The following is a 56,992-nucleotide window of genomic DNA, read 5'->3' as shown; positions in this document are numbered from 1 at the left end:
CGGTTGCGGGAAGACCCGCGTTCGCCGTCGGGGTGGAAGAACTGAGCGCTGTCGCGCCCCCTGCACAGGCCGAGTCGCTGCCAGTCCCACAGGTCGGCGATGGGCCCGGGCAGTCTGCGAACGTTCGACATCAACACCCTCCTCCCGCGCGGCACCGCGGAGTGTTGTCATGAGGGGCCTGGCTCAGGCCTGCCGCCCGTGTACCCCGGCACACGCCGGATCACACACGGTTCGTCGATGTCTTCGCCGGTCGTATCTCACCGGTGCCGAAAATCGTGCCGATCTTTCCCATTTTTTCCATCTAAAGCGCGTAATGCTGCGGCCCTCGCGTGATCTCCTCTGAGAGAGAAGGAGGATCACTGTGCGTACCGTCCTCGTGTGCGTCCGTACCCCACTGGCGGCCCAGACCGTCGCGTCCACCGCGGCCCGGCTCGGCATGACCGGGGTGGTGCGGACAGCGGTGAGCGAGACCGAAGCCATGATCCGTCTGGCTGAAAGGCCGGCCGAGGTGGTTCTGGCCGACACCGCCGTGACTCGTCCCGACAGCGTCGGTTTCACCCGGCGCGTCCTCGCCCGCGCCCCGCAGGCGCAGGTCGTTCTCTTCGGCGCGGAAGACCCCCGGGTCGCCGCCGCCACGGTCGCCGCCGGCGCCCGCGGCGTCATCCGCGGTGTCGAGCACGACCTCGTCAGCGTCGTCGCCAAGGCCCTCCTACTCCTGCTGCTGCCGGCGCGCCCCCAGGGCCTGCCGATCAACGGCGCGAACGCCCAGCCCGCGGCGGTGGGCGGAGCCGGGCGCAACAACAACTCGGCCGCCGCCCGGGGCCTGCACCGGGACGGCATGGCGATGGCCGGCACCCCGAACTCCGCGGGCATCCCGGCGATGCTGCCGAACTCCCCGATGGTTCCCTCGCAGCGCGGGGACGGCTCGGAGATCGACCCGGCGACCGGGCGGCCGTTCGTCTGGCCGGGCAACGAGTCCCGGGCCGGCGACGCGGCACCGGCCGGGCGCCGCCTGACCCTCACCGAGCGGGAGCTCCAGGTCCTGCGCGGCATGGCCGACGGCAAGAGCAACGCGGAGATCGGCCGGGAGCTGTTCGTCTCCGAGGACACCGTCAAGACCCATGCCCGGCGGCTCTTCCGCAAGCTCGGCGCCCGCGACCGGGCACACGCCGTGGCGGCAGGCTTCCGCGCGGGCCTCGTCGCCTGACCGACGCCGGAAGGATCCGGGCACCTCTGTGTGCCCGGATCCACCGTGCCGAGCGGCCGGGGAAGGCTGGGCCGGCGGCGGGCGGCCCTAGAAGGGTCGAGCGGCCCCGGAAAGGCCGAACGGCCGGAGGGCGGCGGGCGGCGGGCGGCCCTAGAAGGGTCGAGCGGCCCGGAAAGGCCGAACGGCCGGAGGGCGGCGGGCGGCGCGGAAGGCCAGGCGGCCGGAGAAGGGCGAGGCGCGCGGCAGCCGACGCCTGGTGTCGCAAGCAAGCCTATTTACGGCATCAAGGCCAGAACGGCGCGGCGGAATCGGGCCGTCCAGCGGATCAAGGCCGCGCCGCGCATCCGAGGCTCCGCGGCGGATCGCGGCGCGGCGGGGCAGTGCGGGGTGGTCAAGCCGTATGGCGGCTCAGCGCCGTGCAGCCGATCAAGGCCGTGGAAACGAAGCGACGGGCCGCAGGGCAGCGACCCGTCGGGTGACTCTAAGTCCGGCTCAGGACTGCTCGTCGTCCGGCCCGTCCGTCAACGTGTCGTGTACGCCATCTGCGTAACCTCGGGCGTACTCCCACGTGACGTAGTGATCGGGATCCGGATCGTAGGCGGGCTCGTGCACTCGCGGACGCCCGCTCGACAGCAGATGGCGCAGATTCCCCCGCAGCAGATCCCAGTCGAAATAGTGCGGCTCGTGGCAGTCCTCACACTCGATCACCAGCCCACGGATGCCCGTCGGACTCAGCAGCGCCTGGTAGATCTCCAGGTCAGAGAGGTCCTCGAGCACGTCCTGCCGCTCCGCCTCGGTCAGCGGGTCCTGCTCGGCGTCCTCGCTGAGGTCGTCGAGTCCCGCGGCCGGGTCGGCGGGGTCGCCGCTGAACGGGTCGATCGGCTCTTCTTGCACGGTGTATACCGTACCCATGAAGGGGCATTGTGTGCTGGCCCGCACCTGCTGTCCGCCCCGTCGGGTAGGGCCGCCTCGATGAGTACGATGTAACACTCCGCCTCTTCGCTAGGGATGATCTGTGGAAACTGACTCCGCGCGCACGGTTCCTCTCGGTCTGACGTTCGACGATGTCCTGCTGCAGCCGGGCGAATCCGACGTCGTGCCGAGCCGGGTCAACACCATCACGCGGATGACCCGCAACGTCGAGCTCTCCATCCCCCTGTTGTCCAGCGCCATGGACACGGTGACCGAGGCGCGGATGGCCATCGCCATGGCGCGGCAGGGCGGCATCGGGGTGCTGCACCGCAACCTGTCCCTGGAGGAGCAGGCCTCGCAGGTCGACCTCGTCAAGCGTTCCGAGTCCGGGATGATCACGAACCCGGTCACCTGCAGCCCCGACGACACCGTGCACGAGGTCGACCAGCTCTGCGGCCGCTACCGGATCTCCGGCCTGCCCGTGGTCGACGCGGAGGGCGTGCTCGTCGGCATCGTGACCAACCGCGACATGCGGTTCGTCACCGACGCCAGCGTCAAGGTGCGCGAGGTCATGACCAAGGCGCCGCTGATCACCGCCCGGGTGGGCGTCGGCAAGGACGAGGCGCTCTCGCTGCTGCAGCGGCACAAGGTCGAGAAGCTGCCGCTCGTCGACGACTCGGGCCGGCTGCGCGGTCTGATCACGGTCAAGGACTTCACCAAGAGCGAGCAGTATCCGAACGCCGCCAAGGACGCCCAGGGCCGGCTGCGGGTCGCCGCCGCGGTCGGCGTCGGCGACGATGCGTACAAGCGCGCCCGGGCGTTGATCGACGCCGGCGTGGACGTCGTCATCGTGGACACCGCGCACGGGCACCAGCGCGCCGTGCTGGAGATGGTCGCGCAGCTCAAGAAGGACACCACCACGGACATCGTGGGCGGCAACGTGGCGACGTACGCGGGTGCCAAGGCGCTGGTCGACGCGGGCGCCGACGCGGTCAAGGTCGGCGTCGGTCCGGGCGCGATCTGCACCACCCGGATCGTCGCGGGCGTGGGCGTGCCGCAGATCACGGCGGTCATGGAGGCGGCCCGGGCCTGCAAGCCGGCCGGCGTCCCGGTCATCGCCGACGGCGGCATCCAGTATTCCGGCGACATCGCGAAGGCGATCGTGGCCGGCGCCGACTCCGTCATGCTCGGCGGCCTGCTCGCCGGCTCGGAGGAGAGCCCCGGCGACCTGATCTTCATCAACGGCAAGCAGTTCAAGTCGTACCGCGGCATGGGCTCGCTGGGCGCGATGCAGTCGCGGGGTCAGGCGAAGTCCTACTCCAAGGACCGGTACTTCCAGCAGGATGTCACCGAGGACAAGCTCGTGCCGGAGGGCGTCGAGGGGCAGGTGCCCTACCGTGGCCCGCTGGCGCGGGTCGCCCACCAGCTCGTCGGTGGCCTGCGCGCGGCGATGGGTTACGTCGGCGCCGAGACGATCGCGGACTTGCAGCAGCGCGGGCAGCTCATCAGGATTACCGCGGCGGGTCTCAAGGAGAGCCACCCGCACGACATCCAGATGACCGTCGAGGCTCCCAACTACCACTCCCGTTAAGAAGAGGTAACCGAAGATGCGCGACGTGGTGGAGATCGGTCTCGGCAAGACCGCCCAGCGCGGGTATCACCTGGACGACATCGCGATCGTCCCGAGCCGCCGCACCCGGGACGTGGACGACGTGTCGACCGACTGGAAGGTCGACGCCTACCCGTTCAAGATCCCCTGCGTCGCGCATCCGTCGGACGCCACCATGAGCCCGGCCTCGGCCGTCGCCCTGGGCCGCCTCGGCGGCCTCGGCGTGCTGAACGCCGAGGGTCTCTGGACCCGGTACGAGGACCCCAGCAAGATCCTGGAGGAGCTGGCCTCGCTCGACGAGGAGGCGGACGCCACAAAGCGGCTCCAGGAGGTCTACTCCGAGCCGATCCGCCCGGAGCTGATCGCCGAGCGGGTACGGGCGATCCGCGACGGTGGCGTCACCGTCGCCGTGCGGGTGTCGCCGCAGCACACCCTCGCGCTCGCCCCGGTGGTCCTCGACGCGGGCGTCGACCTGCTGGTCATCCAGGGCACGCTGGTCAGCGCGGAGCACGTGTCCACGACGGACGAGCCGCTGAACCTCAAGGAGTTCATCGCCGACCTCGACCTGCCGGTCATCGTGGGCGGCTGCACGGACTACAAGACCGCACTGCATCTGATGCGTACGGGTGCAGCCGGCGTCATCGTCGGCGTCGGCGCGGACGAGTGGTCCACGACCGACACCGTGCTCGGCATCCGGGTGCCGATGGCGACGGCGATCGCGGACGCGGCGGCGGCCCGGCGCGACTACCTCGACGAGACGGGCGGCCGCTACGTCCACCTGATCGCCGACGGCGGCATCCAGACGTCCGGCGACATCGCCAAGGCGATCGGGTGCGGCGCCGACGCGGTGATGCTCGGCGAGCCGCTCTCGCTGGCCGAGGGCGCCCCGGCCGGCGGCGCCTGGTGGCATTCGGCGGCCAGCCACCCGAGCCTGCCCCGCGGCGGGTTCTGCATCGCCGGCGAGCCCGACGGCACGCTGGAGGAGATCCTCTACGGACCCGCCGACCGTCCCGACGGCCAGCTCAACCTCTTCGGCGGCCTGCGGCGCGCGATGGCCAAGTGCGGATACCGCGACGTCAAGGAATTCCAGAAGGTCAGCCTCGTCCTCGACCGGTGAGGTGGCGTCCCCCGCGTAGGGTCATCAGGACGCGACACGGGGGAGTGGGAATGCGGGTAGGAATCGCGGCGACCATCGTCGCCGCTCTGGCGCTGGCCGGATGCACGGGGGACACGAAGCCGCGGGCGGGGACGAGCGCCTCGGCCGGCTCCGCGTCCGGCACCGCGCCGAGCTTCGCGCCCGGTGCGGCCGGGGCGGGTGACCCGTATTTCCCGACCTACGGCAACGGCGGCTACGACGTCGCCGGATACGACCTGAAGCTGAAGTACGATCCCGCGACCGGGCGCCTGCAGGGCACGGCGACCATCTCCGCCACCGCGACGCAGGATCTGTCGAGTCTCCACTTCGACCTGGCCCACCTCGCCGCGAGCCGGGTCACGGTGGACGGAACGGCCGCGACCGCCAAGGCGGAGCAGAACGAGCTGGTCGTGACGCCGTCCGCGGGCATCGCCAAGGGCCGCAAGTTCACCGTGGTGGTCGACTACGCCGGGGAGCCGAAGGCGCTGGTCAACAAGGACCTGGGCCCCGGCGGCTGGCAGCGGACCGCGGACGGCGGTTTCGCCGTGGGCCAGCCCGAGTCGGCGAGCACCTGGTTCCCGGTGAACGACCACCCGAAGGACAAGGCGACGCTCAGGCTCGAGATGACCGTTCCCGACGGCGTGGAGGCGATCAGCAACGGGGTGCCCGGCCCGCGCCGGAGCGCCGGCGGCTGGACCACCTGGACGTGGACCGAGTCGAAGCCGATGGCCAGCTACCTCACCATGGTGGCCATCGGTCAGTACCGCGTGCGGAGCACCACCCATGCCGGCAAGCCGATGATCGTCGCGATCCCGGAGACGCTGCCCGAGAACGGGCCGGCCGACCGGTCGCTGGCGCTGACCGGTGAGGTCGCCGACTTCCTGGCCACGCAGTTCGGGCCGTACCCGTTCGACTCGTACGGCGGCGTGGTCATCGACGACAAGCGGGTCCCGTACGCGCTCGAAAACCAGTCCCGCCCCCTCTACGGCAGCGTCTTCTTCCGCAGCGTCGATGCCACGGTCGTCTCGCACGAGCTCGCCCACCAGTGGTTCGGCGACAGCGTGGCGATCACCCGCTGGCAGGACATCTGGCTCAACGAGGGCTTCGCCACGTACGCGGAATGGCTCTGGCAGGAGCACAAGAGCGGGCGGAGCGTCCAGCAGTCGTTCGACCGGGCCTACGGCGGCATCGACTGGGGGCTGCCGATCGGCGATCCGGGCGCGGCCCGCATCTTCGACGACGCCGTCTACCAGCGCGGCGCGCTGCTGGTGCACGCCCTGCGCAAGACGATCGGCGAGGGGCCGTTCTTCGCGCTGCTGAAGTCGTGGCCGGCCGAGCACCGCGACGGCAACGTCACCACCGAGCAGTTCGTGGCGGCCGCCGAGAAGGCCTCCGGCAAGGACCTCGACTCCTTCTTCCAGGGCTGGCTGTTCGGCGACACGCCCCAGCCGAAGCCCTGACGCCCCGCCTCGCCTCCCACATCCTGGAACGGCGGACTCCGGCCTCTCGTCTCGTGGAACGAAAGATGGACGGACGCAAGATCACCCGTACGCTGGCGCGGCGAATCAGGCCCGACGGGGCCGATCACGGGAGGCACGTCGTCCATGAAGCTCGTCCCGCGCCGCGTCGTCGCCGGAGCGCTGTCCACCGCGGTGGTCGCCGCCATGGCCGGAGTCACCACCTGGGCCCTGGCGGAGGAGCCGCCCGAGCCGCCGGTCCGGCTGGTCGTCGGCCTGAAGCGCGCCGCCGACACGTCCGCGCCGATGCGTACGGTCTCCGCGATGGGTGTGCGCGCCATGGACGCCGCCGGTCCCGCCGAGCAGGCCATGACGGCCCTGCGGGCCCGAACCCTCGAGGTGTCCGCGGCCCGCCGGGCGCGGGTCGTCGAGGCCCTGGTGAAGGACCCGAACGTCGCGTACGTCGAGGTCGACCACGTCCGCCGGGCCTTCGACGTCACCCCGGACGACCCGATGTACACCAGGCTCGACGCCGGCGGGGTCCGGCTGCAGCCGGAGGTCGACCAGGTCCGGCTGCCCGCCGCCTGGCAGACCACCACCGGCGCCGCCGCCGTGAAGATCGCGGTGCTGGACAGCGGCGTCACCCCGGCCGGCGACCTCGCGGGCGCGGTCACCGGCGGATACAACTACGTCGGCAACAACACCGACACGACCGACGACGCCGGCCACGGCACCACGGTCGCCTCTGTGGTCGCGGGCCGCGGCAACAACGGCACCGGCATGGCCGGCGGCTGCTGGAGCTGCACCGTCATCCCGGTCAAGGTGCTCGACCGCAACGGCTTCGGGCACGACAGCACCGTCGCCAAGGGCATCGTGTACGCCACCGACGCCGGCGCGAAGATCATCAACCTGTCGCTGGGCGGCACGCAGAGCAGCAAGGTGCTCGCCGACGCGGTCGCCTATGCCAACCTCAAGGGCGTGCTGGTCGTCGCGGCGGCCGGCAACGACGGCCGCAACAGCAGGCTGCGCAACGTCAAGCAGTACCCGGCCGCGTACCCCGACGTGGTCGCGGTGGGCGCCACCGCCCGCAACTCCGACGCGCGCGCCGACTTCTCGAACTTCAACAAGCCCGGCGACTCCTGGGTCGACATCGCGGCACCCGGCGACGTCGTCGGCATGGACCGCTTCGGCGACTACCACACCGGTCAGCGCGGCACGTCGTTCGCGGCGCCCATGGTGGCCGGCGCGGCCGGGCTGATCAAGGCCGCGCACCCCGGCTACACCGGCTGGTCCCTGCAGCGGGCGCTGCTGCGCTCGGCCCGCCCGGTCGGCGGCGACGGCTGGGTCAGGCACGGCATGCTCGACGCGGCGAAGGCGCTGACCATCACCACGGACACCACCCCGCCGACCATCGCCGGCGTGCCGGCTCCCGCGCGCGACGCGCGCGTCCGCGGAAAGATCACGATCAAGACCTCCGGCGTCGGCGACGTCTTCTCCGGCGTCCGCAACGTCGTCCTGTACGCCGACGGCAAGTACCAGGGGCAGGACCACGTCGCGCCGTACGAGCTGCGGTACGACACCGCCGGGCGCAACGGCAGGGTCGCCCTGCAGATCCGGGTCTACGACAAGGCCGGCAACCGGACCGACGTCGATCGCCCGGTCATCGCCGACAACACCGCGCCGAAGCTGAGGATCACCAGCGGGCCCGCGCACAAGGCCCGGGTCTCCGGCACGGTCAGGCTCGCCGCCACCGCCTCGGACGCCGGCGGCGTCAGCCGGGTCGAGATGCTGATCAACGGCAAGGTGCGGAAGCAGGACACCGCGGCGCCGTACAAGTTCAGCTTCAAGGCGTCCGGCTACCGCTCCGGCATGAAGGTCCAGATCCGGGCGATCGACACGGCCGGCAACGTCAGGGCGGAGAAGACGCGCACCTACCGGCGCTGACGCGGCACCCGAACTGCACCCCGAGCGGTCCGACTTTTCCGACCGGCGCCGCCGACGGTGGGGTCATGAGTGCTCGCGCGGTGTCTGGACTGGCCCTCAGTGTGCTCGCCGGAGTGCTGGCGTTCCCGGCGGCGCCGGTGCTCGCCTCCGACGCCGCGGAAGTCCCGGTCTCGCTGGTCGTGGGGCTGCGCTCGGACGCCGCACCGGACGAGCGCGGCGCCGAGGTCGTCGACAAGCTGGAGCAGAGCGTCGACGTCGTCGCCAGTGAGCCGCTCGATGCGGCGGTCGCCGTGGACGTGCCCGCGGACCAGGCCGCCGAGGCCGCCGCCGCGCTGCGGGCCGACCCGGCCGTCGCCTACGTCGAGCGCGACCACATCGCCTCGATCGCGGCCACCGTGCCCAACGATCCGGCCTTCGACAGCCAGTGGGGCATCAAGCTGGCCGGCGTCGACACCGCCTGGGACACGACCCGCGGGCGGGGTGGCGTGGTCGTCGCGGTGGTCGACACGGGGGTGAAGGCGCTGCCCGAGCTCTCGGGCCGCCTGCTCGCCGGGTACGACTTCGTCAACGACGACACCAACGCCACCGACGACCACGGCCACGGCACGATGACCGCCGGGGTGATCGCCGCGTCCGGCAACAACGGGGCCGGCGCCGCCGGGATCTGCTGGTTCTGCAAGATCCTGCCGGTGAAGGTGCTGAACTCCGACGGCTACGGCACCTACTCCGACATCGCGCAGGGCATCCGGTGGGCCGCCGACAAGGGCGCCGACATCGTCAACCTGTCGCTGGGCGGGGCCGACGACAGCCAGCTGCTGCGGGACGCCGTCGCGTACGCCAGCGGCAAGGGCGTCCTGGTGCTCGCCGCGGCGGGCAACTCGGGCAGCTCCGCGCCGCACTACCCGGCCGCGATCCCGGCGGCCGTCGCGGTCGGCGGCTCGACCCCCGGCGACCTGCGCTACTCCTGGTCCAACTACGGCAGCAGCTGGGTGGACCTCGCGGCGCCGGGCTGCAACCTGGCCGAGGGCCTGAACGGCATCGTGAGCCAGTTCTGCGGCACCTCGTCGGCCACGCCGTTCGCCGCGGGCGTCGCGGCGCTGCTCGCCTCGACCAGCCCGACGCCCACCGCCGCCACCATCCGCTCGACGCTGACCTCGTCCGCCGACAAGCTCTCCGGCTCCTGGGTCGCCTCGTCCGGGGGCCGGGTCGACGCGGCCGCCGCGCTGGCGTCGCTGCCGGCCGGGGAGAACACGGTCGCGGACGACCACGTCCCGCCGGCCACGTCGTTCCTGTCGCCGGGCGGCGGGGCGCTGGTGCGCGGCACGGTACGGGTGTCCGCCGCCGCCACCGACGACATCGGCATCGCCAAGGTGGAGCTGCTCGCCAACGGGGTCGTGGTGAACGTCGACCGCTACGCCCCGTACTCGCTGCCCTGGCGGACGGCCGTCCGGGGCGGGACCGTGACGCTCGGGCTGCGGGCGTACGACCGCGGCGGCAATGTGACCACCTCCGCCCGCCGCGTCGTGGTGGACAACTGGGGCCCGGCCGTGCGGATCACCTCCGGGCCGGCGAGCGGGACCCGCAACGTCCGCAAGACGAAGTACGTGACCGCGGAGGCCGCCGACCGCAACGGCATCCGAAGCCTCGAACTGCTGGTCAACGGCAAGGTGGTCCAGCGCACCACCGCGACGCGCCGCACGTTCGCGGTGCAGACGTGGAAGTTCGGCAGCACCCTCAAGGTCCGGGTACGGGCGATCGACCGCGCCGGCAACGTCTCGTACACCGGCACCCGCACCTGGTACCGCTGACGCCGGCGTATCGGCCCCGGTGACTCCGGCCTCAGCGGGTGCCCCGGCCCGGGGGGTGTGCCCCTCGCGCCGGTAAACTCGCGGGTCATGAGCACACCGCGTCCGGTTCTCGTCGTCGACTTCGGCGCCCAGTACGCCCAGCTGATCGCCCGCCGGGTCCGCGAGGCGCGGGTCTACTCGGAGATCGTGCCGCACTCGATGCCGGTCGCCGAGATGCTCGCGAAGGACCCGGCCGCGATCATCCTGTCCGGCGGACCGTCCAGTGTGTACGAGCCGGGCGCCCCGGTGCTCGATCCCGCGCTGTTCGCCGGCGACGTTCCCGTCTTCGGCATCTGCTACGGCTTCCAGGCCATGGCGCAGGCGCTCGGCGGCACCGTCGCGCACACCGGTTCGCGCGAGTACGGGCGCACGATGCTCACCGCGACCGACCGGGTGGGCACGCTGCTCCGGGACCTGCCGGCCGGCCTGCCGGTCTGGATGTCGCACGGCGACTCGGTCACCGAGGCTCCCGCGGGCTTCGCGGTCACCGCCTCGACGCCCGGCGCGCCGGTGGCGGCGTTCGAGGATCTCGCCACCCGGCGCGCGGGCGTGCAGTTCCACCCCGAGGTGGCGCACACCGAGCAGGGGCAGGAGATGCTCCAGCGCTTCCTCTACGACATCGCCGGTCTGGAGCCCACCTGGACCCCGACGAACATCATCGAGGACCAGGTCGCCGCGATCCGCGCTCAGGTCGGCGACAAGCAGGTCATCTGCGGGCTGTCCGGCGGCGTCGACTCGGCGGTCGCGGCGGCGCTCGTGCACAAGGCGGTCGGCGACCAGCTCACCTGCGTCTTCGTCGACCACGGCCTGCTGCGCGCCGGCGAGGCCGAGCAGGTCGAGAAGGACTACGTCGCGGCCACGGGCATCCGCCTCAAGGTGGTCGAGGCCTCGGACGTCTTCCTCGGCCACCTCGCCGGGGTCACGGACCCGGAGCAGAAGCGCAAGATCATCGGACGCGAGTTCATCCGTACGTTCGAGCAGGCCGCCCGCGAGCTCGACGCCGAGCGCCACATCGAGTTCCTGGTGCAGGGCACCCTCTACCCGGACGTCGTGGAGTCCGGCGGCGGCACCGGCACCGCCAACATCAAGTCGCACCACAACGTGGGCGGTCTCCCGGAGGACCTCCAGTTCGCCCTGGTCGAGCCGCTGCGCACCCTCTTCAAGGACGAGGTACGCGCGCTCGGCGCGGAGCTGGGCCTGCCCGAGGAGATGGTCCACCGGCACCCGTTCCCGGGCCCGGGCCTGGCCATCCGCATCATCGGCGCGGTCGACCGCCACCGCCTCGACATCCTGCGCGCGGCCGACCTGATCGCCCGCGAGGAGCTCACGGCGGCGGGCCTGGACCGCGACGTGTGGCAGTTCCCGGTGGTGCTGCTCGCCGACGTCCGCAGTGTCGGTGTCCAGGGCGACGGCCGCACCTACGGGCACCCGGTGGTCCTGCGGCCGGTCTCCAGCGAGGACGCGATGACGGCGGACTGGTCGCGCCTGCCGTACGAGGTCATCGCCAAGATCTCCACGCGGATCACGAACGAGGTCCCCGAGGTGAACCGGGTCGTCCTCGACGTCACCAGCAAGCCGCCGGGCACCATCGAGTGGGAGTGATCCCCCGCGGCGCCTGAGCCGCCCGCCTGATCGAACCCGCGAGGGCCGCTGCCGCCATCGGCAACGGCCCTCGCGGTGGTTCGGTGCCCGGCCATGGCCGCGGCGAGCGCCGGGACCCCCTGCAGCGTGGCGCCGCAGCGGCGGTCATGTGACCGGCGGGGTGCTTCCGCGCCCGCCGGAGCGGGCGCCGCAGCGGGGTCACGCGGCCGGCGGGGTGCTCGTCGGCGCGGCGCTCGCCGGTGGGGTGCTCACCGGGGCGGCGCTCGCCGAAGGGGCGCTCGGCGCGGGTGCGGCGGGATAGGCCGGGGGGCGGCCCCAGGAGGGGTGCGCGGGGTCGAGCCGGTCCGGGGCGGCCGGAGCCGGCTCCTCCGGCATCAGGAACCAGGCGATCGGATAGGCGAGCACCGCGGTTCCCCAGGTCAGCACGGCCAGCGCGGCGAAGCCGACGCGGATGAGGACGGGGTCGACGGACAGGTAGCGGCCGAGGCCGCTGCACACGCCGGCGACGATGCGGTCGTCGAGGGGGCGGCGAAGTTGCTTGTACGGGGCGACGGTCGGATCAGTCATGTCTCCAGAGTCGGCCGTGGCGCGCCCGGCGGCCTCGGTGAACGCCCGGAGTCCGACCCTGATTCCCCTGCCGGGGTCGCCCGGGGACGAACCGGTATGGGGGTATTGCTGTCTGTTACGCACCTGTTGCGCTCGGTGCGCAGAACCGCCCTGAACTGCGATTACTGAGGGCTATCGCCCTGTCAGGAATCCGACAGACGTTTCCCAGAGTTAACATAAACCGGGCAAGATGCCGCCCGTGACCCCCGCACTGGAGCCGCTCCGCAGGATTGCGGCATACGCCGTCGCGACCGATCCCCACGGCCGCGTCCTACTCGTCCGGGCCTCGGCCCGCTCCGGCACGCCCGGCGTCTGGTCCCTGCCCGGCGGCGCCGTCGACCACGGCGAGGACCCGAACCACACCGTCGTCCGGGAGACCGCCGCGGAGACCGGGCTGTCGGTCGCCGTCACCGGGTTGCGCGACGTGCTGGCCGACATGCGGTCCCTGCCGCACCGCGGCGTCACGATCCACACCGATCGCCTCGTCTACGAGGTGTCCGTGCGCGGCGGCAACCTGATCGACCGGGTGGGCCAGCCGACCGACATGGCCCGCTGGCACACCCTCGAGGAGGCGCAGGAGCTGCGGCTGCGCCCGTTCACCGCCGCCGCGCTGGGGCTGCCCGCCGCCAGCGCCGACCTGCGGCCCGAGGAGGTCCCCGACTTCCCGTCCTTCTACGCCTATCCGGGGCCGGACGGGCTGCACCGCGCGCAGCGCTTCGCCGCGTACGCCATCGCGACCGACCCCCACGACCGGCTGCTGCTGACCCGCGTGGCCCCGGGCTACCCGGGCGAGGGCTGCTGGCACCTGCCCGGCGGCGGAACCGACTACGGCGAACAACCCGGCACCGCCCTGATCCGCGAGCTCGTCGAGGAAACCGGGCAGCAGGGGCGCCTGGTCGAGCTGCTCGGCGTCGCCAGCCACCGCGACGCGGCCTCGCTGGGCCCCGAGGGCTATCCGATCGACTGGCACGGCGTCCGGGCCTTCTACCGGGTCGCCGTCGACGCGCCCACCGAGGTGACGGTCGGGGACGTCGGCGGCTCCACGTCCGAGGCGCGCTGGATGGCGCTCGCGGAGGTCGCCGCCCTGCCCGCCGATCAGCTCACCGAGGTTACCGCCGAGGCGCTCCGGGCCGCCGGCCTCCTCTGATGACGCAGCGGGGCCGGATGGTGCGAAGCGGCGGGCGGAAGCCACCCCGGGGACGCAGCGGGGAGGGGGCCGCGACGCTACGCCCGGATAGCCTGGCCGGGTGAAGATCAGACGAATCGGAGCGTACGGTCTCTGCCGCGACGCCGCCGGACGTGCGCTGCTCGCGCACAACTCGGGGCTGTCCGCCTTCCCCGGGCTCTGGACCCTGCCCGGGGGCGGGGTCGAGCAGGGCGAAGATCCCGACGACACCGTCGTCCGGGAGTTCGCCGAGGAGACCGGCCTTCGGGTGCGCATCGTGGGACTTCACTCGGTGACCTCCGACGTTTTCCGGCTACCGGACACGGATACGTGGGAACACACCGATCGGATCATCTACGACGTCGAGATCGTGGGCGGAGGCCTCCGCGACGAGACCTCCGGTACGACCGATCGTGTCGCCTGGGTGACCCCGGGCGAGCTGCCGCTGATGCCGTTCACGGCCGGCGCGCTCGGGCTGCCCGTCCCGCCCTCCGAGCGGCCGCCGGACCCCGCGGAGCCGCAGGTACGCACCAACCAGCGGTTCGGCGCGTACGGGATCGTCACCGACCCCGGCGGCCGGGTCCTGCTCACCCGGATCGCGCCCGGATACCCGGGCGCCGGGCTCTGGCACCTGCCCGGCGGCGGGACCGACCACGGCGAGCTGCCGGAGGCCGCGCTGACCCGGGAGCTGATCGAGGAGACCGGGCAGCACGGGCGGGTGACCGGCCTCGTGGGCACCTCGCACCGGCACGATCCCGCGGCGCTCGGCCCGGAAGGCGTACCCGTGGACTGGCATGTCGTCCGTGTCCTGTTCAGCGTTTCCGTCGACCGGCCGACAGAACCAGTGGTGATGGAGGATGCGGGCGGATCCACGGCGGCGGCGGCCTGGTTCGATCAGGTTACGGCGCGTGATCTTCCGCTGACCGAAGTCGCCGCGTCGGCACTGCGTCGGCTCGCTGAGGAAAGCGCTCATCGGTGAAGAGGGTTGCGGGCACTCGGTTAGACTCGTCACAGGGCCGGGCAGTATGCATGCCTCTTCGCCCACCGGAGGGGAATCAAAACTCCAGAGAACGTCGTTGCACACCACGGTCGATTCGTCCCTCGCCAAGAGGGCCCGGCTGTGCGATTGTGTAACCCGCTTTAGTGACGGTCCGTAGACGTACGGGCGATGGGCAGCACCCCGCGACGGCGCAGCCGGCGGGCATACCGACCCCAGATGGAGGAGCACGTGCCGAGAACCCCGTGGCGCCGGCGTCGAACGACGGATAGTCCCCGTCCCGCCGGGCGTCGTTGGGCAGGCCGGCTGCGCCGCGGCGGAAGTCTCGCCCGGCAGGCCCTGCTGGTGCGGGTGGGAGGCCGATCCGCGGAAGCGGGCCGCGCCGCCACCGCCACCCGGGCAGAAGTGATCTACACCGGCACGGAGCTCGTGTCGGTCGCCGGCCGTGGCCGCACGGTGGCCACGTCGGGCAGCCACGGGCCGGTCGCCATGGCCCAGCCGGTCACGATCGAGGCCGACTCGGGGGCGCTGCTCCCGGGCGAGCCCACGGTCCGCCGCCGCATCAGCTTTGCGCTGGTCAACGCGTGCACCCTGGCGAGCCTCGGCCTGGGCCTGCTCGCCATCTTCCTCGCCATGCAGGGCGAGACCCGCTTCGCCGCCGCCTGCCTGGTGGCCTGCGTGGCCTTCGACGGGCTCGACGGCGCCCTGGCCCGGCGGCTCGGCGTCTCCAGCCCGTTCGGCGCGCAGATGGACTCGCTGGCCGACATGTGCTCGTTCGGGCTCGCGGCGCCGGTGGTGGTCTACGCCTCGCTCGCGCACACGGTGCCGACGGCCGCGGCCGGGGTGGCGTGCGTGCTGGTCGCGGGCTGTGCGGCGATCCGGCTGGCCCGGTTCAACGTGTCGCCCAAGGACGGGAAGTTCTTCTCCGGCGTGCCGACGACCATGGCCGCGGCGGTGCTGGCCCTGACGGTGCTCATCGGTCTGCCGCTGCCGGGGATCGTGGTGCTCGGCGGGGTGGCCCTGCTGGCGTTCGCGATGGTCTCCAGCTTCCCGTACGCGAAGCTCGCCCGGATCGTGAAGCTGCCGCCGTGGCTCTGGCTGCTGCCCGTCGTGGGCGCGCTGGTGGACGCCCGGCTGACGTTCGTGATGGTGGTCGCCGCCTACCTGCTCAGCGGCCCGGTCATGTGGGTGCGGGCCCGCCGCGCCTGACGAGACCACGAAAAGGCCCACCCGCCTGGCGGGTGGGCCTTTTGCCTGCCCGGGGAGCTAGATCCAGCGGGCGATCACCGAGGTGCCGCCGCGGACCTTGTCGCCCACCGCGACCGTCGCCTCGGCGCGGTCCGCCGGGAGGTAGACGTCGGTGCGGGAGCCGAAGCGGATCAGGCCCATGCGCTCGCCCCGGGCCACCAGGGTGCCCACCGGGGTGCGCTGGACGATGCGGCGGGCGATCAGACCCGTCCGCTGGGCCACCACCACGGTCCCGCGGTCGGTGTCCAGCACCGTGTACGCCGCCACGTTGTGCTCCGCCGCGGCCGTCATGGCGTTGGCGTAGCCGCCGTCGATCACGAAGTAGTCGGTCACCCGGCCGGCCACCGGCACGCGGTTGACGTGGACGTCCAGCACCGACAGGAAGACCGCGATGCGCAGGAACTCGCCGTCGCCGAGGCGCTCGTCGGTCAGCCGCTCCACCGACAGGACCTTGCCGTCGCTGGCCGCCACCACGGCGGCGGGATCGCCCGGCACGTCGCGCTCCGGGTCGCGGAAGAAGGCCGCCACGGGTGCCGCCGCCAGCGCCGGGAGCAGCCACAGCTTGGACGAGGGGCGCGCCCGCCGGGCCAGGGCCGCCAGGCCCAGGGCGATGCCCGCCGCGGCCACGCCGTTGGAGTCCAGGTGCATGGACCGCGTCACCGGCACGCTGGACGGCCGGTACGCCGGTGCCAGGGTCGCCGCCTTCGCGGTGTCCGCCGGGGTGAAGCGCAGCTTGTGGACGCGCAGCGGCGGCTGGTTGCGGAGCACGAGGTCCGAGCCGACGCCGAAGAGGGCGCTCTGCCGGAACAGCTCGGCGGCCGCTCCTTCCGTACGCCCCGGGACCGCCGGCGTCGCGACCGAGACCACCGCGCCGTCGGTGAGGTATTTGCTCAGGCCGTCGAGGACGGCGCGGGTCTCCTCGGCCGTGCCGGTCAGCGGCTCGGCGACGACGACCACGTCGGCGGGCTCCGCGTCGGTGAGCGACTCGACGATCCGCACCCGGTCGGCGATCCAGCTGCCCAGCCCGGCGATGTGGTCGCGGAGCGGGCCGGCGGTGCTCCGCTCGCTCGCGACGAGGATGAGCGTGTCGCCGGGCAGCAGCGCCTCGAGCGCCGCGGCCAGCACGGCGGACGTGTGGTCGGCGCCGATCACGAGCGCCGTCGTGGCCGCGTTCTGGCGGGCGAACTCGGCGGTGAGACTGCGTGCGGCACGGGGGCCGACGCCGGTCACGGGGGCGGCGGAGACGGGGGGAAACGGCGTCATGGGCAAGAGCATATTGCGCGGGTCGCGGTTCCCACCCGTTGGTGTGACCCGCGACCCGGCCGCTCCGCTCACTCCGGCCGGCGGAAGAGGTCCGGCCGGGTGTCCCCGTCCGTGCTCTCCTTCGCGCCCGCGTCGGGCACCGCCGGCAGGTCGATCCGGTGTGCCGGGTCGCTCAGCAGCTCCCGCACGATGTCGGCGTGCATCTCGGGCGGCAGGTCGCCGGGCGTCTCGACCTCGGCCTCCGCCGCCACCGGCGCCGGCACCTCGGCCCGGCGGCCGCTGCGGATCGCGCCGAGCAGTCCGACCGTGCCGAAGAGGATCAGGACGCCGGCGACCAGCCAGCCCGGCTGGGGCAGCCGTACGGTGACGATCTTCGCGATCGCCCACCAGAGCGCTGCCAGCAGGAAGATCAAGCCGAAACTGAGCGAGATGCCGTCGGTACGGTGCGGCTTCACCGGGTCACCTCCACGTTGCCCGCTTCCATCTGGATCGTCAGCCTCAGGTTGCCGCCGCCCGCACCGTCGGGGCCGAGGTCGGTGGCGCCCTGCAGGTTGAGGTGGCCGGTCGTCTCCTTGCCGTAGACCACCGCCCGGCCGTCGTTCATCGAGACGCTCGTGCTCGCGTCGACCTTGTCCGGCAGCAGCACCCTGACCTGGCCGAACTTCATGGCCACCGTGACCGCCTGGTCGTGGCCCGTGAAGTCCAGCGCGCGCAGGTCGAGGGTGGCGGTACCCACCGTGAAGTCGTACCGGTCGGCGACGGCCGCGAGGCTCTGCGGCCGGTACGAGTTGTTGGCGAACTGCCCGCCGAACTCCTCCGCGCCGGAGGAGATGGACAGGCCGAGAGTGGCGAGGACGGCGAGGAAGATCAGGCCGCGGGCCCGGCCGAACCAGGCGCCGACGATGAGTCCCAGGGCGATGGTGGCCAGGGCGGCCGCGAAGTATCCGGACACCGGGATCGGGGCCCCGGACAGGTCGAACAGCGCCAGCACGCCCATCACGACCACGACGCCGAAGAAGGTGATCCGGCCCAGCTTGGAGCGTTCGCGCGGCGGCTTCGGGGGCTTGGGCGGCTTCGCCGGCTGCGGCGGCTGCGGCGGGTGCCCCGGCCCGTGCGCCCAGGGACCGTGCGGCTGCTGCCCCGGGCCCTGCGCCCACGGCCCGTGCGGCGCGAACGGCGGCCGGAAGCCTCCGGACGGCGGCCCGAACCTCGGGGGCTGCGGCGGCTCGTGCGGCCCCGCCGCCGTGCCCGCGGTGACCCCCGCGGTGACCCCGGCCGCGGCGGCTCCGGCGGCGGCCGCTCCCACGGTGGCAGCCCCGCCTGTGGCGGCTCCGGCCGCGGTGGTTCCGGCGTCGGCGGCTCCGGCCGCGGGCGTCAGCGGCGGCATCGGGGGCAGCGGCGCGGTCACCGGCTCGCCGGCCGGTGCCGAGGCGGGCGCCGGACCGCCGGCGGGCGCGAACGCGGTCGTCGGCTCGTCATCCGGCGCGGAAGGCCCGTCGTCCGGCCGGGAAGCCTTGTCACCCGGCCCGGAAGCCGGCGCCGCGCCGGCGCCGGATGCGGCGGGCGGCGCCGCGGGAAACGTGGCGGTCGCGGCCCACGGATCGCTCGCCGCCGCCCCCGCGGCCGCCCCGGAGCCCGCCGGCCTGGCGGACTTCCTGAGGACCAGGGCGCCGCACAGCAGCACGGCGGTCGCGAGCAACGTGGCGCGGAAGCCGTCGCGCACGATGAAGGCGAAGGTCAGCACCGCCGTGGCGCCGAGCAGCACCACCGAGAGCGGGGCCATCGCCGAGCGGCCGCGGCCGAGCAGCGACTCGACCGGGGAGGCGGTGTCGCCCTCGGCCGGGATCAGCAGCCAGCCGAGCAGGTAGACGAGCACGCCGACGCCGCCGAAGAAGCCCAGCACGGCGAGGAGCACCCGCCAGAGCACCGGGTCGGTGTTGGTGGCGCGGGCGATCGCGGCGCAGACACCGGCGATGTAGCGGCCGCGGGCGGGACGGATGAGCTGCTCCCGCGAGAAGGTCGGGCCGTCCGGCGCGGTGAACCACGGTGGCGCGTTCCCGGCGGGAGGAGCGGCGGAAGGTGCCGGAGCGTCCTGCGACGACCCGGCAGCATCGCGGGACTGGGCAGCTTCGTCGGTCATGGCTTCGATACTGGCCTCCGGGCGGCCCGGCCCGCCTCAGGCGGCGACCCTGACACCACCCTGAGATCCGGGGGTACCCGTCATGGGGGAAGTTCCCCGTGGCCCGGCGTGGGCGGACGTGTGACGATCGAACCGTCACCCTTCCGCACCGCCCGTGAGGAGCGCAGCGATCACCGCCACCGCCGTACCGCCGCCGACGCGCCGCCTGTACCGGCCGCGCGAGCACCGTGTCATCGCCGGTGTCGCGGCCGGCATCGCGCGCCACCTGGGCATCCCGGTCACGGCGGTCCGCATCGCCCTGGTCGTGCTGCTCGGCTTCAACGGCCTCGGCCTGCTGCTGTACGCCGTCTTCTGGGCGGTGCTGCCGCTGCAGGCGCCGACCGGGGTGACCCCCCGCCGCGACCTCGTGCTGCTGTTGCCGTTCGGCGCCATCGGCCTGGGCGTGGTGCTGCTGCAGGCGCTGGTCTCCAGCGACAACGGCGTGGCCGGGACGGTCGGCTGGCTGGTCGCCGTCATCGCGGTCGGCGCCGGCGTGATCTGGCACCAGTCCGACCCGGCCCGGCGCAGCCAGTGGACCGAGGGCGCCTCGCAGACCCCCTGGCTCGCCGCCGTGGTCGCCGAGAGTGACCGCCGCTCGTTCGTGTTCCGCTTCATCGGCGGGGGCGTACTGGTCGCGGTCGGCGTCATCGGCGTGCTGGCGGTGTTCCTACCCAAGGGCAACCTCACCACGGTCTTCAACGGCGTGATCTTCGCGCTGGTCGGGCTGCTCGGGGTCGGCGTGGTGGTGGCGCCGCTGCTGTGGCGCACGTTCAGCCAGCTCCGGGCCGAGCGCGAGGGACGCATCCGGGAGCAGGAGCGGGCCGAGGTGGCCGCCATGATCCACGACCAGGTGCTGCACACGCTCGCCCTCATCCAGCGCAACTCCACCGACATCAAAGAGGTGCAGCGGCTCGCCCGGGGACAGGAACGCTCGCTGCGCAACTGGCTCTACAAACCGGCCGCGTCGCCGACCGAGCGGTTCTCGGCGGCCCTCGAGCAGGCCGCCGCGGAGGTCGAGGACACGTACGCGATCTCGGTCGAGACCGTCGTCGTGGGCGACACGCAGTGTGACGAGCGGGTCGCTGCCCTGGTGGCGGCCGCGCGTGAGGCCCTGGTCAACGCGGCCCGGCACGCGGGCGTACGGACCGTCTCGCTGTACGCGGAGGTCGAGGACGCCGAGCTGAGCGTCTTCGTCCGCGACCGCGGCGCCGGCTTCGATCTGAACGCGGTGGAAGATACCCGCCATGGCGTACGCGGCTCGATCATCGGACGCATGCAGCGGCACGGCGGCAAGGCCGTGATCCGCAGCGAACCGGGGGACGGCACGGAGGTCCGCCTGACACTGCCCGCCTCGCGCGACAGCGTCGCCGCCGGAAAGGAGAACGCACGATGACCGAGACCACCGCCGAGGAGGGCCGCCGCCTGCGCGTCTTCCTCGTGGACGACCACGCGATGTTCCGGGCCGGCGTCCGTGCCGAGCTGGGCGTGCACGTCGACGTGGTGGGGGAGGCGAGCTCCGTGGCCGAGGCGGTCGCCCGCATCGCCGCGACCGAGCCCGACGTGGTGCTGCTCGACGTGCACATGCCCGACGGCGGGGGCCGGGCCGTGCTGGACGCGATGCGGCGTACGCACCCGCAGGTCAAGTTCCTGGCGCTGTCGGTGTCCGACGCCGCGGAGGACGTGATCGGGCTGATCCGGGCCGGCGCCCGCGGCTACGTCACGAAGACCATCTCGCCCGACGAGCTGGCCGCGGCGGTCCGGCGGGTGGCCGACGGCGACGCGGTGTTCAGCCCCCGGCTGGCCGGCTTCGTGCTGGACGCCTTCGCCGCGCGTCCGGACGTCCCGGTGGCCGATCCGGAGCTCGATCAGCTCACCAACCGCGAGCGGGAGGTGCTGCGGTTGCTGGCGCGGGGGTACGCGTACAAGGAGATCGCCAAGGAGCTGTTCATCTCCATCAAGACGGTGGAGACGCATGTGTCGAACGTGTTGCGGAAACTGCAGATGTCCAACCGCTATGAACTGTCGAGATGGGCGGCGGATCGTCGACTGGTCTAGCGGGCCTCAACCGTCTGGCGGGGACGTTTCGGCGCGGCCCGGGCGAAACCCGACATTGCGCTTACGGATCGTTGTCAGACCATTACGACTGACGAGTAACCGCTGGTCAGAGGCTTGTCGTTGACCGAAAGTACGAGCCTGTGGAGGCGGCTGAGGCGCAACGGGCGAATATCGGGTTGATAACGGCGGCCTCAAGGACTAGGGGCGCTGTGTAAGGGTGGCACCTACTCACACAACCCCTCGTGAGCGCCCCTGAAGGAGGCACTCCCATGTTTGGGAATCGCCCATGGAAGATGGCGGTCGGCGCGACCGCCATCGCCTTGTTGGCCGCAGGCTGCGGAGGCGGGTCGGAGGAAGCTGACTCCGCGTCCAACAGCATCGTCATCGGAATCGCTGAACCGCAGCACTTGATCCCGTCGAACACGACGGAGACCAGTGGTGCGCAGGTCCTTGCCGCACTTTTCTACCCGCTCGTGGACTTCGACAAGGAGAGCAAGCCGGTCGAGCTTGCCGCCGAGTCGATCACCTCGGACGATAACAAGGTCTGGACCGTGAAGCTGAAGCCGGGCTTCACGTTCCACAACGGCGAGCAGGTCGTCGCCGACAACTACATCGACGCCTGGAACTACGGCGCCTACGGCCCCAACGCCCAGGGTGCCTCCTACTTCTACGAGCGCATCGAGGGTTACGCGGACCTGCAGTCCAAGGACCCGGACGGCGAGGAGGGCCCGCAGAAGGCCCCCGAGCCCAAGGCCAAGACCATGACCGGCCTCAAGAAGATCGACGACTCGACCTTCACCGTGACGCTCTCCACGCCGTTCGCCGGCTGGAAGTCCGTCATGGGCTACACGGCGTTCCACCCGCTGCCCAAGGCCGCCTTCTCCGCCCCCGGAAAGATCGCCGACGGCTTCGAGGACGCGATCATCGGTAACGGCCCCTTCAAGATGAAGGGCACCTGGCAGCACGACTCGAAGATCGAGGTCGAGAAGGTCCAGGGCTTCAAGGGCACGGTGCCGAAGATCGACGGCGTGACCTTCAAGATCTACCAGGATGAGAAGGCCGAGTACGCCGACCTCGTCGCCGGCAACGACGACGTGCAGACCCAGATTCCGATCGAGAGCCTGGCCGCCGCGCCGGGCGACCTGGGCGAGCGCTTCAAGAAGAGCCCGAGCTCGTCCTTCCAGTTCGTCGGCTTCCCGACGTTCCAGAAGGAGTTCTCGAACGTCAACGTCCGCAGGGCCCTCTCCATGGCGGTCAACCGCAAGGAGATGACCGAGCAGATCTTCCTCGGGTCGCAGACCCCCGCCACCAGCTTCGTGTCGCCCGCTGTCGCCGGCTTCCGTGAGAACACCTGTGGCGCCAACTGCGAGTACAACCCCACCGAGGCCAAGAAGCTCTGGACGGAGAACAACGGCCCGGCTAAGGTCCAGATCACTTACAACGCCGACGGTGGCCACAAGGCCTGGGTCGACGCCATGTGCAACCAGGTCAAGGCCTCGCTGGGCATCGACTGCGTCGGTGTGGGCGAGCCGAAGTTCGCCGACCTGCTGACCAAGGTCGAGAAGAAGCAGCCGGTCGGCCTGATCCGCCTCGGCTGGGTCATGGACTACCCGCTCATGGAGAACTACCTCGGCCCGCTGTACGCCACCGGTGGTTCCTCGAACTACTACGGCTACAGCAACCCGGCGTTCGACAACCTGGTGAAGGAGGGCTCCGCGGCGAAGACCACGGACGAGGCCGTCGCCAAGTGGCAGCAGGCCGAGGACATCCTCGCCAAGGACATGCCGGTCATCCCGCTCCGCTTCGGCCAGAACTCGTTCGGCCACTCGGAGAAGGTCACCAACGTGGAGGTGGACATCTTCACGAAGGTCGACCTCTACAAGATCGAAGTTAAGAAGTGATCTAAGCCGTTCGTGCAGTGGTGGCGTCACGGTTTTTGTGAAACCGTGACGCCACCGCTGTGTCTCCCCTCCTATATTTGCCGCGCGGCCCACGAGGCCGGGTGGCGCATCTTCCGCGGAAGAGGCTAAATCCGTATGTTCCGCTACATCGTGCGGCGCCTACTACAGATGGTCCTGACGTTCTTCGGGGCCACCTTCATCGTGTACGCGCTGATGTTCGCCAACCAGGACGACCCCCTCCAGGCGTTGGCGGGCGAACGACCCATCACCGAGAGCGTCCGTCAGGCCCTGACCGAGCGCTACCACCTCAACGAGCCCTTCCTCATGCAGTACTGGTACTACATGAAGGGCCTGCTCACCGGTAACTTCGGCCAGTCGCTGACCGGTCGCCAGATCAGCGACATGATGGCGACGGCCTGGCCGGTGACCATCAAGCTCGCGCTCATGGCGATCATCATCGTCGCCGTGGTCGCCATCACCGCCGGTGTCATCTCCGGCATCCGCCGCGGTGGTCTGTTCGACAACGTGACCCTGATCATCACCCTGATCATCCTGTCGCTGCCGATCATCGTGCTCGCTCCGCTGACCCAGCTCTTCTTCGGCATCAAGCTCGGGTGGTTCCCGCCGACGGCCGGCGCGAACGCCTCCCTCTATGCGCTGCTGATGCCCGCCGTCGTCCTGGGCAGCCTGGTCCTGGCGACCGAGCTGCGGGTGACCCGTGCCTCCGTGGCCGAGAACCTGCGCTCCGACTACGTTCGCACGGCTCGCGCCAAGGGTCTGTCCCGCCAGCGGGTGATCGGCGTGCACGTGCTGCGAAACTCGCTCATCCCGGTCGTGACGCTCATCGGCGTCGACATCGGTGGCCTCATGTCCGGCGCGATCGTGACCGAAGGCGTGTTCAACATCCCGGGGGTCGGCTTCAACCTCTTCCGCGGCATCCGGACCGAGGACGGTCCGCTCGTGGTCGGGTTCGTCAGCGTCCTCGTGATCGTCTTCCTGGTCGTGAACCTGCTGGTCGACCTGATGTACGCCGCCCTCGACCCAAGGATTCGTTATGAGTGACATCGACGCCGTAGTCTCCGCCGCGGGCCCCAGCGGCGAGGCGCCGACCGAACCCCGGCACGCCGGAGGCAAGAAGGACAAGCCGCGCAGCCTCGCCGCCGACGCCTGGCTCGACCTGCGCAAGAGCAAGGTCTTCTGGTTCGCGGCGGTGCTGGTCGTCATCATCACGCTGATGGCCGTGTGGCCCGGATTGTTCGGCGCCGGAGACCCGCGTGCCTGCGCCCTCTCCCGCCAGCACGCCGGCCCGAGCGGCAGCGCGTTCTTCGGGTTCGACTACCAGGGCTGCGACGTCTACGCGAAGACCATCTACGGCGCCCGCAACTCGCTGCAGGTGAGCATCGTGGCGACCCTGCTCTCCGGGATCATCGGCCTGATCTTCGGCCTCTCCGCCGGATACTTCGGCGGCTGGGTGGACGCCGTCCTGTCGCGCTTCATCGACGTCGTGCTCGGCATCCCGTTCCTGCTGGCCGCGATCGTGCTGGCCAAGCGCCTCTCGGCCGACCCGAACAGCAACGGTGTCCTCGCGGTGACCGTGACGCTGGGCGTGCTGGGCTGGACGACCGCGGCCCGCATCATGCGGTCCTCGGTCATCGCGTCCAAGAACCAGGACTACGTGGCGGCGGCCCGGATGCTCGGCTCGGGGCCGGCGCGGCTGATGATGCGGCACATCCTGCCGAACTCGACCGCGTCGTTCATCGTGGTGCTGACGCTCCTGCTGGGTGCCAACATCGCCAGCGAGGCGACCCTGTCGTTCCTCGGCATCGGCCTGAAGAACGACGCCATCTCGTGGGGCATCTCGATCGCCGAGGCGACCCCGGTCGCCCGGGTCGCGCCCTGGCCGCTGGTCTGGCCGTCCGCCTTCCTCGCGGCCACGGTGCTGGCCTTCATCATGCTCGGCGACGCGGTCCGCGACGCCTTCGACCCGAAGTTGCGGTGACCGCAGATATGACCGACATCAAGGCGGAGATCGACGTTCTGCCGGGGCTCGACCCCCGCGCGCCACTCCTGGAAGTCAACGACCTGCACGTGGAGTTCCGCACCCAGTACGGCGTCGCCCACGCCGTCAACGGCGCGAACTTCACGCTGGCCCCGGGCGAGACCCTCGCCATCCTCGGCGAGTCCGGCTGCGGCAAGTCCGTGACCGCTCAGGCGATCATGGGCATCCTGGACACCCCTCCCGGCTTCATCACCAAGGGCGAGGTCAAGTACCGCGGCCTCGACCTGCTGAAGCTGCCGGAGAACCAGCGCCGCAAGGTGCGCGCCAACCAGATCGCGATGATCTTCCAGGACGCGCTGTCGGCCCTGAACCCGGTGTTCACGGTCGGATACCAGCTCAGCGAGCTCTTCCGGAAGCACCGCGGCATGTCGCGGGCCGACTCCAAGAAGCGCGCGATCGAGCTGCTCGACCAGGTCAAGATCCCGGCCGCCCGGACCCGGGTCAGCGACTACCCGCACCAGTTCTCCGGCGGTATGCGCCAGCGCGTGATGATCGCGATGGCGCTGGCCCTGGACCCCGAGGTGCTGATCGCCGACGAGCCCACCACGGCGCTCGACGTGACCGTGCAGGCGCAGGTCATGGGCCTGCTCGCCGAGTTGCAGCAGCAACGCAACATGGGCCTCATCCTCATCACGCACGACATGGGCGTGGTGGCGGACGTCGCCGACCGCATCTCCGTCATGTACGCGGGCAAGGTCGTCGAAGAGGCCCCGATCTACGACATCTACGCCCGCCCGGCGCACCCGTACACCAAGGCCCTGCTGGAGTCGATTCCCCGGCTCGACATGAAGGGCCAGCAGCTCAGCGTCATCAAGGGCCTCCCGCCGGCGCTCACCGCGATCCCGCGGGGCTGCGCGTTCAACCCGCGGTGCGCGTACGCCCAGGACGTGTGCCGGCAGGACCCGCCGCCCCCGCCGTACGTCGTCGCGCCCGGGCGTACCTCCCGGTGCCACTTCTGGCGGGACGTGATCGGGGAATGAGCGAGCTTGTGAACGAAACAGAGAGCCAGGCGGAGGGGAAGGCATGAGCGACCGCAACGACGTGGTGCTCGAGACCCGCGGTCTCGTCAAGCACTTCCCGATCACCCAGGGCATCGTCTTCAAGTCGAAGGTCGGCGCCGTGCGGGCGGTCGACGGCGTGGACCTCCAGCTGCGCCGCGGTGAGACGCTCGGCGTGGTGGGCGAGTCCGGCTGCGGCAAGTCGACGCTGGCCAAGCTGCTCGTCGGGCTGGAGAAGCCGACCGCCGGCTCGATCACCGTCCGCGGCGAGGACATGGTCAAGCTCAAGGGCGGCGCGCTCCGCCGGGCCCGCCGCAACATCCAGATGGTGCTGCAGGACCCGTACACGTCGCTCAACCCGCGCATGACGGTCGGCGACATCATCGGCGAGCCGTTCGAGATCCACCCCGAGGTGACCCCGCGCAAGGGTCGCGAGAAGGCGGTGCAGGACCTGCTGGACACGGTCGGCCTCAACCCCGACCACATCAACCGCTACCCGCACCAGTTCTCCGGCGGCCAGCGCCAGCGCATCGGCATCGCCCGGGCGCTCGCGCTCAAGCCCGAGATCATCGTCTGCGACGAGCCGGTCTCCGCGCTCGACGTGTCGATCCAGGCACAGGTGATCAACCTGCTGGAAGGGCTGCAGCGCGACTTCGGTCTCTCGTACATCTTCATCGCCCACGACCTGTCCGTGGTCCGCCACATCTCGGACCGGGTCGCGGTCATGTACCTCGGCAAGGTCGTCGAGATCGGCGGCGACGAGCAGATCTACGAGAACCCGACGCACCCGTACACGCAGGCTCTGCTGTCCGCCGTGCCGGTGCCGGACCCGAGGCTGCGCGGCCAGCGCGACCAGATCGTGCTGGAGGGCGACGTGCCGTCGCCGGCGAACCCCCCGTCGGGGTGCCGGTTCCGCACGCGGTGCTGGAAGGCCGAGGCGGTCTGCGCCGAGCAGGAGCCGCTGCTGCAGATCCGCCAGCGGTCGCCGCACCCGAGCGCCTGCCACTTCGCAGAGCCGCGGGACGTGGTTCACGCGGTGTGAGGGGTTGTCGAGGAAAGGGGCCCGGCTTGCCGGGCCCCTTTTCGTTGTTCCACCCGAAGATCGAAGGCGGGTCAGAGCGGGCCGCGGCCGGCCCGGAGGAGCAGGAGAGCCACCTGGGTGCCGTCGGGGCCGAGGGCCTCGCGGAAGCGCTCGACGATCTCGCGCTCGCGGGAGAGCACCAGGCGGGTGCCGCCGGAGGCCATGCGGGTGCGGCCGACCTGCTGGGACAGGCGTGATCGTTCCAGCCACAGGTCGATCAGCGCCTGGTCGATCTCGTCGATGCGCTCGCGGATCGCGTGGATCTCGTCGGCCGCGAGCTGGTCGCTGGTGCCGGTCGGCTGGCCGGCGGGGGCCCCCGTGACGTCGGTGCCGGCGGGCTGGTCGATCAGGTCGGCGGTCATGTCCTGCTCCTCGGGTGATGACGCCGCGGTCTTCCCGGTCCGGACAGCATCAAGCCCCGGGCTGGGAAGCCCGGGGCTTGATGTAGGCATGTCGTTCAGACGCGTCCTACGGTCGCCGGACCTCCGGTGCCGTAGTAAAAATACGAAGCGCGCTGAATCACGAAGCGAGTATGCCCCCGGTCCGGGCCGCACCGCAAGGAAACGGCCCGAACCGTGGGATGACGCTCTGCGGAACCCGCTCAGCCCGCCTTGGTGATGCGGTTGGCCGGGCCCGGCGCGATCGGCTCGCCGGTGCTCAGGTAGCCGATCAGGGCGTCGATGTCGAAGCCCGGCGCCGTGGTCCGGTTGGTGCCGAGCGCCAGGTTGGTGAACCCGTCACCGCCGTTGGCCAGGAAGTCGTTCGTCGTCACCCGGTACGTCGCGGCCGGGTCGATCGCCGTGCCGTTCAGCTTCAGCTCGGTCACCTTCGAGCCGGGCGCCGCGGTGCTGTTCCAGGTGTACGTCACGCCGGCCGACACCTGCAGGATGCGCTGGGTGGTCTGGCCGCCGAAGCCGACGAACTGCTGCTCCAGCACGTCCTTGAGCTGCGCGCCGGTCAGGGTCTGGGTCACCACGAGGTTGTTGAACGGCTGGACGGTGAACGCCTCGCCGAAGGTGACCTTGCCGTCGGGCTCGCCGCCCGCGGACGCCTCGGCGTCGAAGTCGGCGCGGATGCCGCCCGGGTTCATCAGCGCGAGCTGGGCGCCGTCGTTCTTGGTCCACGCGAGCTGTGCGTCCGCGATGACGTCACCGAGTGGCGACTCGCCGTTGGCGCCGACCGTACGCACGATGTCGCCGGTGATCGTGCCGACCACGCGGTTGGCGATCGGCGCGACCGCCGTACGGTACTTGTCCGCGACCTTCTTGGCCTTGGGGTCGACCGTGTCGGGGTTCTTCAGGAAGGCGCCGGTGACGGGGTCCTTCTTCCAGCCGCCGTTGCCGTCCGGCACGCCGTTCTCGACCACCACGTTCTTCGCCGTGACCTCGGCGAACCGGCCGGTGCGCCGGTCGATGGTGTAGTCGATGTCGGTGACGACCTGCCCGTTGTTGCCCGCGCTGGTCACCACCGAGGTGCCCTTGGCGTTGGGCAGCTCGCACGAGTAGAACTTGTGCGTGTGCCCGGAGACGACCAGGCTGAACTCGGGGTTGAGGCCCTTGACGATGTCGACGACCGGGCCGCTGAAGTCGTTGCAGTCGGAGACGCCCGGCACCGGGTTGTCCTCGGAGCCCTTCTGCGTGCCGCCCTGGTGCAGCAGCAGCACCTGCGCCTTGATGCCGAACAGCTTCAGCAGGCTGCCCCACTTGTTGGCGGTCTCGATCTCGTTGGCGAACCGTACGTCCTTGATGCCGGCCGGGTTGACGATGCCGGCGGTGCCCTCGAGGGTCAGGCCGACGAAGCCGACCGGCTGGCCCTGGACGAACTTGATGTCGATCGGCGGCAGGATCGGCAGGCCGGTCTTCTTGTTGATGGTGTTGGCGGCGAGGTAGGTGAACTTCGCGCCGCGGTATCCGTCGCCGTCCTGGCACCCGTCGACCGGGTGGCAGCCGCCGCGCTGGATGCGGATGAGCTCGTTCACGCCCTCGTCGAACTCGTGGTTGCCGACCGACGAGACCTGCAGGCCGACCTCGTTCATGAGCTCGATCGTCGGCTCGTCGTGGAACGCGGCGCTGACCAGCGGAGAGCCGCCGATGAGGTCGCCGGCGCCGACGGTGAGCGTCTGCCGGCCGTCGTTCGCCGCCTCGGCCCGCAGCTTCTTCAGGTACGTGGCCAGGTATTCGACGCCGCCCGCGGGGACGCCGTTGACGACCGCCCCGGACCCGCCGGGCGGGTCGATGGCGCCGTGGAAGTCGTTGTAGCTGAGGAACTGGCCCTTGACGGTCGGCCCGTACGGAAGCCCGTAGTTGACGCTGATCGGCGCGAGGCCGGCCAGGTGCTCGGGAGCCGCGGGGGCGTCCTCGGAACGGGTCATCGGCAGCGTGGCGACGACGGCCAGTGCGAGGGCCGGTACGGCGAGATTGCGCAGCACAGCCCAGCCGCGACGGCGGGGGTGGTTCATAGTATTCGGTCTCCCGGTCGGAGTCAGATCAGTCAACCTCGACAGCCTGGATCATCGACGCAGGTCAGCGCTACCACTTCCGGATGACAGGTTGATTGCGAGCGGCGGTCGCGTTACCTTTTCGCGCCGTTTCGGCCCTCCTGCGCCCCCGGGCGCCCCGAAGACTGTCGGACCCCGGGCATAGACTTGTCCGCGCGATGCGAGCCCTTCCCGAAAATACGCAGCCCTTGTTCGCGATGCCCGCGGTCAGGCCGCCGAGCCAGTCCCCGGCCTCGGCCGACTCGCCGGCCTCGCCGGACCAGCCGCGCAGGGCGGCGTCCCGGCGCCTCGACCCGGAGGCGTTGCTGGCCGGCCTCAACGGGCCGCAGCGCGACGCGGTCACCCACGCCGGCTCGCCGCTGCTCATCGTCGCGGGCGCGGGGTCGGGCAAGACCCGGGTGCTGACCCACCGGATCGCCCACCTGCTCGCCGAGCGGGACGTGCATCCCGGCCAGATCATCGCGATCACCTTCACCAACAAGGCCGCCGGGGAGATGAAGGAGCGGGTCGCGGCGATCGTCGGCCCGCGCGCCCGGCTGATGTGGGTCTCGACCTTCCACTCGGCATGCGTGCGTATCCTGCGGGCCGAGCACGAGCACGCCGGGCTCAAGAGCACCTTCTCGATCTACGACGCCGACGACTCGCGGCGCCTGATGCAGCTCGTCGCCCGCGAGCTCGACCTCGACCCGAAGCGCTACACCGCCCGCGGGCTCGCCGCCCAGGTGTCCAACCTGAAGAACGAGCTGGTCGACCCGGCCGAGTTCAAGGAGAAGGCCAAGGGGCCCAACGAGCGGGCCGTCGCCGAGGCGTACGAGCTCTATCAGCGCCGCCTGCTCGAGGCGCACGCGCTCGACTTCGACGACATCATCATGGCCACCGTGCACCTGTTCCAGTCGCACCCGCACGTCGCGGAGGCCTACCGCCGGCGCTTCCGGCACGTGCTCGTCGACGAATACCAGGACACCAACCACGCGCAGTACATGCTGGTCAAGGAGCTCGTCGGCACCCAGGGCGGCGAGATCCCCCCGGCCGAGCTGTGCGTGGTCGGCGACGCGGACCAGTCGATCTACGCGTTCCGCGGCGCGACGATCCGCAACATCCTCGAGTTCGAGCGCGACTATCCCGACGCCCGCACGATCCTGCTGGAGCAGAACTACCGTTCCACCCAGACGATCCTGTCCGCGGCGAACGCGGTCATCGACCGCAACACCAGCCGCAAACCCAAGCGCCTGTGGAGCGACCAGGGCGCCGGCGAGCAGATCGTCGGCTACGTGGCCGACACCGAGCACGCCGAGGCCGACTGGGTCGCCCGGGAGATCGACCGGCTGGGCGACAACCACGGGGTGCGGCCGGGGGACGTGGCGGTCTTCTACCGTACGAATGCCCAGTCCCGGGTCTTCGAAGAGGTCTTCATCCGCGTCGGCCTGCCCTACAAGGTCGTCGGCGGCGTGCGCTTCTACGAGCGCAAGGAGGTGCGCGACGCGCTCGCCTACCTGCGCGCGGTGGTCAACGACGACGACACGGTGAGCATCCGCCGGGTCCTCAACACCCCGAAGCGGGGCATCGGGGACCGCGCGGAGGCGTGCGTCGAGGCACTGTCCACTCGCGACCGCATCTCGTTCGGCCAGGCCCTGCGCCACGCCCGGAACGCGCCGGGCATCTCCACCCGCGCCGCCAACAGCATCGCGGACTTCGTCCAGCTTCTCGACGATCTGCGGGAGCTGTCCCGCACGGCTCCCCCGGAGGAGGTGCTGGAGGCCGTCCTCCAGCGCTCCGGCCTGCTGTCCGAGCTGGAGGAGAGCCTCGACCCGCAGGACCAGGGCCGCGTGGAGAACCTCCAGGAGCTGGTCAGCGTCGCCCGCGAGTACACCGAACGCGTCGAGGCGCAGGCGGAGGAGGACGACACGCAGGCCGCCACCCTGGCCGGCTTCCTCGAGCAGGTCGCCCTGGTCGCCGACGCCGACCAGATCCCCAGCGACGACCCGGACCACCAGGGCGTCGTCACCCTCATGACGCTGCACACCGCCAAGGGCCTCGAGTTCCCGGTGGTCTTCCTCACCGGGCTCGAGGACGGCGTCTTCCCGCACATGCGCGCCCTCGGCGACAACACCGAGCTGGAAGAGGAGCGGCGCCTCGCCTACGTCGGCATCACCCGCGCCCGCCAGCGGCTCTACCTGTCCCGCGCGGTGACCCGCTCGGCGTGGGGACAGCCGCAGTACAACCCGCCGTCCCGGTTCACCGACGAGCTTCCGCCGGAGCTGGTGCGCTGGGAGCGTACGGCGGGCTCGTACACGTCCTGGTCGGGAACGGGCGGCGGCGTGGGGGGCCGCGGCGGCGACTACGGGCGCGACCCGGGCCGTGGCTTCGGCCGGGGCGGCGGCTTCGCCGGGGGAACGCCCAAGGCGCAACGCCTCGCCGAGCGGCTCGGGGTGGACGCCAGCAAGCTGACCACGGCCAGCGAGATGAAGCAGCCCCCGAAGGTGGCCGCCGGCGACCGCGTCAACCACCAGCGGTACGGGCTGGGCCGGGTGGTGACCGTGGAGGGGCAGGGCCCGGGAGCCCGCGCCCAGATCGACTTCGGCGACCAGGTCATGTGGCTGGTCCTGCGGCACGCGCCCATCGAGAAGCTGTAGCCGCCGGCAAGCCGGTCGCGGATCCGGCACGGTCGCACACGACGGCTCCGTCGGTTTCCCGCGTTCGCCCGGGTTCGCCCGGCGACGGGTGGTTGTCCGGATCGGTCGCGGTGGCCGCCGTGCGGGTCAGTCCTCGAAGGACGCGCAGCTGGTGATGTCGACGCCGTGCTCGTGCATCCACCGGGTGGGCTCGATCGGGTTCTGGTAGCTGCCCGCGTGCACCTCGAAGTGCAGGTGCGGACCGGTCGAGTGGCCCGTGGAGCCCTCCGCGCCGATGTGGTCACCCGCCTCGACCCGCTGGCCGACCGTCGCCGTGATCACCGACATGTGGCCGTAGTGGGTGAGGTAGCCGTTGCCGTGGTCGATCAGCACCGCGTTGCCGTAGCCCTCGGCCGGACCCGCGGAGACGACGACGCCCTTGCCCACGGCGCGGATCGGGGTGCCGGTGGGTGCCGCGAGGTCGACGCCCGCGTGCAGGCGGCCCCAGCGCTGACCGAAGCACGAGGTGACCGCGCCCTCCGGCATCGGATGCACCCACTGGGGGAGCGGCTTGACCTTGCGACGCTGCGCGACGAACGGCTGACCAGCCGCCTCGGCACCAGGCGCCACCGACGAGGCCACGGCGGCCGCTGCCGCCTCGGTCACGCCGGACATCGCCGGCCGGACGGCACCTGCCGCGGACGCGGCCACGGTGGTCGCCGTCGTCGGGGCCGCGCTGGTCGGCGCGGACGGGGACGAGGTGACGCCGGGGGAGGGCGCGGCGCTCGCCTGGCTGTTCGCCCTCGCCACCGCACTGGCCGGCGCGGTGCCGTCGGTCGCGGCGGCGACCCCGGTGACGCCCACGCCGGCCACGAGGGCCGCGGCGACGGCGTAGCGACTCTTCTCGGTGATCGGCTCGCGTGGGGCACGGTGGCTGTGCAGCGGGATGGTCCTGCGGTGCCGGCCAGGCGCGTTCCGTGGGGCTCGATGCTGCACGGTGGGCTGTTCCTCCAGGCTCCGACGTCGGTCCGACACCTGCCTGTCGGCATGGGCCCTGGGGAGCCTGAGTGGGCCCGGCGACGTGCTACCGCCCCGGTTGCCGGCCGGTTGCGAAGCCGCCGATTCCGGTCGAAGACGGCCGTCCGGAGGCCGCGGGAGCTGCCGGATGGGGCTTCCCGCAGCCGTCGGCGGAACACCGCAGCGGCGGCCCGGAAGAGAGCGGCGGCAGGGGAGAGGGACGCCGAGACGCGCCCGGTCTGGCCTCGGCGGACACGGCGGTGGACCGCCGCGGGACAAGGGCAGCGGAAGGGAAGAAGTGCCCGCGGACGATGAGCTGACACGGAAGGGGAAGATGTCGCGAGGGCAGAGTGGCCGCGGCAGAGCGGCTCAGGAGGCGGAGGAAGGGGCGGCTCAGGAGGCCGCGAGGGCTCCGAGGACGGATTCGATCTTGAGCTTGATGTCGACGCCGCGGGACCTCAGGAAGACGATCGGGTCGGTGGGGGAGCCGTCGACGTGCACCTCGAGGTGCAGGTGGGTCCCGTACGAGTATCCGGTGTTGCCGACCTCGCCGATGACCTGGCCCGCCTGCACCTGGTCGCCGGCCTGCACGAGCAGGCGGCGGGAGTGGGCGTAGATCATCTCGGTGCCGTCGTCGTGCTTGACGGTGATCGAGTAGCCGTAGCCGCCGTTGTAGCCGGCCGAGGTGACCGTGCCGCCGTGGACCGCCTTGTAGGGGGTTCCCTCCGGGGCGGCCAGGTCGATGCCGGCGTGGAGCTTGCCGAAGCGGACGCCGTAGGGCGCGGTGAACTCGTAGTCCTCGAGCGGCAGGAGCCAGGCCTGTGCGGCGGCTTCCTCCGGGGTGGCCGGGGCCTCCTGCTGGGTGCCCGAGGCGGCGACGGTGCGCTCCTCGCCGCGGGAGGCGCGGTCGCCGGAGCCTGCCGCGCGCTCGTCCAGGGCCTCCTGGGCGGTGGCGGCCTCTTCGAGGTTCTGCAGGACCGTCGGGTTGACGGCCTTGGCGTCGGGAAGCTGCGACGCCGATCCGAGGGCGACGACCCCCGCGCCGACGAAGGCGGAGGTGACGACCGCGGCGTAGCGGCTGCGCGGAGGGGTCGGGACGCGGCGGCGGCCGCGATAGCGGTCGGGCTCAGACGACAAGCGCTGACGCACGAACAACCCTCCGTCGGTGACGATAAGCGGCGTCCACCGAGGGAGAACAAGTGCTGAACGGTGGTTTGCCGAGCCGCAGGTCCGGGGTTAACCGGTTGACAGCCGGGAGCCACGGTAACGAAACGCAACGCCGGTCACAAGTCGCAGCGCCAATTCCCTGACAGTTCTCTGGAAGCATTCGATGGTGATTGTCCGAGTTGGTCAGCTTTTCTGAGGAGCCGCAGGACTGTCTCTCCGTAACTGAGTTACTAACACAACGTAATGTGACGGGGAATACGATGGACGGTGCTTGCATCCGAGCGCCGAGCCGCTCCGGTGCCGCGCGGTAGTACGGAGCGGCGGCTACCAAGGTTCAAGGCGCCCGGGTTACCGTTCGTTAAGGTCTGACTGGACGCGCGCCGAAGGGGTCGCAACATGCAAGCACGGATCAGGGTCGTGGTCGCCAAGCCGGGACTCGACGGGCACGACAGGGGGGCCAAGGTGGTGGCCCGGGCCCTGCGTGACGCCGGCATGGAGGTGATCTACACCGGGCTGCACCAGACGCCCGAACAGATCGTCGAGACCGCCGTCCAGGAAGACGCGGACGCGATCGGTCTCTCGGTGCTCTCCGGCGCCCACATGACGCTCTTCCGCCGCGTCCTGGAACTGCTCGCCGAACGGGATGCATCCGACATCGTCGTTTTCGGCGGCGGCATCATTCCCGCCGACGACATCACCGAGTTGGAAAAGATCGGCGTCGCCCACATTTTCACCCCGGGCGCGACCACGGCATCCATCATCGAATGGGTGCGCGCCAATGTGGCGACACCCGTTTCTTGACGGATAATCACCAAATAACTGCGAAGGGTTAAGGGGAGAGGCCGGACGCACCCCTCACACGTCCGGCCTCTCATGCACGATGCCCCGCCGCCACCCCTCGACCGACAGGGCATCGGCCGCCTTCGTCGTCGCTCAGCGCTCCGACACCACACTCAACGACGCCTCAGGGGTGGGGTTACGCGGTGTGGTGGATTTGATCAAGATCTTTCTTTGGTACGCGTTCGGCGGCCGGCCAACCGCACCACCGGGGCTGGACCGCCTCCGGCGGCTACCGCGCCCGGGCCGTCCCGGGTCCCGGCCGTCCCCGGCCGCCGGCCGGCAAGGGTGGCGGGCCGGGAAGGTGGCGGGCCGGGAAGGTGGCGGGCCGGGAAGGGTGGCGGGCCGGGAAGGGTGGCGGGCCGGGAAGGGTGGCGGGCCGGGAAAGTGGCGGGCCGGGAAGGGCGGCGGGCCGGGAAAGTGGCGGGCCGGGAAGGGCGGCGGGCCGGGAAAGCGGCGGGCCGGGAAGGCGGCGGGCCGGAGTCGGCGGACGGCCTGGAGTGGCTACGGTCCGAGGGCGGTAGCCGCCGGAGGCGGTCCAGCCCCGGTGCTGCGCTTGGTCGCCCGTGGCCGCGTACGTGAAGAACGGTTGTCGGGCTTCCAAAGCTCAGCCCCGGGTGAACTTGTGTGGTCTTGCACAGCAACCCCCCGCGAACCCCTCGCCCCCCTCTCACTGGCTAGGCTGCGAATCGAGGCCCCGAGCATCACCGGGGCCGACATTTCCTCACGCTGGCGGCGACGCAACGACGCGCCGCGCACAAGGTCGGGACGCAGGTACGCGGCTTGCCGGGGCAAGCGTCGCGAGCGAAAGGAGACACGTGGACCTGTTCGAGTATCAGGGGCGCGACCTGTTCGAACGGCACGGGCTGCCCGTGCTGGGCGGCGGCGTCGCCGAGACCCCGCAGGAGGCGCGGGCGATCGCCGAGCGCCTCGGTGGCAAGGTCGTCGTGAAGGCCCAGGTCAAGGTCGGTGGCCGGGGCAAGGCGGGCGGCGTCAAGCTGGCCGACGGGGCCGACGAGGCCGAGGCTCGCGCGACCGACATCCTCGGGATGGACATCAAGGGCCACACCGTGCAGAAGGTGATGCTGGCCGAGACGGCGGACATCAAGGAGGAGTACTACTTCTCCTACCTGCTGGACCGTGCGAACCGCACCTTCCTCTGCATCGCCAGCGTCGCCGGCGGCATGGAGATCGAGCAGGTCGCCGAGGAGCAGCCGGACAAGGTCGCCAAGATCGCGATCGACGCCAGCGAGGGCGTCACCGAGGCCAAGGCCCGGGAGATCGTCGCCGCGGCGCAGTTCCCGGCCGAGGTCGCCGACCAGGTGGCCGACATCGCCGTGAAGCTGTGGCAGACGTTCGTGGCCGAGGACGCCACGCTGGTCGAGGTCAACCCGCTCGCCAAGGTCGGCGACGGCCGGGTGCTCGCGCTCGACGCCAAGGTGACGCTCGACGAGAACGCCGGGTTCCGCCACCCCGACCACGAGGCGCTGGTGGACCAGTCCGCGGTCGACCCGCTGGAGCAGGCCGCCAAGGCGAAGAACCTCAACTACGTCAAGCTCGACGGCGAGGTCGGCATCATCGGCAACGGCGCGGGCCTGGTCATGTCGACGCTCGACGTGGTCGCCTACGCGGGCGAGGGCCACGGCGGCGTCAAGCCGGCGAACTTCCTCGACATCGGCGGCGGCGCCAGCGCCCAGGTGATGGCGAACGGCCTCGAGATCGTGCTGGGCGACCCGGCGGTCAAGTCGGTCTTCGTGAACGTCTTCGGCGGCATCACGGCGTGTGACGAGGTCGCCAACGGCATCATCCAGGCACTCGCCCTGCTCGGCGAGCGCGGCGAGGCCGTCACCAAGCCGCTCGTGGTCCGCCTCGACGGCAACAACGCCGAGGCCGGCCGGGCGATCCTGGACTCGGCCAACAACCCGCTGGTGCAGCGGGTGGACACGATGGACGGTGCGGCCGAGCGTGCCGCCGAGCTCGCGGCTGCGGGGAAGTGACGACATGGCTATCTGGCTCACCAAGGACTCCAAGGTCATCGTCCAGGGCATGACCGGCTCGGAGGGTTCCAAGCACACCCGCCGCATGCTGGCCGCCGGCACCAACGTGGTCGGCGGCGTGAACCCGCGCAAGGCGGGCACGACCGTGGACTTCGACGGCACCGCGCTGCCGGTCTTCGCGACCGTGGCGGAGGCCATGAAGGAGACCGGCGCCGACGTGTCGGTCATCTTCGTACCGCCGGCCTTCACCAAGGCCGCCGTGCTCGAGGCCATCGACGCGGAGATCCCGCTCGCGGTCGTCATCACCGAGGGCGTGCCGGTGCAGGACTCGGCCGCCTTCTGGGCGTACAACGTGGCCCAGGGCGAGAAGACCCGCATCATCGGCCCGAACTGCCCCGGCATCGCGTCCCCGGGCGCGTCGAACGCGGGCATCATCCCGGCCGACATCACCCCGGCCGGGCGCATCGGCCTGGTCTCCAAGAGCGGCACGCTGACCTACCAGCTCATGTACGAGCTGCGGGACTTCGGCTTCTCCACCTGTGTGGGCATCGGCGGTGACCCGGTCATCGGCACCACCCACATCGACGCCCTCAAGGCGTTCCAGGACGATCCGGACACCGACGCGATCGTGATGATCGGCGAGATCGGCGGCGACGCCGAGGAGCGGGCCGCCGAGTTCATCAAGGCCAACGTCACCAAGCCGGTGGTCGGCTACATCGCGGGCTTCACCGCGCCGCCCGGCAAGACCATGGGCCACGCGGGCGCGATCATCTCCGGCTCGGCGGGCACCGCCGACGCCAAGAAGGAGGCCCTCGAGGCCGCGGGGGTCAAGGTCGGAAAGACCCCGAGCGAGACCGCCCGGCTCATGCGCGAGGTCATGAGCTGATTTTGGTACGGCCACAGGCGCGCCGCCGCACGGACCTTCCCGGCCCGTGTCGCGGCGCGCCCGTGTATCCGCCCCTTCCCGGCCCGGGTCGGGGCGCGACCGGGCACCTGACCTTTTGCGGCCTCCGTCGGGGCGCGGCCGGGTCGTTGCGCCGGAGGTCCGGCGCCCGGGTCCGGCCGCGAACGTTCGTCTGGCTTGCCGCATTCGGCCTGGTCCGGGCGTCCGCGGCGGCGGACGGCTGCGGCGCGTCGCCGTTTCTGCGTCGCCGCGGGCCGTCCGGCGTGGAAAAGTAGGCGGCGATGCCGACCACACCCGACCGCCCCCACGGTCGACCCGCCGGCTCGGGGGATCCGATCGAGGCCGCCGAGGCGCTCGACGACGCCGTCGAGGCGGGCCGTGCCGTCCCGGCCGCGCCCGAGCGTTCCCGAAAGCCCGACCGTTCCCGAAAGCCCGAGCGCTCTCGTGAGCCCGAGCGCTCTCGTGAGCCCGAGCGTTCCCGTGAGCCCGAGCTGGACGACGACTTCGAGATCGTGCGGGACACGGTGGGGGCGGGCGCGCGCCCGGCCGCACCGGACCACGCCACGGTCCGTCCGGGACCATCCGCGCCCCGCGCCGCCCGCGAGCAGGACCGGCCCACCGTCGCGGTGGACCCGCGCAACCACCCGACCGTCACGGTCGATCGGGGCAGCCATCCGACCGTCGCCGTGCCCGGTCAGCGCCGTCCCGCCGATGCGCGGGGCCGCGCGCCTCTGCCGGTCGCCGCCGCGTTCGCCACCCTGTGGGCCGCGCTGCTCTCGTACGTCCCGGTCGCCGCCGTCATCGCTCTGGCCAGGGCCCTCGAGGGCCAGGGCGGGGTGGGCGGCGCCGCGCACGCCGGGCTCGCGGGCTGGCTGCTCGGGCACGGCGTGCCCATCGGGACGTCGATCGGCCCGCTGGGTCTCGCACCCCTGCTGCTCACGCTGCTGGCCGGCTGGCGGCTCAACCGGGCGGGCCTGCACGTCACCCGCGCCATCGGGGCCCGGCGCAGCGGCTCACCGCGGGCCGCGATGCTGGTGGCAGCCGCGATCGGGGCCGCGTACGGGATCCTCGGCCTGCTGGCCGCCCTGGTCGTCGACGGCCGCGGCACGGACGTCCCGCCCGGGCGCGCCGCGTTCCATCTCTTCCTGGCCGGCCTCGTGTGCTCGCTCATCGGGTCGCTGCGCGGCACGGATGCCCTGGTCGTGATCGCCCGCCGGCTGCCGCCCCCGGTGCGGCACGCCCTGCGCACCGGCGTGGTCGCGGCGCTGCTGATCCTCGCCGCCGGCGCGGCCTTCGCCGGGCTCTCCGTCGCGGTCGGCGGCGGGCAGGCCGCCGACATGATCGGTGCCTACCGCACCGGGGTCGCCGGCCAGGCGGGCATCACCCTGGTCAGCCTCGGGTACGGCGCCAACGGCGCGGTGTGGGCCGCGGCCTATCTGCTCGGCCCCGGCTTCCTGCTGGGCACCGACTCGGCCGTACGCCTGACCGAGCTGAGCGTGGGGCCGCTGCCCACCCTGCCGCTGCTCGCCGGTCTCCCCGACGGACCGATGGGCGCGACCGGAGCTGCCCTGCTGGCGGTGCCGGTCCTGGCCGCGATGGCCGCGGGCTGGCTGCTGACCCGCCGTCTGATGGGCGTGCACCACGTCGTCGGCGGGCACCTGCGGGACAACCGCCACACCGTACGCCCGGGCGACGTCCTGCCCGCCGAGCCGGCGTGGTCGCTGGTGCTGGGTTCGGCGCTGCTCGCCGGCCCGGTGGCCGGCCTGGTGCTGGGCGTCCTGGCCTGGCTGTCCGGGGGCCCGCTCGGCGACGGCCGGATGGCGGAGATCGGCCCGGTGCCGTGGCACGTCGCCCTGATCGCGACCACGGTGGTCGGCGTCTCCGCCTGCATCGGCGCGGCGGCCGGACGCGCCTTCCGCGCCCCGGTCCACAAGTAGCGCGGCGAGGGCACGAAAAAGGCGAGGGCACGAAAAAGGCGAGGGCACGAAGAGGGCGAGGGCACGAAGAGGGCGAGGGCACGAAAAGAGGCGCCCCGGCCGGAGCCGGGACGCCTCTTCGCTCAGCCGCGACTACCGGGTGGTGGTCGTGGTGAAGTCGAACCAGCCCAGGGCGAAACCGATGATGTTCACGACCAGGAGCAGAGCCGCGAGGCCGAAGCCCACGTACGCCAGGGTGGGCTCCTTGCCGTACTTCTTCGCCTCCATCAGGCTGAGGACCGAGAAGACGACGGCCAGCGGCATGCAGCAGAAGGCGAAGACGATGCCCAGGACACCCCAGAGCGTGGTCTTGTCGTTGCCCGGAGCGGCCGGCGGCTGCTGTCCGTAGTAGGGCGGCGGGGTCATGGGCGAATCCTCCAGTTAGCTCCGCCCTCAGGCGGTGATGTGCAGATCATTGCGCCTACGTGCCACGACGCGGGCGGCCCGCAGCCTAACCGATGATCAGGGGTTTCGCTGTACCCCTTTTCGACCCGTCTGCGGGGACGGGCGGGTCCGACGGTAGGGTGCTCGGCGTGACAGACCCCGCGCCCGCCCGGCTGGTCGTCCTCGTCTCCGGCTCCGGCAGCAACCTGCAGGCCCTGCTCGACGCATCCGCGGATCCCGCGTACGGTGCGCGGGTCGTCGCCGTCGGTGCCGATCGGGACGGTATCGCCGGCCTCGACCGTGCCTCGGCCGCCGGAGTTCCCACGTTCGTGGACTCCGTGCAGGCCCATCCGACCCGGGACGACTGGGACGCCGCCCTCACCGCGCACGTCGCGGCGTACGAACCGGACCTGGTGATCTCGGCGGGCTTCCTCAAGCTCGTCGGCAAGCAGTTCCTCGACGCGTTCGGTGACCGCTACGTGAACACCCACAACGCGCTGCTTCCCGCGTTCCCGGGCATCCACGGACCCCGCGACGCGCTGGCCTACGGCGTGAAGATCGCCGGCGCCACCCTGTTCTTCGTCGACGCCGGTGTCGACACCGGACCCATCATCGCCCAGGTCAGCGTGCCCGTGCTCGACGACGACACGGAGCAGACGCTGACCGAGCGGATCAAGGAAGCCGAGCGCCGGCAGCTCGTCGAGTACGTCGGCCGGCTGGTTCGCGAAGGCTGGACCATCACGGACAGGAAGGTCACCATTCCATGACGGCCGACGGTCGCCGCCCGATCAAGCGGGCCCTGCTCAGCGTGTACGACAAGACCGGCCTCGTGGAGCTCGCGCAGGCGCTGCACGCCGCCGGGGTGCAGATCGTCTCGACCGGCTCGACCGCGTCGATGGTCGAGGGCGCCGGCGTGCCGGTCACCCGGGTGGAGGAGCTGACCGGGTTCCCGGAGTGCCTCGACGGGCGGGTCAAGACCCTGCACCCCCGGGTGCACGCGGGTCTTCTCGCCGACCTGCGCCTGGCCGACCACGAGCGGCAGCTCTCCGAGCTCGACATCGCCCCCTTCGACCTGCTGGTGAGCAACCTGTACCCGTTCACCCGGACGGTGGCGTCGGGCGCGAGCGTGGACGAGTGCGTCGAGCAGATCGACATCGGCGGTCCGGCGATGGTACGGGCGGCGGCGAAGAACCACCCGTCGGTGGCGGTGGTGACGGCCGTGGCGGCGTACCCGCTGATCCTGGACGCCCTGCGGGACGGCGGCTTCACGCTGACGCAGCGCAAGATGCTCGCCGCTCGCGCCTTCGCCGACATCGCGGAGTACGACGTGGCGGTCGCGAGCTGGTGCGCCACGACCCTTGCGCCGGCGGAGTGGCCCGAGTTCGCCGGGCTGGCCCTGCGGCGGCAGAGTCCGCTGCGCTACGGCGAGAACCCGCACCAGCAGGCGGCTCTCTACACCGACCCGAACGCGCCCGCCGGGCTCGCACAGGCGGAGCAGTTGCACGGCAAGGAGATGTCGTACAACAACTACGTCGACGCCGACGCGGCCTGGCGCAGCGCGAACGACTTCACCGAGCCGTGCGTCGCGATCATCAAGCACGCCAACCCGTGCGGCATCGCGATCGGCGCGGACGTGGCCGAGGCGCACCGCAAGGCGCACGCCTGCGACCCGGTGTCGGCGTTCGGCGGCGTCGTCGCGGTCAACCGGGAGGTGACGCCGGAGCTGGCCAAGCAGCTCGACGGCATCTTCACCGAGGTCATCGTCGCGCCGTCGTACGACCCGGAGGCGCTGGCGGTCTTCCGGGAGAAGAAGAACCTGCGCGTGCTCGCCGCGCCGGCGTGGCAGCCGCCGCCCGCGGAGATCAAGCAGATCGGCGGCGGCGTCCTGGTGCAGCTGGCCGACCGCATCGACGCCGAGGGCGACGACCCGGCCGGCTGGACCCTGGCGACCGGCCCGGCGGCCGGGCCCGAGGACCTGCGCGACCTCGCGTTCGCGTGGCGCGCCGTCCGGTCGGTGAAGAGCAACGCGATCCTGCTCGCCCGCGACGGTGCCACCGTCGGCGTCGGGATGGGCCAGGTCAACCGGGTGGACTCCGCGCATCTCGCGGTCAACCGGGCCGGGGCCGAGCGGGCCAGCGGCAGCGTGGCCGCGTCCGATGCGTTCTTCCCCTTTCCGGACGGGCTCGAGGTGCTGATCGCCGCCGGGGTGAAGGCCGTGGTCCAGCCGGGCGGCTCGATCCGGGACAACTTGGTCATCGAGGCGGCCGAGCGGGCCGGGATCACCGTCTACCTGACCGGCACCCGGCACTTCTACCACTGACGTGGAGCCGCCCGTCAGTGGCCAGATCTTCTCCGGGGAGGACTGGGCGCTCGCCGAGACGGAACGCGCGGTCTACACCGACTGCGCGTTCCACGACGTCGACTGGTCGGAGGCGCGGCTCATCGGCTGCACCTTCCTGCGCTGCGAGTTCGGCAACGTCCGTTTCAACGCGGCCGAGCTGAGCACCTGCGCGATCCTGCAGTCGACGCTGCGCCGGTGCAACCTCTTCGGCGCGACGCTGACCGACTGCAAGCTCACCGGTACGCAGTTCGCCGACTGCGAGCTGCGCCCGCTGACCGTCGACGGCGGCGACTGGTCGTTCGTGTCGCTGCGCGGGGCGAACCTGACCGCCGCCGGACTGGCCGGCCTGCGGCTGCACGAGGCCGACCTCGAGGGCGCCGACCTGAGCCGCGCCGACCTGCGCGGCGCGGACCTGTCCTCGGCCCGGCTCAAGGACGTGGTGCTCAAGGGCGCCGACCTGCGCGGGGCGGATCTCGACGGGGTGGCCCTGCGCGGGGTCGACCTGACCGGGGCGAAGATCGACATTGCCCAGGCCGGGCTGTTCGCCAGGGCGTACGGCGCGGTCGTCGGCTGAGCCCGGAGTGGCTTACCTCCCCCGATAAGGCCCTACCTGGGAGTTGGGCGTCACCCGGCTGATACGGTCCGGAAAAACCGTCCCGCGGGCACTGGGAGTGAGAGCATGGGCAAGAAGGTCACCGTCGTAGGCGCCGGCTTCTACGGGTCCACGACCGCACAGCGTCTGGCCGAGTACGACATCTTCGAGACCGTGGTGCTCACCGACATCATCGAGGGCAAGCCCGAGGGTCTCGCGCTCGACCTCAACCAGTCGCGCCCGGTCGAAGGCTTCGAGACCAAGGTCATCGGCGCCACCACCGGCCCGAACGGCGAGGGCTACGAGGCCATCGAGGGCTCCGACGTGGTCGTGATCACCGCCGGTCTGCCGCGCAAGCCGGGCATGAGCCGCATGGACCTGCTGGGCGTCAACGCCAAGATCGTTCGCCAGGTCTCCGAGAACGTCGCCAAGTACGCGCCGAACGCCGTCGTCATCGTCGTCTCCAACCCGCTCGACGAGATGACCGCCCTCGCCCAGATCGCCACCCAGTTCCCGAAGAACCGGGTCCTCGGCCAGGCCGGCATGCTCGACTCGGCGCGCTTCACCAACTTCGTGGCCGAGGAGCTCAAGGTCCCGGTCGCCAGCGTGAAGACCCTCACGCTGGGCTCGCACGGCGACACCATGGTGCCGGTGCCCTCGAAGTCCTCGGTCAACGGCAAGCCGCTCACCGAGCTGCTGCCCGCCGACAAGGTCGAGGAGCTGGTCACCCGCACCCGCAACGGCGGCGCCGAGGTCGTGGCCCTGCTCAAGACCGGCTCCGCGTACTACGCCCCGTCGGCCGCCGCGGCCCGCATGGCCAAGGCCGTCGCCGAGGACTCCGGCGCGGTCATGCCGGTCTGCGCCTGGGTCGACGGCGAGTACGGCATCTCCGGCGTCTACCTGGGCGTCGAGGCCGAGATCGGCGCGACCGGCGTGCGCCGCGTCGTGGAGACCGACCTCACCGAGTCGGAGCTGGCCGGCCTCAAGGAGGCCGCCGAGGCGGTCCGCGCCAAGCAGGCGGACGTCGCCGACCTCTGAGCAAGACCTCTGCGGAAAGGCCGGGCCGTGGTGGCTCGGCCTTTCCTGCTTCCGTACGGCTCTCCACCGCCGCCAGAAGCACCACCCCTCCCCGCATGAACCGCGATCGAACCGGGGCGCGCGGGTTTATCTCAGGAGTGGGCGACGCCGAGTCCGAGCAGGATGAGACTGAGACCGGCGGCCAGGATCGTGGCCGTCGAGGCGGCGGCACGCTCCGGCGACTGCTCGCGCAGCACGCAGGCGGCGACCGGCACGACGGCGGCGGCGACGAGGAGCATGCTGTTCACGGTGACGGCGAGCAGCAGCGCGGCCATGGCTGCCGTGACGAGGATGATCCTGGTCACGGACACCTTGGGACGTTCGTCACGGAGCTCGGTGTCGGTCATCGGGGACAAGCGTAGAACCCCCTCGCCAGCCCGGACCCCGCGGCGACCGCCAACCGAAAGGCAGTACGCTCGTACTGCTAAACATGTGTCCCGGGAGAGGAGCGCCGGTCGATGGCGAAAATCAAGGTGAACAACCCGGTCGTGGAGCTCGACGGCGACGAGATGACCCGGATCATCTGGAAGCAGATCCGTGAGCAGCTGATCCTGCCCTACCTCGACGTCGACCTCGAGTACTACGACCTCTCGATCCAGCACCGCGACGAGACCGACGACCAGGTCACCATCGACTCGGCCAACGCCATCAAGCGGCACGGCGTCGGCGTCAAGTGCGCGACCATCACCCCGGACGAGGCCCGTGTCGACGAGTTCGGGCTGAAGAAGATGTGGCGCTCGCCGAACGGCACCATCCGCAACATCCTCGGCGGCGTCGTCTTCCGCGAGCCGATCATCATGTCGAACGTACCCCGGCTGGTACCCGGCTGGACCAAGCCGATCGTCATCGGCCGGCACGCGCACGGCGACCAGTACAAGGCGACCGACTTCGTGGCCCCCGGCGCGGGCAAGCTGACCATGACCTTCACCCCGGCCGACGGCTCGCAGCCGATGGAGTTCCTGGTCAGCGACTTCCCGGCCGGTGGCGTCGCCATGGGCATGTACAACTACGACGAGTCGATCCGCGACTTCGCGCGCGCCTCGTTCCGCTACGGCCTGGCCCGCAACTACCCGGTCTACCTCTCGACCAAGAACACGATCCTGAAGGCGTACGACGGGCGCTTCAAGGACCTGTTCGCGGAGATCTTCGAGACCGAGTTCGCCGAGGACTTCAAGAAGGCCGGCCTCACCTACGAGCACCGCCTGATCGACGACATGGTCGCCGCCGCCATGAAGTGGGAGGGCGGCTACGTCTGGGCCTGCAAGAACTACGACGGCGACGTGCAGTCGGACACGGTGGCGCAGGGCTTCGGCTCGCTCGGCCTGATGACCTCGGTCCTGATGACCCCGGACGGCAAGACCGTCGAGGCGGAGGCCGCCCACGGCACGGTCACCCGGCACTACCGCCAGTGGCAGAAGGGCGAGAAGACCTCCACCAACCCGATCGCCTCGATCTTCGCCTGGACCGGCGGCCTCAAGCACCGCGGCAAGCTCGACGGCACCCCCGCGGTCACCGAGTTCGCCGAGACCCTGGAGAAGGTCTGCGTCTCCACGGTCGAGGGTGGTCAGATGACCAAGGACCTCGCGCTGCTCATCGGCCGGGACGCCCCCTGGCTGACCACCGACGAGTTCATGAACGCCCTGGACGAGAACCTGGCTCGCAAGCTGGCTTCCTGACCGGCGTACCCGCACAGAGGCCTTCCGGCGTACGGCCGGAGGGCCTTCGTGCGTTCACCGGGCGAATTCGCGGAACCGGCTCCGTCATCGGAACGTGATGTTTAGGATCCGTAACTAGGGGAACGCGGCCGTCGTTTCACCAAACAGAACGGATGACGGTCACCACGCACGAGGAGTCGCCCGCCGGTCCGGCTGCCTTGTCCCGGGCGCCGACCGGTTTCCCCGTGAAGTGGTGACCAGTAGGCGAGTGCCTGCCGTCCCTTCCCTGCGGGGGGCCTTGTCCCGGGCCCCCCGCCCCCTACTGTTACATGGCCTCGCTTCGCTCGGCGGGCACTGCGCCCCCTAGCGACGGGGCGCAGTGCGGGGTGGTTGCTGTGGAATCAGAGCGCTTCGCGGAGTAGGTGGGCGGCGCGTTCGGGTTCGACGTCGTTGACGAAGGCGCCCATGGCTGATTCGGAGCCGGCCAGGTATTTCAGCTTGTCGGGGGCGCGGCGGATGCTGAAGAGCTGCAGGTGGAGGTAGCCGAGGTCGCGGCCTTCGCCGGTTACGGCCTGGTGCCAGGCGGCGATGTAGGGCATCGGGCGGTCGAAGAGGGCGTCGAAGCGGCGGAGGACGTCCAGGTAGAGCGGGGCGAAGGCGTCTCGTTCCGCCGGGGTCAGGGCCGGGATGTCGGGGACGTGGCGGTGCGGGGCGAGCTGGACTTCGTAGGGCCAGCGGGAGGCCGCCGGGACGTAGGCGGTCCAGTGGTCGTTGGTGGCGACGATTCGGCAACCGGCCCGGCGCTCGGCGGCCAGGACGTCGGCGTAGAGGTTGCGGCCTCCGGTGCGTTCGGCGTGGCGGCGGGCCGCGGTCAGCATGGCCGCGGTGCGCGGCGGGACCATCGGGTACGCGTAGATCTGGCCGTGCGGGTGGCTCAGGGTCACGCCGATCTCGACGCCCCGGTTCTCGAACGGGAACACCTGCGCCACGTCCGGCAGCGCCGACATCTGTGCGGTACGGTCCGCCAGCGCGTCCAGCACCGTGCGGACGCGTTCGGGCGGGAGCGCCCCGAAGGAGCTGTGGTGGTCGCTGGTGAAGCAGACCACCTCGCACCGGCCGACCCCCGGCCGGACCGGGACCTCGTCGGTCAGGGCGGTGACCTCGTCCGCCACGACCCGGTCGCTGAACGACGGGAACTGGTTCTCGAACACCACCACGTCGTAGTCCTGCGCGGGGATCTCGCTGGCGAAGTCCGCGGTGGACGGGCACAGCGGACACTTGTCGGTCGGCGGCAGGAAGGTGCGGGTCTGGCGGTGGGCCGCCACCGCCACCCACTCGTCGACGAGCGGGTCGTAGCGCAGCTGTGAGGTCGGCGGCGGGGGTGGCAGGTCGCGGGTGTCCGGCAGGCCGGTGCGGTCCGCCGCCGGGTCCTCGTCGAAGTAGATCAGTTCCCGGCCGTCCGACAGCCTGATCGACGTCCGGCTGCCGATCACGATCCGCTCACCACGACCAGCTCGCGCACCTGTTCGGACAGGATCGCGCGGGCGGACTCGTCGAGCTCGTCGTCGGTGATCACCACGTCGGCGCGGTGCAGGGGGACGATCGAGGAGATGCCGACCGTGCCCCACTTGGTGTGGTCGGCCAGCACCACGAGCCGTTCCGCCGCGTCCACCAGCGCGCGGTTGACGTCGGCCTCCATGAGGTTGGGCGTCGTGTAGCCGGCCCGCTCGCTCATGCCGTGCACGCCCAGGAAGAGCATGTCGAGGTGCAGGCTGGCGATGGCCGCGACCGCCACCGGGCCGACCAGGGCGTCCGACGGCGTGCGCGTGCCGCCGGTCAGGATGACGGTCTGGTCGGGGCGCCCGGCGCGGTAGAAGACGTCCGCGACCGGGATGGAGTTCGTGACCACGGTGAGGTCCGGCACGTCGACCAGCCGCTGGGCGAGGCCCGCGGTGGTGGTGCCGGCCGAGAGCGCGATCGCGTCGCCGGGCGAGACCAGGGCGGCGGCGCGCGTCGCCATGGCGGCCTTCTCGGCGCGCTGGCGCACCGACTTGGCCGCGAAGCCCGGCTCGTGCGTCGAACCGGGGCTCACGGTGGTCGCGCCACCGTGTACCTTCGCGAGAAGGCCCCGGTCGGCGAGCGACTCGAGGTCGCGCCGGATGGTCATGTCGGACACGCCGTATTCGGCGGCCAGCTCGCTGACCCGGACGCCGCCGGCCGCCCGGACCCGGTCGAGGATCGCCGCTTGGCGCTGCTGGGCGAGCATCAGCGGGCCGCCCGGTTCATCCGCACTATTTCGAACACGTGCGAACACTACCCGGCGATCGGGTGTGCGCGAAAGAGTGTGTTAGATCCCTCGGCCGCGTTTGTGGAGCGCGGAGAGGACGTTCTCCACCTTGACGGCGCCGGTCATGGCCGCCAGGGCGATCGCCGTCCGGGGCTCCTTCCAGTTCGCCCGCACCGCCTCCTTGCTGAACTGCCAGGCCTGCGAGCGGTTGCCGGTCGCCGCGGACCAGCAGGCGAGCTGGCCGTAGACGCGGGCCGCGCCGGGGCGGCAGCCGCTGATCTCCGGGTGGCGCTGCATCATCCAGCGCAGCGAGGAGATCTTCGTCGCGTACTCGTACGCATAGTGCGAGGTCCGGCCCCACAGCACCCGGACCAGCGGCTCGTCGAGGTGCACGATCGGCCGGCGCCGGGACGCGCGCAGCAGCAGGTCCCAGTCCTCGTTCTGGCTGCCCGGGGCGTCCTCGGCCACCAGCCCCACGGCGTCCGGCCCGAGCGCCTCGCGCCGGACGAGGAACGACGACGAGTGCAGCATCGCCATCCGGGAGCGGGCCAGCTCGTCGATGGTGACCCGGCTGCGCCCGGCCAGGCGGGGCGTGCACTTGCCCTCGTACTCCACCTCGATCGCGCAGGTGGCGAACTCGGCGTCCGGCTCGGCCACCAGCGCGGCGACCTGGCGGCGCAGCTTGTCCGGCGCCCAGCGGTCGTCGTCGTCGCAGAACGCCACGAGCTCGGTGTCGAGCGCCAGGATCCCGGTGTTGCGGGCGCCGGCCAGGCCCGAGGTGCGCCAGTTGGTCAGCACCAGCACCTGGGTGCCCTCGGTCGAGGCGAGCAGGTAGTCGGGCTCGGTCTGGTCGTAGACCACGACCACCTTGATCTCGCCCGGGTAGTGCTGGTCGCGGACCGCCGCGATCGCCTTGCGGACCAGCTCGGGGCGGTTGCGGGTGGGGATCACGACGCCGACGGACGGCCAGTTCATCACGCCTCCTGGGGGACTTCTGCGGGGTTGAGCGGGTAGCCGTACGCGCGGAGCATCGGCGCGCACACGGCGCCGACCAGGCGGCGCTGGTTGCCGGGCAGGGCGCGTACCCACGCGTCGTCGCGGCGCAGCGGCAGCCGGCCGACCGTGAAGCGCATCGGGTTGCCCGCGGCGCTGTGGCTGACGCCCAAATCCGCGTACCCGTCGCCGAGGAAGCCGAGGTCGGCCTCGGTGACCGGGACGCCGGCGTACGCGGCGAGCTCGCGCAGGGCCGCCCTCGGATCGGTGAGGAACTGTTCGTAGCGGATCCGCCGGACCGGCACCCCGCGACGGGCGAGCAGCCCGAAGGCCGCGTTGTGCGCGTTCCAGAGCATGGCGGAGCGTCCGGGGGAGTACCGGGTCATCTCCTCGCCGCCGTCGGCCTCGGGCCGGGCGACGGTCTTGGTCCAGGAGTACGCGACCCCGCGGGCGTCCCGCACCACGTGCACGACCCGCAGGTCCACGTCGTCCGCCCAGCGCAGGACGTGGGCCAGCGCGCTGTGCTTGGACGAGTCGACGACCACCGAGGCGCCGGAGACCTCGGCGGCGGCCGCGTACACGCGGGTGTAGAAGGCGGCGTACTCGCGGACGTCGGCGAGTTGGGCCGGGGGCAGGTGGGCGGCGGCGAGGCGGGGGATGAAGCGGGTGCGCTCGACGGCGTCGCGCAGCGCGTGCACGCGGTCGACGTCCACGTTGTGCCATCCGCCGTACGCACGCTCGCCGACCCGCCGCCAGAAGGCGCAGGCCGCGAACCGCGCGCCGCAGCCGCACCGCTCGTTGTCCCGGATGTCGCGCTGCCAGAGGTGCACGATCTCGCCCAGCGTGCACACCGAGGGCAGCTCACCGAGGAGGCGCTCCACGAGCGTTGTGCCGCTTCGCCCTAATCCGCCCAGATAGACGACATGTGCCACTTCTGACCGCCTTCGCTCGTTTCGCTCCTATAACGAGCGAACAAGCCTGAAGGAGGCGTTGAGTTGTCAATCGAGGCTTTCGCCCGCGTCCAGCTTGACGGGACCGGGTTCGACCCGATCACCGAGGGCGAGGTGGTCGCCGTGGTCCGTGAGGCGATCGCGGCCGGCCGCGGCGGACGGATCCTCACTCCCAACATCGACATCCTGCGGCAGTCGAGGGTGGACGGCCGGGTCCGCGGTTACCTCGACGACGCCGATCTCGTCGTCGCCGACGGCATGCCGCTCGTCTGGGCCAGCAAGCTGAGCGGCACGCCGTTGCCCGAGCGGGTCGCCGGCAGCAGCCTCATCTGGTCGCTGTCGCGCGGCCTCGGGCACGACGGCCGGTCCATCTTCGTGGTCGGCGGCCGGCCGGCGAACGAGGGCGTCCCGGACGGCGCCACGCGGGCCGCGGACCGCCTCGCCGCCGAATGCGCGGGCCTGCGCATCGCGGGCACGCTCTGCCCGCCCTTCGGCTTCGAGTCCGACGAGCGGGCGTACGCGGACGTCTGCGCCAAGGTCGCCGGGGCCGTACCCGACGTCGTCTTCGTCGGCCTGGGCTTCCCGAAGCAGGAGGAGGTCGTCACCCGGCTGCGCGGGACCATGCCCCGGGCCTGGTTCGTGGGCTGCGGCGCGGCGGTCAACTTCGTGGCCGGCGACGTGGAACGGGCGCCGCGCTGGATGCAGCGCACCGGCCTGGAGTGGGCGCACCGGCTGGGCACCGAGCCGCGCCGGCTGGCCGGGCGTTACCTCAAGCACGACGCGCCCTACGCGCTCCGGCTGCTCGCCCAGGCCCGCCGGCGCCCCCGGGTCACCGTGGATTGAAGTAGGGGTCCCTCGTCAGCCGGGCGAAGGCCTGGAAGGCGGGCCGGTCCCCGGTGAGCTGGAACTGCTGCTTCGGCCCGTTGCCCTCGGGATCGCTCTCGAAGTACACGACCGCCTTGATCTGCGGGTTGGCCTTGAAGGTGCGCTGGGCGTCGCGCAACCACGCCGCCCGCCCGTCCGGCCCCCAGGCCTTCGCCACGCCGAACTCGCCGACGACGATCGGCTTGGGGCGCTGCGCGGCCCACTGCAGGAACGGTCCCATGAGCCGGCCGATCGGCTGGAAGAGGTTACCGGCGTACACGTCCACGCAGGTCCAGTCGACGTGGTCGTCGCCCGGGTAGAAGGCCGGCGCGTCACCGCGGATGAAGCCCTCCGCGGTCGGGCACCACACCCACGAGACGTTCTTCGCCCGCTCCTGCGCGAAGATCTGGCGGATGTGCCGGTACGCGGCGATGTAGTCCTCGCCGGACCACATCGTCGCCCGCAGGTTGGGCCGGTCCATCTCCCAGCGGATCCGCAGCAGCAGCGGCTTGCGCACCTTGCGGATGGCGCGCGCCTGCGCCCGGATCAGCCGGTCGTGCTCGCCGGCGACGATCGAGCGGTTGTCCCCGGTCGCCCAGCTGACCATCAGCGTGGCGTCCTGGGCCAGGAACTCCGCGTCCGACTCGGTGCCGACGAGCTGCTCGAAGCGGCGGTACGTGTTGACGATGTCCAGCCGCCGGCCGAGGTCGCGTTCGAGGTCGTCCACGGCCTCCACCCGGCCCGCGTGGGTCAGCGCGTCCGGCTTGATCCACGCGCCCAGGTACGCGCCGGACGGCGGCGCCTCGAACGGTCCCGCCTCGAACGGTCCCGGGTTCACCGCGACCGCGGCCGGCGGGCTCGTCAGGTCGGGCGACGGCGTCGGCTCGGGCTCGGCCCGCCGGTGCGAGGTGCAGCCGGCGAGCACGAGCACGATCGGCCCCAGCAGGGCGGCTGCGCGGCGTGCGGCCATTACTTCTTCCGGCGCGCCGTGTAGAGCACGTTGACCGCGAACCCGTCGGTGCCGGGCAGTGCGCGCGCTGCCGCGTCCGCGACCCGGGCCAGCGGGTTGCCGTTCAGCGACTCGGTGAGCATGGAGAAGCCGCGCCGCTCGGTGATCTCGAAGCCGTGCCGGTCCAGCAGCCGCTCGACCTCGCCGTGGGAGAGCTCGGCGAACCAGCGCTCACCGGAGTGCCGGCGGGCCCGCAGGTGCCGCAGCGAACCGGCGTTGCCGTGGTTCTCCACCACGAGCAGGCCGGCGTCCGGCGTCGGCAGCGCCTTCGCGGCGAAGGCGACGGCCCGGTCGCGGACCGCCTCGTCCACGTTGAGCAGCAGCCGGAACATCGTGACGATCGCCGGGTGGCCGGCCGGCACCGGGTTGGGCACCGGGCCGTCCGGCGGGATCTGGTGCCACTGCGCCCGCGAGCCGACCTCCTCCGCCTTGGCCATCATCTCGGCCGAGGTGTCGTAGCCGTGCGCCTCGCGGACCAGGCCGTGCAGGGTCCGGATCGCGCGGCCGGTCCCGCAGGCGAAGTCGTGCTGCACGGGCAGCCTCGCGCCGAACTCCCGCTGCACGAGCTTGCGCAGGTACGCCTGCTGCCGCTCGTTGATCTGCGAGGCGTAGCTGTCCGGGGCATACGTCACGTGCTCGTACTTGTCGACGGCCTCCGGGTCCTGGAACACCTTGGTGTAGTCGGTGGTCAATCGGTCCTCCTCGGGATGAGTTTGCGGGGCTTGAAGGCCTCGAGGGCGAGCCGGTCGCGCAGCAGCCACGCGCCGGCGCCGAACGCGGCCACGGCGAGGCCGGACGCGAGCGCCAGGGCGGCCGGCCCGGCACCGGTGACCGCGACCACCGCCCTCGGGAGCACGCCGAAGCACGCGACCGACAGGGCGGCGGCGGCGAGCGTGCCGCGGCCGAACGGGTGCAGCCGCGCGGCCCGGCCGACCTGGACGAGCGGCAGCAGGTTGTTCACCACCAGCGCGCAGGCCAGCCCGATCGCGGCGCCCAGCGCGCCGTACCGGGGAATCAGGAGCAGGTCGAGCCCGACCGTCACGACCAGGGCGACCAGCACGTTGGCGAGGTTCCACGAGGTGCGCCCGGCCATGGCGAGCACCATGTCGACCATGCCGCAGCCGGTGGCGACGAGCATCGCGCAGGCCAGCACCACCACCACCGGGGTGCCCGAGCGGTAACCCGCGCCGAACAGTCCGAGGTAGACCGGCGCCAGGAGGATCACCATCAGGTTGATCGGCCAGGTGACCAGCACGAGCCAGCCGGTGGCCGTCTGGTAGAGGTGGCTCGCGGTCTCCCGGTCGCCGACCGCCAGCGCCTCCGCGAGCCGGGGCTGCACCGACTGGGAGATGCCCTGGTTGGCGAACTGGATCAGGACGACGAAGCGCCCGGCGACGGCGTAGACCGCGGCCGGCGCCAGCCCGGCGAGCGCCGCCACCAGCAGCACGTCGACGCGTTGCAGGGCCAGCTGCGCGACGCTGGCCAGGGCACGCGGCCCGGTGAAGCGCCAGAAGTCCCGGCGCAGGTCGAGGCGCTCGCTGCGCCGGCTGCGAAAGCGCGCGGGCTTGCCGGCCAGGTAGATCCGGCGCAACGCCACGGCGGCCAGGATCGTCACCGGCAGGTACGGCGCCGCCCAGGCGCATGCGAACGCGGGCAGCGAGACGCCGGCCCGGAGCGTGGCCACCCCGGCCGCGCCGACGCACAGCAACTGCAGCGTGCTGCGCAGGACGCGGTCGAGGGTCACGGTCGGACGCATGGCCTTGTAGCCGCGGGTGGCCGTCAGCAGCGTGTCGGTCAGCGCCTGCAGCGGCAGGAACAGCGCGAGGATCCGCAGTCCGGCGACGTGCTCGGTGACCACGTGCGGCGACTCGTCCGCGGTCAGGTGCGCGATGGCGGGCGCCGCCGTCCACATCGCGGCGCCCAGCAGGGTCGCCAGCACCAGCACCGGCACCAGGCCGGCCCGCAGGCAGGCACCGAGCAGGTGGTCGCGTCCGGTGGCCCGCAGCCGCGCGGGCCAGTACACCAGTCCGGTCTGCGTGCCGAGCTTGGCGCACCCGCCGACGAGGACGAACGCCGCGGTGGCCGCGAAGAAGGCGCCCGCCTGCTCGGCGCCCAGGCCCCGCGCCACGATCCAGGTGACCACGACCCCGGTGCCGCCGGCCAGCGCCGAGCCCGCCATGTTCGCCAGGCCGCCGCGGGCGACCCCCCGGGTCCCCCGGCTCGGCGCGGCCTCCGGGGCGACGACGGTCATGTGGTACGCCAGATGGGCACGCGACCCAGCCACGTCATCAGAGCCTCGTCGTGCGAGGCGTAGTGGCTGGACAGCTCCCGGCGGATGCCGGGGTCCATGTCGGACTTGCGCGGCCGGGCGTTGTGCCGCTCGAAGGCCGGATGGCCGAGGTTGATCGGCAGGCCGAGGAACGCGCACACCTCGTCGTAGACCTGTTCGGGCTCGCGGAAGAACCGCTCGCTCTCCACCACGTGGATGCGTTCCCGGCCGACGTGCTGCGCCATCACGCTCAGGTAGCGGGCGTACTCCCCGCGGGCGCGGTAGGCCTGGTGCTGGTGCGCGAACGAGTAGTACGCCGGGTCCGCCGCGAGCTTCTCCTCCTGCCGGTGCAGCCGGGCGGGCTCCAGGGCCAGGGCGTTGCCGAAGTTGCGCTCGCTCTCGAAGCCCCGCGCCACCTCGTGGTGGTGCTGCGAGTACGCCCGTTCCACCGGATCGCGGACCAGCACCACGAGCTTGGTACCGGGCAGGTCGGCGGCGATCCGCGCGGCGGCCTGCGGGTGGTACATGTAGTACGGGCTCGACTCGAACGTCTGTGCCGGGACGCCGTACTTCTCGTAGACCTTGTCGGCCTGCCGCTGGGTCGGGAAGTGCCCCTTGTACCAGGACATGCCGCGCTCGTACGACACGTCGAAGTAGTGCACGCCCTTGTGCAGCACCGCCTTGAGCACCGCCGGATGCGCGGCGAGCGCCCGGTAGAGCGACGTGGTGCCGCAGCGCTGCCCGCCGCAGATGAGGAACGACGGCGTCATCCGGCTGGGCGCGGTCAGCCGGCCGTACGAGCGCGATCCCAGGTGCACGACCCGCTTGACGGGCGACGGAACCTTGCGGACATCCATCAGAGCTTCTCCACCCTTCGAATCAGTACGGGCAGCAGCCACGTCCCCAGCACACCGAGGCGGGCGCCGGCCTCGGCCTGCCGGTCGGTCAGGTAGCGGGCGGCCAGGTCGACGAGGTAGAGCAGGGCGGTCAGCTCCCGGGCCTCCGGGGCGACCCCGAACGGCTGGAGCAGCTCATCGGCGCGGCGTACGGTGGCCTCCACCGCGCCCGCCGCGTCTCCGCTGGACTGGATGCGCCGCTGCAGCTCGTGATGGACGGCGTCGAAGCCGGCCGGCACGCCCTTGGTGAACCGCTCCCAGTCCCAGACCAGCAGCGCGTCGGCGAGGTTCGCCATGTTCCACGGCGCCCAGTCGCCGTGCCAGGACCCGTACCGCAGCACGGTGTTCCCGGCGTGCGCCGTGAGCAGCTCCGCGGCCGCCGCCAGCTCGGCTCCCTCGGTGCGGTCGGCCACCGCCGCGAGGCGCCCGCGCAGCTCGGCCCAGTACGCGCTGCCGATCAGGGTGCCGTTGGTGTACCCGCAGCATCCGGCGATCTCGAGCATCGCCGAGGCGAGCCGGCGCGGGGTCAGCGGGGCCCGCGGCAGCCAGACCGGCAGCGCCGACTGGATCAACACCTGGGAACCGCGCCACTTCCCGGCATGCAGCACCCGGGGCGCGATGAGCTTCTTCAGCCGGACCGTGTCGAGCGCGGTCAGTGCCGCGGTCTCGGCCCGCACCAGGCGCTGGGTCAGCGGTCCGGTGCCGAGTTTGCCGAAGCCGAAGGTCTCGCCGTCGGGGCCGATGAGCTGGAGCACCGGCTTGCGGTTGGCCCGCGCCGGTCCGATGTGGATGCTCAGCGACAGGTCCCGGCCCAGCGCCTCGCGCAGGTAGCCGTCGATGCTCTCCCGCGCCGGCCCGGTGACCCGCACCCGGTCGCGCAGCAGCACGCTGGAGGCGCCGGTCCGCACGGCGGCCACCACCGCGTCCCGCTTGAGCCGGGCGGCGCGCGACTGCGGCTCGGCATACCGGCGGACGGCGGCGGCGGCGACCCGGCGGGACGTGGTCGGCACCAGCAGCCGGGGCCGCCGGGCGTCCGGGACCACGAGGTACTCGGCGATCGGTTCACCGCGCCGGTCGTCGGTCGTACAGGGCTCGGGATAGAGGAGGGCGAGCACCTCGGCCAGGTACTGCGCGCGCAGTGCCGAGTCACCGGCGGTCAGCTCCGCCGGCGCGGTCTTAACGGGCATGTGCGTCCCCCTCGAGTTGGTTGCGCCACAGCAGCGCGTAGGCCAGGAACATGAACGCCAGCGGGGTGGGGATCGCGTTGTACCAGAGCATCGCCGCGAAGGAGCTGACGATCGCGGCGCTGCCGGCGATGCCGATCGGGCTGCGGTCGCGCCGGAAGCGCCACAGGCCGAACCCGAAGAAGGCCAGGTAGGCGACGGTGCCCGCGGCGCCGTGGG

Annotated in this window: 51 protein-coding genes (2 of these 51 only partly in view); 29 read left to right on the top strand and 22 right to left on the bottom strand. The window is 71.7% G+C overall.

Annotated features, from left to right (window positions below):
* A protein-coding gene (locus IEY99_RS19820; protein ID WP_189205310.1) for a WhiB family transcriptional regulator crosses the window boundary here: on the bottom strand, positions 1-131 show its beginning. Its footprint begins 259 nt before the window's first position; only the first 131 of its 390 coding nucleotides appear in the window; it begins with the start codon at positions 129-131; the stop codon falls past the left edge of the window.
* Between the two features lie 230 nt (positions 132-361).
* Between IEY99_RS19820 and IEY99_RS19815 the strand changes: the two genes are divergently transcribed.
* Entirely contained in the window at positions 362-1,207 is an 846-nt protein-coding gene (locus IEY99_RS19815) for a response regulator transcription factor (protein ID WP_189205309.1), read from the top strand.
* 492 nt (positions 1,208-1,699) lie between these two features.
* On the opposite strand, the gene IEY99_RS19810 is transcribed toward IEY99_RS19815, so the two are convergent.
* Positions 1,700-2,101, bottom strand: a complete 402-nt coding sequence (locus IEY99_RS19810) for a DUF5319 domain-containing protein (protein WP_189205825.1) — start codon at positions 2,099-2,101, stop codon at positions 1,700-1,702.
* A gap of 121 nt (positions 2,102-2,222) precedes the next feature.
* On the opposite strand from IEY99_RS19810, the gene guaB reads away from it, so the two are divergent.
* From guaB to guaA, 6 genes are all read left to right on the top strand, one after another.
* Positions 2,223-3,710, top strand: a complete 1,488-nt coding sequence (gene guaB / locus IEY99_RS19805; RefSeq protein ID WP_189205308.1) for an IMP dehydrogenase — start codon at positions 2,223-2,225, stop codon at positions 3,708-3,710.
* Between the two features lie 16 nt (positions 3,711-3,726).
* Positions 3,727-4,845: a GuaB3 family IMP dehydrogenase-related protein gene (locus IEY99_RS19800; protein ID WP_189205306.1), complete on the top strand. Its 1,119-nt coding sequence runs from the start codon at positions 3,727-3,729 to the stop codon at positions 4,843-4,845.
* A 50-nt stretch (positions 4,846-4,895) separates the two neighbouring features.
* Positions 4,896-6,323: a M1 family metallopeptidase gene (locus tag IEY99_RS19795; protein WP_189205304.1), complete on the top strand. Its 1,428-nt coding sequence runs from the start codon at positions 4,896-4,898 to the stop codon at positions 6,321-6,323.
* 144 nt (positions 6,324-6,467) lie between these two features.
* A complete protein-coding gene (locus IEY99_RS19790; protein WP_189205302.1) occupies positions 6,468-8,264 on the top strand; it encodes a S8 family serine peptidase in 1,797 nt (598 codons plus the stop codon).
* A 65-nt stretch (positions 8,265-8,329) separates the two neighbouring features.
* Complete coding sequence (locus IEY99_RS19785; RefSeq protein ID WP_189205300.1) at positions 8,330-10,072, top strand: S8 family serine peptidase; 1,743 nt, start codon at positions 8,330-8,332, stop codon at positions 10,070-10,072.
* An 87-nt stretch (positions 10,073-10,159) separates the two neighbouring features.
* Entirely contained in the window at positions 10,160-11,713 is a 1,554-nt protein-coding gene (gene guaA / locus IEY99_RS19780) for a glutamine-hydrolyzing GMP synthase (RefSeq protein ID WP_189205298.1), read from the top strand.
* A 198-nt stretch (positions 11,714-11,911) separates the two neighbouring features.
* Here guaA and IEY99_RS19775 read toward each other — a convergent pair whose 3' ends face one another.
* Entirely contained in the window at positions 11,912-12,280 is a 369-nt protein-coding gene (locus tag IEY99_RS19775; protein WP_189205296.1) for a PspC domain-containing protein, read from the bottom strand.
* Positions 12,281-12,518: 238 nt separating this feature from the next.
* Here IEY99_RS19775 and IEY99_RS19770 point away from each other — a divergent pair, with 238 nt between their 5' ends.
* From IEY99_RS19770 to IEY99_RS19760, 3 genes are all read left to right on the top strand, one after another.
* Positions 12,519-13,466 carry an NUDIX hydrolase gene (locus tag IEY99_RS19770; protein ID WP_189205294.1) on the top strand — a complete coding sequence of 316 codons (948 nt, stop codon included), beginning with the start codon at positions 12,519-12,521 and terminating at the stop codon, positions 13,464-13,466.
* Positions 13,467-13,566: 100 nt separating this feature from the next.
* Positions 13,567-14,463: an NUDIX domain-containing protein gene (locus IEY99_RS19765; protein ID WP_189205292.1), complete on the top strand. Its 897-nt coding sequence runs from the start codon at positions 13,567-13,569 to the stop codon at positions 14,461-14,463.
* A gap of 249 nt (positions 14,464-14,712) precedes the next feature.
* The gene (locus IEY99_RS19760) at positions 14,713-15,690 is read left to right on the top strand and encodes a CDP-alcohol phosphatidyltransferase family protein (protein ID WP_373293399.1); all 978 of its coding nucleotides are present in this window, start codon (positions 14,713-14,715) and stop codon (positions 15,688-15,690) included.
* A 57-nt stretch (positions 15,691-15,747) separates the two neighbouring features.
* Here IEY99_RS19760 and IEY99_RS19755 read toward each other — a convergent pair whose 3' ends face one another.
* The 3 genes from IEY99_RS19755 to IEY99_RS34945 all read right to left on the bottom strand — a co-directional run bounded on the left by IEY99_RS19755 (position 15,748) and on the right by IEY99_RS34945 (position 19,132).
* Positions 15,748-16,992 (bottom strand): phosphatidylserine decarboxylase, encoded by a 1,245-nt coding sequence (locus IEY99_RS19755; protein WP_189205290.1) that lies wholly within the window; start codon positions 16,990-16,992, stop codon positions 15,748-15,750.
* 68 nt (positions 16,993-17,060) lie between these two features.
* Complete coding sequence (locus tag IEY99_RS34370) at positions 17,061-17,447, bottom strand: hypothetical protein (RefSeq protein WP_229798984.1); 387 nt, start codon at positions 17,445-17,447, stop codon at positions 17,061-17,063.
* Positions 17,444-19,132, bottom strand: a complete 1,689-nt coding sequence (locus IEY99_RS34945; RefSeq protein WP_189205288.1) for a PspC domain-containing protein — start codon at positions 19,130-19,132, stop codon at positions 17,444-17,446. The genes IEY99_RS34370 and IEY99_RS34945 overlap by 4 nt, the downstream gene beginning before the upstream one ends.
* 154 nt (positions 19,133-19,286) lie before the next feature.
* On the opposite strand from IEY99_RS34945, the gene IEY99_RS19740 reads away from it, so the two are divergent.
* The 7 genes from IEY99_RS19740 (at position 19,287) to IEY99_RS19710 (ending at position 27,226) form a co-directional block, all read left to right on the top strand.
* Entirely contained in the window at positions 19,287-20,564 is a 1,278-nt protein-coding gene (locus tag IEY99_RS19740) for an ATP-binding protein (protein WP_373293398.1), read from the top strand.
* Positions 20,561-21,226 (top strand): response regulator, encoded by a 666-nt coding sequence (locus IEY99_RS19735; RefSeq protein WP_189205286.1) that lies wholly within the window; start codon positions 20,561-20,563, stop codon positions 21,224-21,226. The genes IEY99_RS19740 and IEY99_RS19735 overlap by 4 nt, the downstream gene beginning before the upstream one ends.
* A gap of 269 nt (positions 21,227-21,495) precedes the next feature.
* Positions 21,496-23,127 carry a peptide ABC transporter substrate-binding protein gene (locus IEY99_RS19730; protein WP_373293397.1) on the top strand — a complete coding sequence of 544 codons (1,632 nt, stop codon included), beginning with the start codon at positions 21,496-21,498 and terminating at the stop codon, positions 23,125-23,127.
* A gap of 135 nt (positions 23,128-23,262) precedes the next feature.
* Positions 23,263-24,189, top strand: a complete 927-nt coding sequence (locus tag IEY99_RS19725; protein ID WP_189205284.1) for an ABC transporter permease — start codon at positions 23,263-23,265, stop codon at positions 24,187-24,189.
* Positions 24,182-25,126: an ABC transporter permease gene (locus IEY99_RS19720; protein ID WP_189205282.1), complete on the top strand. Its 945-nt coding sequence runs from the start codon at positions 24,182-24,184 to the stop codon at positions 25,124-25,126. Before IEY99_RS19725 ends, IEY99_RS19720 begins: the two co-directional genes overlap by 8 nt.
* A gap of 8 nt (positions 25,127-25,134) precedes the next feature.
* Positions 25,135-26,166 (top strand): ABC transporter ATP-binding protein, encoded by a 1,032-nt coding sequence (locus tag IEY99_RS19715; RefSeq protein WP_189205280.1) that lies wholly within the window; start codon positions 25,135-25,137, stop codon positions 26,164-26,166.
* Between the two features lie 43 nt (positions 26,167-26,209).
* Positions 26,210-27,226, top strand: coding sequence for an ABC transporter ATP-binding protein (locus IEY99_RS19710; protein ID WP_189205278.1), 1,017 nt, complete (start codon positions 26,210-26,212; stop codon positions 27,224-27,226).
* Between the two features lie 71 nt (positions 27,227-27,297).
* Here IEY99_RS19710 and IEY99_RS19705 read toward each other — a convergent pair whose 3' ends face one another.
* Complete coding sequence (locus tag IEY99_RS19705; protein WP_189205276.1) at positions 27,298-27,627, bottom strand: chorismate mutase; 330 nt, start codon at positions 27,625-27,627, stop codon at positions 27,298-27,300.
* Positions 27,628-27,866: 239 nt separating this feature from the next.
* Positions 27,867-29,723, bottom strand: coding sequence for a bifunctional metallophosphatase/5'-nucleotidase (locus IEY99_RS19700; RefSeq protein WP_189205274.1), 1,857 nt, complete (start codon positions 29,721-29,723; stop codon positions 27,867-27,869).
* A gap of 236 nt (positions 29,724-29,959) precedes the next feature.
* Between IEY99_RS19700 and pcrA the strand changes: the two genes are divergently transcribed.
* Positions 29,960-32,395, top strand: coding sequence for a DNA helicase PcrA (pcrA, locus tag IEY99_RS19695; RefSeq protein WP_189205821.1), 2,436 nt, complete (start codon positions 29,960-29,962; stop codon positions 32,393-32,395).
* 126 nt (positions 32,396-32,521) lie between these two features.
* Here the strand turns inward: pcrA and IEY99_RS34355 are convergent, their stop codons facing one another.
* Positions 32,522-33,040, bottom strand: a complete 519-nt coding sequence (locus IEY99_RS34355) for a M23 family metallopeptidase (protein WP_229798981.1) — start codon at positions 33,038-33,040, stop codon at positions 32,522-32,524.
* A 46-nt stretch (positions 33,041-33,086) separates the two neighbouring features.
* On the opposite strand from IEY99_RS34355, the gene IEY99_RS34350 reads away from it, so the two are divergent.
* Positions 33,087-33,269, top strand: coding sequence for a hypothetical protein (locus tag IEY99_RS34350; RefSeq protein WP_229798979.1), 183 nt, complete (start codon positions 33,087-33,089; stop codon positions 33,267-33,269).
* Positions 33,270-33,784: 515 nt separating this feature from the next.
* On the opposite strand, the gene IEY99_RS19685 is transcribed toward IEY99_RS34350, so the two are convergent.
* Positions 33,785-34,540 carry a M23 family metallopeptidase gene (locus IEY99_RS19685; RefSeq protein WP_189205270.1) on the bottom strand — a complete coding sequence of 252 codons (756 nt, stop codon included), beginning with the start codon at positions 34,538-34,540 and terminating at the stop codon, positions 33,785-33,787.
* Between the two features lie 414 nt (positions 34,541-34,954).
* Between IEY99_RS19685 and icmB the strand changes: the two genes are divergently transcribed.
* The 4 genes from icmB (at position 34,955) to IEY99_RS19665 (ending at position 40,233) form a co-directional block, all read left to right on the top strand.
* Positions 34,955-35,359: a coenzyme B12-dependent isobutyryl CoA mutase small subunit gene (gene icmB, locus IEY99_RS19680; RefSeq protein WP_189205269.1), complete on the top strand. Its 405-nt coding sequence runs from the start codon at positions 34,955-34,957 to the stop codon at positions 35,357-35,359.
* A gap of 854 nt (positions 35,360-36,213) precedes the next feature.
* Positions 36,214-37,392, top strand: coding sequence for an ADP-forming succinate--CoA ligase subunit beta (gene sucC, locus IEY99_RS19675; RefSeq protein WP_189205268.1), 1,179 nt, complete (start codon positions 36,214-36,216; stop codon positions 37,390-37,392).
* Positions 37,393-37,396: 4 nt separating this feature from the next.
* Positions 37,397-38,278 carry a succinate--CoA ligase subunit alpha gene (sucD, locus tag IEY99_RS19670; RefSeq protein WP_189205267.1) on the top strand — a complete coding sequence of 294 codons (882 nt, stop codon included), beginning with the start codon at positions 37,397-37,399 and terminating at the stop codon, positions 38,276-38,278.
* Positions 38,279-38,577: 299 nt separating this feature from the next.
* Positions 38,578-40,233, top strand: a complete 1,656-nt coding sequence (locus IEY99_RS19665; RefSeq protein WP_189205266.1) for a cell division protein PerM — start codon at positions 38,578-38,580, stop codon at positions 40,231-40,233.
* Positions 40,234-40,365: 132 nt separating this feature from the next.
* Here IEY99_RS19665 and IEY99_RS19660 read toward each other — a convergent pair whose 3' ends face one another.
* The gene (locus IEY99_RS19660; RefSeq protein WP_189205265.1) at positions 40,366-40,638 is read right to left on the bottom strand and encodes a DUF4190 domain-containing protein; all 273 of its coding nucleotides are present in this window, start codon (positions 40,636-40,638) and stop codon (positions 40,366-40,368) included.
* Positions 40,639-40,805: 167 nt separating this feature from the next.
* On the opposite strand from IEY99_RS19660, the gene purN reads away from it, so the two are divergent.
* The 4 genes from purN (at position 40,806) to mdh (ending at position 44,627) form a co-directional block, all read left to right on the top strand.
* Complete coding sequence (gene purN, locus IEY99_RS19655) at positions 40,806-41,423, top strand: phosphoribosylglycinamide formyltransferase (RefSeq protein WP_189205264.1); 618 nt, start codon at positions 40,806-40,808, stop codon at positions 41,421-41,423.
* On the top strand, positions 41,420-42,976 hold the full coding sequence (purH, locus tag IEY99_RS19650) for a bifunctional phosphoribosylaminoimidazolecarboxamide formyltransferase/IMP cyclohydrolase (RefSeq protein WP_189205263.1): 1,557 nt from the start codon (positions 41,420-41,422) through the stop codon (positions 42,974-42,976). The genes purN and purH overlap by 4 nt, the downstream gene beginning before the upstream one ends.
* 1 nt (position 42,977) lies before the next feature.
* Positions 42,978-43,571, top strand: a complete 594-nt coding sequence (locus IEY99_RS19645; RefSeq protein ID WP_189205254.1) for a pentapeptide repeat-containing protein — start codon at positions 42,978-42,980, stop codon at positions 43,569-43,571.
* A gap of 105 nt (positions 43,572-43,676) precedes the next feature.
* Positions 43,677-44,627 (top strand): malate dehydrogenase, encoded by a 951-nt coding sequence (mdh, locus tag IEY99_RS19640; protein WP_189205252.1) that lies wholly within the window; start codon positions 43,677-43,679, stop codon positions 44,625-44,627.
* Between the two features lie 131 nt (positions 44,628-44,758).
* Here the strand turns inward: mdh and IEY99_RS19635 are convergent, their stop codons facing one another.
* Entirely contained in the window at positions 44,759-45,013 is a 255-nt protein-coding gene (locus IEY99_RS19635; protein ID WP_189205250.1) for a hypothetical protein, read from the bottom strand.
* 111 nt (positions 45,014-45,124) lie between these two features.
* Here IEY99_RS19635 and IEY99_RS19630 point away from each other — a divergent pair, with 111 nt between their 5' ends.
* Positions 45,125-46,342 carry an NADP-dependent isocitrate dehydrogenase gene (locus tag IEY99_RS19630; protein WP_189205248.1) on the top strand — a complete coding sequence of 406 codons (1,218 nt, stop codon included), beginning with the start codon at positions 45,125-45,127 and terminating at the stop codon, positions 46,340-46,342.
* A 380-nt stretch (positions 46,343-46,722) separates the two neighbouring features.
* On the opposite strand, the gene galT is transcribed toward IEY99_RS19630, so the two are convergent.
* From galT to IEY99_RS19610, 4 genes are all read right to left on the bottom strand, one after another.
* The gene (gene galT / locus IEY99_RS19625; protein WP_189205246.1) at positions 46,723-47,814 is read right to left on the bottom strand and encodes a galactose-1-phosphate uridylyltransferase; all 1,092 of its coding nucleotides are present in this window, start codon (positions 47,812-47,814) and stop codon (positions 46,723-46,725) included.
* Positions 47,811-48,587, bottom strand: a complete 777-nt coding sequence (locus tag IEY99_RS19620) for a DeoR/GlpR family DNA-binding transcription regulator (protein WP_189205245.1) — start codon at positions 48,585-48,587, stop codon at positions 47,811-47,813. The genes galT and IEY99_RS19620 overlap by 4 nt, the downstream gene beginning before the upstream one ends.
* A gap of 81 nt (positions 48,588-48,668) precedes the next feature.
* Complete coding sequence (locus IEY99_RS19615) at positions 48,669-49,583, bottom strand: glycosyltransferase family 2 protein (RefSeq protein ID WP_189205242.1); 915 nt, start codon at positions 49,581-49,583, stop codon at positions 48,669-48,671.
* The gene (locus IEY99_RS19610; RefSeq protein ID WP_189205240.1) at positions 49,583-50,533 is read right to left on the bottom strand and encodes a sulfotransferase; all 951 of its coding nucleotides are present in this window, start codon (positions 50,531-50,533) and stop codon (positions 49,583-49,585) included. The genes IEY99_RS19615 and IEY99_RS19610 overlap by 1 nt, the downstream gene beginning before the upstream one ends.
* A gap of 63 nt (positions 50,534-50,596) precedes the next feature.
* On the opposite strand from IEY99_RS19610, the gene IEY99_RS19605 reads away from it, so the two are divergent.
* Complete coding sequence (locus tag IEY99_RS19605) at positions 50,597-51,394, top strand: WecB/TagA/CpsF family glycosyltransferase (protein ID WP_189205238.1); 798 nt, start codon at positions 50,597-50,599, stop codon at positions 51,392-51,394.
* Here the strand turns inward: IEY99_RS19605 and IEY99_RS19600 are convergent.
* The 6 genes in view from IEY99_RS19600 to IEY99_RS19575 are tightly spaced (each overlapping or abutting the next) and all read right to left on the bottom strand, a layout consistent with a single transcriptional unit that may run on beyond the window.
* Positions 51,381-52,385, bottom strand: a complete 1,005-nt coding sequence (locus tag IEY99_RS19600) for a glycosyl hydrolase (protein WP_229798975.1) — start codon at positions 52,383-52,385, stop codon at positions 51,381-51,383. The genes IEY99_RS19605 and IEY99_RS19600 overlap by 14 nt on opposite strands.
* Positions 52,385-53,116, bottom strand: a complete 732-nt coding sequence (locus tag IEY99_RS19595; RefSeq protein WP_189205236.1) for a methyltransferase domain-containing protein — start codon at positions 53,114-53,116, stop codon at positions 52,385-52,387. Before IEY99_RS19595 ends, IEY99_RS19600 begins: the two co-directional genes overlap by 1 nt.
* Positions 53,113-54,708, bottom strand: coding sequence for a lipopolysaccharide biosynthesis protein (locus tag IEY99_RS19590; protein ID WP_229798973.1), 1,596 nt, complete (start codon positions 54,706-54,708; stop codon positions 53,113-53,115). The genes IEY99_RS19595 and IEY99_RS19590 overlap by 4 nt, the downstream gene beginning before the upstream one ends.
* A complete protein-coding gene (locus tag IEY99_RS19585) occupies positions 54,672-55,550 on the bottom strand; it encodes a sulfotransferase family protein (protein WP_189205234.1) in 879 nt (292 codons plus the stop codon). The genes IEY99_RS19590 and IEY99_RS19585 overlap by 37 nt, the downstream gene beginning before the upstream one ends.
* Positions 55,550-56,776: a hypothetical protein gene (locus IEY99_RS19580; protein ID WP_189205232.1), complete on the bottom strand. Its 1,227-nt coding sequence runs from the start codon at positions 56,774-56,776 to the stop codon at positions 55,550-55,552. The genes IEY99_RS19585 and IEY99_RS19580 overlap by 1 nt, the downstream gene beginning before the upstream one ends.
* Positions 56,766-56,992, bottom strand: the end of a protein-coding gene (locus IEY99_RS19575; RefSeq protein ID WP_189205231.1) for an O-antigen ligase family protein. The gene runs 1,150 nt beyond the window's last position; the window shows 227 of its 1,377 coding nt (coding positions 1,151-1,377); the start codon falls outside the window, past its right edge; it ends in the stop codon at positions 56,766-56,768. Before IEY99_RS19575 ends, IEY99_RS19580 begins: the two co-directional genes overlap by 11 nt.

Origin of the sequence: Couchioplanes azureus (genome assembly GCF_014648355.1) — a bacterium.
Taxonomy (GTDB): domain Bacteria; phylum Actinomycetota; class Actinomycetes; order Mycobacteriales; family Micromonosporaceae; genus Actinoplanes; species Actinoplanes azureus.
Note: the sequence above shows the minus strand (reverse complement) of the source record. Positions and strands in the feature narration are given on the sequence as shown.

Coding starts and splice junctions, on each gene's coding strand:
- IEY99_RS19755 (WP_189205290.1), bottom strand. CDS start 16,992: ATGACGCCGTTTCCCCCCGTCTCCGCCGCCCCCGTGACCGGCGTCGGC.
- IEY99_RS34945 (WP_189205288.1), bottom strand. CDS start 19,132: ATGACCGACGAAGCTGCCCAGTCCCGCGATGCTGCCGGGTCGTCGCAG.
- IEY99_RS19735 (WP_189205286.1), top strand. CDS start 20,561: ATGACCGAGACCACCGCCGAGGAGGGCCGCCGCCTGCGCGTCTTCCTC.
- IEY99_RS19580 (WP_189205232.1), bottom strand. CDS start 56,776: ATGCCCGTTAAGACCGCGCCGGCGGAGCTGACCGCCGGTGACTCGGCA.
- pcrA (WP_189205821.1), top strand. CDS start 29,960: ATGCCCGCGGTCAGGCCGCCGAGCCAGTCCCCGGCCTCGGCCGACTCG.
- IEY99_RS19705 (WP_189205276.1), bottom strand. CDS start 27,627: ATGACCGCCGACCTGATCGACCAGCCCGCCGGCACCGACGTCACGGGG.
- mdh (WP_189205252.1), top strand. CDS start 43,677: ATGGGCAAGAAGGTCACCGTCGTAGGCGCCGGCTTCTACGGGTCCACG.
- IEY99_RS19725 (WP_189205284.1), top strand. CDS start 23,263: ATGTTCCGCTACATCGTGCGGCGCCTACTACAGATGGTCCTGACGTTC.
- IEY99_RS19660 (WP_189205265.1), bottom strand. CDS start 40,638: ATGACCCCGCCGCCCTACTACGGACAGCAGCCGCCGGCCGCTCCGGGC.
- IEY99_RS19730 (WP_373293397.1), top strand. CDS start 21,496: ATGTTTGGGAATCGCCCATGGAAGATGGCGGTCGGCGCGACCGCCATC.
- IEY99_RS19775 (WP_189205296.1), bottom strand. CDS start 12,280: ATGACTGATCCGACCGTCGCCCCGTACAAGCAACTTCGCCGCCCCCTC.
- sucD (WP_189205267.1), top strand. CDS start 37,397: ATGGCTATCTGGCTCACCAAGGACTCCAAGGTCATCGTCCAGGGCATG.
- IEY99_RS19635 (WP_189205250.1), bottom strand. CDS start 45,013: ATGACCGACACCGAGCTCCGTGACGAACGTCCCAAGGTGTCCGTGACC.
- IEY99_RS19620 (WP_189205245.1), bottom strand. CDS start 48,587: ATGCTCGCCCAGCAGCGCCAAGCGGCGATCCTCGACCGGGTCCGGGCG.
- IEY99_RS19585 (WP_189205234.1), bottom strand. CDS start 55,550: ATGGATGTCCGCAAGGTTCCGTCGCCCGTCAAGCGGGTCGTGCACCTG.
- IEY99_RS19615 (WP_189205242.1), bottom strand. CDS start 49,583: ATGAACTGGCCGTCCGTCGGCGTCGTGATCCCCACCCGCAACCGCCCC.
- IEY99_RS19715 (WP_189205280.1), top strand. CDS start 25,135: ATGACCGACATCAAGGCGGAGATCGACGTTCTGCCGGGGCTCGACCCC.
- IEY99_RS19790 (WP_189205302.1), top strand. CDS start 6,468: ATGAAGCTCGTCCCGCGCCGCGTCGTCGCCGGAGCGCTGTCCACCGCG.
- IEY99_RS19720 (WP_189205282.1), top strand. CDS start 24,182: ATGAGTGACATCGACGCCGTAGTCTCCGCCGCGGGCCCCAGCGGCGAG.
- IEY99_RS19795 (WP_189205304.1), top strand. CDS start 4,896: ATGCGGGTAGGAATCGCGGCGACCATCGTCGCCGCTCTGGCGCTGGCC.
- IEY99_RS19710 (WP_189205278.1), top strand. CDS start 26,210: ATGAGCGACCGCAACGACGTGGTGCTCGAGACCCGCGGTCTCGTCAAG.
- IEY99_RS19785 (WP_189205300.1), top strand. CDS start 8,330: ATGAGTGCTCGCGCGGTGTCTGGACTGGCCCTCAGTGTGCTCGCCGGA.
- guaA (WP_189205298.1), top strand. CDS start 10,160: ATGAGCACACCGCGTCCGGTTCTCGTCGTCGACTTCGGCGCCCAGTAC.
- IEY99_RS19800 (WP_189205306.1), top strand. CDS start 3,727: ATGCGCGACGTGGTGGAGATCGGTCTCGGCAAGACCGCCCAGCGCGGG.
- IEY99_RS19700 (WP_189205274.1), bottom strand. CDS start 29,723: ATGAACCACCCCCGCCGTCGCGGCTGGGCTGTGCTGCGCAATCTCGCC.
- icmB (WP_189205269.1), top strand. CDS start 34,955: ATGCAAGCACGGATCAGGGTCGTGGTCGCCAAGCCGGGACTCGACGGG.
- purH (WP_189205263.1), top strand. CDS start 41,420: ATGACGGCCGACGGTCGCCGCCCGATCAAGCGGGCCCTGCTCAGCGTG.
- IEY99_RS19600 (WP_229798975.1), bottom strand. CDS start 52,385: ATGGCCGCACGCCGCGCAGCCGCCCTGCTGGGGCCGATCGTGCTCGTG.
- IEY99_RS19665 (WP_189205266.1), top strand. CDS start 38,578: ATGCCGACCACACCCGACCGCCCCCACGGTCGACCCGCCGGCTCGGGG.
- IEY99_RS19630 (WP_189205248.1), top strand. CDS start 45,125: ATGGCGAAAATCAAGGTGAACAACCCGGTCGTGGAGCTCGACGGCGAC.